At 59.5% G+C, this 57,076-nt stretch carries 55 protein-coding genes (1 of these 55 cut by a window edge); 27 read left to right on the top strand and 28 right to left on the bottom strand.

What is annotated here, in order from left to right; translation table 11 throughout:
- Positions 1-715, top strand: the final stretch of a protein-coding gene (locus tag ACR0KL_RS17320) for a BCCT family transporter (RefSeq protein ID WP_480777322.1). It extends 821 nt beyond the left edge of the window; the window shows 715 of its 1,536 coding nt (coding positions 822-1,536); its start codon lies off the left edge, out of view; its stop codon occupies positions 713-715.
- Positions 716-1,326: 611 nt separating this feature from the next.
- On the opposite strand, the gene ACR0KL_RS17315 is transcribed toward ACR0KL_RS17320, so the two are convergent.
- The 3 genes from ACR0KL_RS17315 to ACR0KL_RS17305 are packed head-to-tail and all read right to left on the bottom strand — an operon-like array spanning position 1,327 to position 3,243.
- Positions 1,327-1,653: a potassium channel family protein gene (locus ACR0KL_RS17315; RefSeq protein ID WP_170639200.1), complete on the bottom strand. Its 327-nt coding sequence runs from the start codon at positions 1,651-1,653 to the stop codon at positions 1,327-1,329.
- Positions 1,654-1,685: 32 nt separating this feature from the next.
- Positions 1,686-2,912: an HlyD family secretion protein gene (locus tag ACR0KL_RS17310; protein WP_170676818.1), complete on the bottom strand. Its 1,227-nt coding sequence runs from the start codon at positions 2,910-2,912 to the stop codon at positions 1,686-1,688.
- Positions 2,905-3,243 (bottom strand): hypothetical protein, encoded by a 339-nt coding sequence (locus ACR0KL_RS17305; RefSeq protein ID WP_170676817.1) that lies wholly within the window; start codon positions 3,241-3,243, stop codon positions 2,905-2,907. The genes ACR0KL_RS17310 and ACR0KL_RS17305 overlap by 8 nt, the downstream gene beginning before the upstream one ends.
- Before the next feature lie 605 nt (positions 3,244-3,848).
- Here ACR0KL_RS17305 and ACR0KL_RS17300 point away from each other — a divergent pair.
- The 10 genes from ACR0KL_RS17300 to ACR0KL_RS17255 all read left to right on the top strand — a co-directional run bounded on the left by ACR0KL_RS17300 (position 3,849) and on the right by ACR0KL_RS17255 (position 12,379).
- On the top strand, positions 3,849-4,535 hold the full coding sequence (locus ACR0KL_RS17300; protein WP_480777321.1) for a haloacid dehalogenase type II: 687 nt from the start codon (positions 3,849-3,851) through the stop codon (positions 4,533-4,535).
- Positions 4,535-5,362: an alpha/beta fold hydrolase gene (locus tag ACR0KL_RS17295; RefSeq protein WP_480777320.1), complete on the top strand. Its 828-nt coding sequence runs from the start codon at positions 4,535-4,537 to the stop codon at positions 5,360-5,362. The genes ACR0KL_RS17300 and ACR0KL_RS17295 overlap by 1 nt, the downstream gene beginning before the upstream one ends.
- Positions 5,359-6,333, top strand: coding sequence for a threonine ammonia-lyase (locus ACR0KL_RS17290; RefSeq protein ID WP_480777319.1), 975 nt, complete (start codon positions 5,359-5,361; stop codon positions 6,331-6,333). Before ACR0KL_RS17295 ends, ACR0KL_RS17290 begins: the two co-directional genes overlap by 4 nt.
- A gap of 55 nt (positions 6,334-6,388) precedes the next feature.
- The gene (pcaD, locus tag ACR0KL_RS17285) at positions 6,389-7,177 is read left to right on the top strand and encodes a 3-oxoadipate enol-lactonase (protein WP_480777318.1); all 789 of its coding nucleotides are present in this window, start codon (positions 6,389-6,391) and stop codon (positions 7,175-7,177) included.
- 11 nt (positions 7,178-7,188) lie between these two features.
- Positions 7,189-7,902, top strand: a complete 714-nt coding sequence (locus ACR0KL_RS17280; protein WP_480777317.1) for an alpha/beta fold hydrolase — start codon at positions 7,189-7,191, stop codon at positions 7,900-7,902.
- 97 nt (positions 7,903-7,999) lie between these two features.
- Complete coding sequence (locus ACR0KL_RS17275) at positions 8,000-9,199, top strand: TCR/Tet family MFS transporter (RefSeq protein WP_480777316.1); 1,200 nt, start codon at positions 8,000-8,002, stop codon at positions 9,197-9,199.
- A gap of 81 nt (positions 9,200-9,280) precedes the next feature.
- Entirely contained in the window at positions 9,281-10,372 is a 1,092-nt protein-coding gene (locus ACR0KL_RS17270) for a Zn-dependent alcohol dehydrogenase (protein WP_480777315.1), read from the top strand.
- 4 nt (positions 10,373-10,376) lie between these two features.
- Positions 10,377-10,745: a hypothetical protein gene (locus ACR0KL_RS17265; protein ID WP_170676801.1), complete on the top strand. Its 369-nt coding sequence runs from the start codon at positions 10,377-10,379 to the stop codon at positions 10,743-10,745.
- A 1-nt stretch (position 10,746) separates the two neighbouring features.
- Positions 10,747-11,979, top strand: coding sequence for a mandelate racemase/muconate lactonizing enzyme family protein (locus ACR0KL_RS17260; RefSeq protein ID WP_170676799.1), 1,233 nt, complete (start codon positions 10,747-10,749; stop codon positions 11,977-11,979).
- A 112-nt stretch (positions 11,980-12,091) separates the two neighbouring features.
- Positions 12,092-12,379, top strand: coding sequence for a metalloregulator ArsR/SmtB family transcription factor (locus ACR0KL_RS17255; RefSeq protein WP_170677277.1), 288 nt, complete (start codon positions 12,092-12,094; stop codon positions 12,377-12,379).
- Positions 12,380-12,413: 34 nt separating this feature from the next.
- Here the strand turns inward: ACR0KL_RS17255 and ACR0KL_RS17250 are convergent, their stop codons facing one another.
- Complete coding sequence (locus ACR0KL_RS17250) at positions 12,414-15,410, bottom strand: ABC transporter transmembrane domain-containing protein (RefSeq protein WP_480554771.1); 2,997 nt, start codon at positions 15,408-15,410, stop codon at positions 12,414-12,416.
- Positions 15,411-15,626: 216 nt separating this feature from the next.
- Here ACR0KL_RS17250 and ACR0KL_RS17245 point away from each other — a divergent pair, with 216 nt between their 5' ends.
- The gene (locus ACR0KL_RS17245) at positions 15,627-16,016 is read left to right on the top strand and encodes a DUF3307 domain-containing protein (protein WP_170472196.1); all 390 of its coding nucleotides are present in this window, start codon (positions 15,627-15,629) and stop codon (positions 16,014-16,016) included.
- 4 nt (positions 16,017-16,020) lie between these two features.
- Here ACR0KL_RS17245 and ACR0KL_RS17240 read toward each other — a convergent pair whose 3' ends face one another.
- From ACR0KL_RS17240 to ACR0KL_RS17205, 8 genes are all read right to left on the bottom strand, one after another.
- A complete protein-coding gene (locus ACR0KL_RS17240) occupies positions 16,021-16,752 on the bottom strand; it encodes a hypothetical protein (protein WP_170676795.1) in 732 nt (243 codons plus the stop codon).
- Between the two features lie 55 nt (positions 16,753-16,807).
- On the bottom strand, positions 16,808-18,112 hold the full coding sequence (locus ACR0KL_RS17235; protein WP_480777314.1) for an NAD(P)/FAD-dependent oxidoreductase: 1,305 nt from the start codon (positions 18,110-18,112) through the stop codon (positions 16,808-16,810).
- A complete protein-coding gene (locus ACR0KL_RS17230; protein ID WP_170676791.1) occupies positions 18,109-18,783 on the bottom strand; it encodes a TetR/AcrR family transcriptional regulator in 675 nt (224 codons plus the stop codon). Before ACR0KL_RS17230 ends, ACR0KL_RS17235 begins: the two co-directional genes overlap by 4 nt.
- Positions 18,784-20,337, bottom strand: coding sequence for a trimethylamine methyltransferase family protein (locus tag ACR0KL_RS17225; RefSeq protein ID WP_170676789.1), 1,554 nt, complete (start codon positions 20,335-20,337; stop codon positions 18,784-18,786).
- On the bottom strand, positions 20,337-22,739 hold the full coding sequence (locus ACR0KL_RS17220; protein WP_170676787.1) for a GcvT family protein: 2,403 nt from the start codon (positions 22,737-22,739) through the stop codon (positions 20,337-20,339). The genes ACR0KL_RS17225 and ACR0KL_RS17220 overlap by 1 nt, the downstream gene beginning before the upstream one ends.
- A gap of 112 nt (positions 22,740-22,851) precedes the next feature.
- Positions 22,852-23,481 (bottom strand): glutathione S-transferase, encoded by a 630-nt coding sequence (locus ACR0KL_RS17215; protein ID WP_170676785.1) that lies wholly within the window; start codon positions 23,479-23,481, stop codon positions 22,852-22,854.
- 20 nt (positions 23,482-23,501) lie between these two features.
- Positions 23,502-24,650: an acetate/propionate family kinase gene (locus tag ACR0KL_RS17210; RefSeq protein ID WP_480777313.1), complete on the bottom strand. Its 1,149-nt coding sequence runs from the start codon at positions 24,648-24,650 to the stop codon at positions 23,502-23,504.
- Between the two features lie 53 nt (positions 24,651-24,703).
- Complete coding sequence (locus ACR0KL_RS17205) at positions 24,704-25,201, bottom strand: class I SAM-dependent methyltransferase (protein ID WP_170676782.1); 498 nt, start codon at positions 25,199-25,201, stop codon at positions 24,704-24,706.
- Positions 25,202-25,432: 231 nt separating this feature from the next.
- Between ACR0KL_RS17205 and ACR0KL_RS17200 the strand changes: the two genes are divergently transcribed.
- The 5 genes from ACR0KL_RS17200 to ACR0KL_RS17180 are packed head-to-tail and all read left to right on the top strand — an operon-like array spanning position 25,433 to position 32,642.
- Positions 25,433-27,205 (top strand): ABC transporter ATP-binding protein, encoded by a 1,773-nt coding sequence (locus ACR0KL_RS17200; RefSeq protein WP_170676780.1) that lies wholly within the window; start codon positions 25,433-25,435, stop codon positions 27,203-27,205.
- A complete protein-coding gene (locus ACR0KL_RS17195) occupies positions 27,198-29,108 on the top strand; it encodes an ABC transporter substrate-binding protein (protein WP_480777312.1) in 1,911 nt (636 codons plus the stop codon). The genes ACR0KL_RS17200 and ACR0KL_RS17195 overlap by 8 nt, the downstream gene beginning before the upstream one ends.
- Before the next feature lie 14 nt (positions 29,109-29,122).
- Positions 29,123-30,151: an ABC transporter permease gene (locus ACR0KL_RS17190; protein WP_170676777.1), complete on the top strand. Its 1,029-nt coding sequence runs from the start codon at positions 29,123-29,125 to the stop codon at positions 30,149-30,151.
- Complete coding sequence (locus ACR0KL_RS17185; protein WP_170676775.1) at positions 30,148-31,302, top strand: ABC transporter permease; 1,155 nt, start codon at positions 30,148-30,150, stop codon at positions 31,300-31,302. The genes ACR0KL_RS17190 and ACR0KL_RS17185 overlap by 4 nt, the downstream gene beginning before the upstream one ends.
- A complete protein-coding gene (locus tag ACR0KL_RS17180) occupies positions 31,299-32,642 on the top strand; it encodes a CoA transferase (RefSeq protein WP_170676773.1) in 1,344 nt (447 codons plus the stop codon). Before ACR0KL_RS17185 ends, ACR0KL_RS17180 begins: the two co-directional genes overlap by 4 nt.
- A gap of 55 nt (positions 32,643-32,697) precedes the next feature.
- On the opposite strand, the gene ACR0KL_RS17175 is transcribed toward ACR0KL_RS17180, so the two are convergent.
- The gene (locus ACR0KL_RS17175; RefSeq protein ID WP_170677275.1) at positions 32,698-35,055 is read right to left on the bottom strand and encodes a mechanosensitive ion channel family protein; all 2,358 of its coding nucleotides are present in this window, start codon (positions 35,053-35,055) and stop codon (positions 32,698-32,700) included.
- A 272-nt stretch (positions 35,056-35,327) separates the two neighbouring features.
- Here ACR0KL_RS17175 and ACR0KL_RS17170 point away from each other — a divergent pair, with 272 nt between their 5' ends.
- From ACR0KL_RS17170 to ACR0KL_RS17140, 7 genes are read left to right on the top strand one after another with little or no spacing between them, the layout of a single operon-like run.
- Positions 35,328-36,542 carry a glycosyltransferase gene (locus tag ACR0KL_RS17170; RefSeq protein WP_170676771.1) on the top strand — a complete coding sequence of 405 codons (1,215 nt, stop codon included), beginning with the start codon at positions 35,328-35,330 and terminating at the stop codon, positions 36,540-36,542.
- Complete coding sequence (locus ACR0KL_RS17165) at positions 36,539-37,786, top strand: glycosyltransferase (protein ID WP_480777311.1); 1,248 nt, start codon at positions 36,539-36,541, stop codon at positions 37,784-37,786. Before ACR0KL_RS17170 ends, ACR0KL_RS17165 begins: the two co-directional genes overlap by 4 nt.
- Entirely contained in the window at positions 37,786-38,862 is a 1,077-nt protein-coding gene (locus ACR0KL_RS17160; protein WP_170676767.1) for a glycosyltransferase family 4 protein, read from the top strand. Before ACR0KL_RS17165 ends, ACR0KL_RS17160 begins: the two co-directional genes overlap by 1 nt.
- Positions 38,859-39,443: a histidine phosphatase family protein gene (locus ACR0KL_RS17155; RefSeq protein WP_480777310.1), complete on the top strand. Its 585-nt coding sequence runs from the start codon at positions 38,859-38,861 to the stop codon at positions 39,441-39,443. The genes ACR0KL_RS17160 and ACR0KL_RS17155 overlap by 4 nt, the downstream gene beginning before the upstream one ends.
- Positions 39,440-40,582 (top strand): glycosyltransferase, encoded by a 1,143-nt coding sequence (locus tag ACR0KL_RS17150; RefSeq protein WP_170676763.1) that lies wholly within the window; start codon positions 39,440-39,442, stop codon positions 40,580-40,582. The genes ACR0KL_RS17155 and ACR0KL_RS17150 overlap by 4 nt, the downstream gene beginning before the upstream one ends.
- A complete protein-coding gene (locus ACR0KL_RS17145) occupies positions 40,579-41,349 on the top strand; it encodes a polysaccharide deacetylase family protein (RefSeq protein WP_170676761.1) in 771 nt (256 codons plus the stop codon). Before ACR0KL_RS17150 ends, ACR0KL_RS17145 begins: the two co-directional genes overlap by 4 nt.
- Complete coding sequence (locus tag ACR0KL_RS17140; RefSeq protein ID WP_170377542.1) at positions 41,346-41,822, top strand: class I SAM-dependent methyltransferase; 477 nt, start codon at positions 41,346-41,348, stop codon at positions 41,820-41,822. The genes ACR0KL_RS17145 and ACR0KL_RS17140 overlap by 4 nt, the downstream gene beginning before the upstream one ends.
- Here the strand turns inward: ACR0KL_RS17140 and ACR0KL_RS17135 are convergent, their stop codons facing one another.
- Positions 41,823-42,965 carry an alpha-D-ribose 1-methylphosphonate 5-triphosphate diphosphatase gene (locus ACR0KL_RS17135; RefSeq protein ID WP_170676759.1) on the bottom strand — a complete coding sequence of 381 codons (1,143 nt, stop codon included), beginning with the start codon at positions 42,963-42,965 and terminating at the stop codon, positions 41,823-41,825.
- Between the two features lie 53 nt (positions 42,966-43,018).
- Between ACR0KL_RS17135 and ACR0KL_RS17130 the strand changes: the two genes are divergently transcribed.
- Positions 43,019-43,702, top strand: coding sequence for a DUF1045 domain-containing protein (locus tag ACR0KL_RS17130; protein WP_480777309.1), 684 nt, complete (start codon positions 43,019-43,021; stop codon positions 43,700-43,702).
- Here the strand turns inward: ACR0KL_RS17130 and phnN are convergent.
- From phnN to phnG, 8 genes are read right to left on the bottom strand one after another with little or no spacing between them, the layout of a single operon-like run.
- Complete coding sequence (gene phnN, locus ACR0KL_RS17125) at positions 43,684-44,232, bottom strand: phosphonate metabolism protein/1,5-bisphosphokinase (PRPP-forming) PhnN (protein ID WP_170676754.1); 549 nt, start codon at positions 44,230-44,232, stop codon at positions 43,684-43,686. The two genes, ACR0KL_RS17130 and phnN, sit on opposite strands and share 19 nt — an antisense overlap.
- A complete protein-coding gene (gene phnL, locus ACR0KL_RS17120) occupies positions 44,229-44,912 on the bottom strand; it encodes a phosphonate C-P lyase system protein PhnL (RefSeq protein WP_170676752.1) in 684 nt (227 codons plus the stop codon). The genes phnN and phnL overlap by 4 nt, the downstream gene beginning before the upstream one ends.
- Before the next feature lie 22 nt (positions 44,913-44,934).
- Positions 44,935-45,705 (bottom strand): phosphonate C-P lyase system protein PhnK, encoded by a 771-nt coding sequence (gene phnK / locus ACR0KL_RS17115; protein WP_170676750.1) that lies wholly within the window; start codon positions 45,703-45,705, stop codon positions 44,935-44,937.
- Positions 45,702-46,562, bottom strand: coding sequence for an alpha-D-ribose 1-methylphosphonate 5-phosphate C-P-lyase PhnJ (locus tag ACR0KL_RS17110; RefSeq protein ID WP_170676748.1), 861 nt, complete (start codon positions 46,560-46,562; stop codon positions 45,702-45,704). Before ACR0KL_RS17110 ends, phnK begins: the two co-directional genes overlap by 4 nt.
- Complete coding sequence (locus ACR0KL_RS17105; protein ID WP_170676746.1) at positions 46,559-47,155, bottom strand: HAD family hydrolase; 597 nt, start codon at positions 47,153-47,155, stop codon at positions 46,559-46,561. The genes ACR0KL_RS17110 and ACR0KL_RS17105 overlap by 4 nt, the downstream gene beginning before the upstream one ends.
- Positions 47,152-48,243, bottom strand: a complete 1,092-nt coding sequence (locus ACR0KL_RS17100; RefSeq protein ID WP_170676744.1) for a carbon-phosphorus lyase complex subunit PhnI — start codon at positions 48,241-48,243, stop codon at positions 47,152-47,154. Before ACR0KL_RS17100 ends, ACR0KL_RS17105 begins: the two co-directional genes overlap by 4 nt.
- A 3-nt stretch (positions 48,244-48,246) precedes the next feature.
- On the bottom strand, positions 48,247-48,822 hold the full coding sequence (phnH, locus tag ACR0KL_RS17095) for a phosphonate C-P lyase system protein PhnH (protein ID WP_170676742.1): 576 nt from the start codon (positions 48,820-48,822) through the stop codon (positions 48,247-48,249).
- Positions 48,822-49,280, bottom strand: coding sequence for a phosphonate C-P lyase system protein PhnG (gene phnG, locus ACR0KL_RS17090; RefSeq protein ID WP_480554671.1), 459 nt, complete (start codon positions 49,278-49,280; stop codon positions 48,822-48,824). The genes phnH and phnG overlap by 1 nt, the downstream gene beginning before the upstream one ends.
- Positions 49,281-49,383: 103 nt before the next feature.
- Between phnG and phnF the strand changes: the two genes are divergently transcribed.
- A complete protein-coding gene (gene phnF / locus ACR0KL_RS17085; RefSeq protein ID WP_170676740.1) occupies positions 49,384-50,094 on the top strand; it encodes a phosphonate metabolism transcriptional regulator PhnF in 711 nt (236 codons plus the stop codon).
- Positions 50,095-50,234: 140 nt separating this feature from the next.
- On the opposite strand, the gene ACR0KL_RS17080 is transcribed toward phnF, so the two are convergent.
- From ACR0KL_RS17080 to phnC, 5 genes are all read right to left on the bottom strand, one after another.
- Positions 50,235-50,849 carry an LbetaH domain-containing protein gene (locus ACR0KL_RS17080; protein ID WP_170676738.1) on the bottom strand — a complete coding sequence of 205 codons (615 nt, stop codon included), beginning with the start codon at positions 50,847-50,849 and terminating at the stop codon, positions 50,235-50,237.
- 16 nt (positions 50,850-50,865) lie between these two features.
- Positions 50,866-52,224, bottom strand: a complete 1,359-nt coding sequence (gene phnE / locus ACR0KL_RS17075; protein ID WP_170676736.1) for a phosphonate ABC transporter, permease protein PhnE — start codon at positions 52,222-52,224, stop codon at positions 50,866-50,868.
- Positions 52,221-53,102, bottom strand: a complete 882-nt coding sequence (phnE, locus tag ACR0KL_RS17070) for a phosphonate ABC transporter, permease protein PhnE (RefSeq protein ID WP_170676733.1) — start codon at positions 53,100-53,102, stop codon at positions 52,221-52,223. Before phnE (ACR0KL_RS17070) ends, phnE (ACR0KL_RS17075) begins: the two co-directional genes overlap by 4 nt.
- A gap of 66 nt (positions 53,103-53,168) precedes the next feature.
- A complete protein-coding gene (gene phnD, locus ACR0KL_RS17065) occupies positions 53,169-54,071 on the bottom strand; it encodes a phosphonate ABC transporter substrate-binding protein (RefSeq protein ID WP_480777308.1) in 903 nt (300 codons plus the stop codon).
- A gap of 67 nt (positions 54,072-54,138) precedes the next feature.
- Positions 54,139-54,960, bottom strand: a complete 822-nt coding sequence (gene phnC / locus ACR0KL_RS17060; protein WP_170676729.1) for a phosphonate ABC transporter ATP-binding protein — start codon at positions 54,958-54,960, stop codon at positions 54,139-54,141.
- Between the two features lie 169 nt (positions 54,961-55,129).
- Here phnC and rpe point away from each other — a divergent pair, with 169 nt between their 5' ends.
- The gene (gene rpe, locus ACR0KL_RS17055) at positions 55,130-55,819 is read left to right on the top strand and encodes a ribulose-phosphate 3-epimerase (protein WP_480777307.1); all 690 of its coding nucleotides are present in this window, start codon (positions 55,130-55,132) and stop codon (positions 55,817-55,819) included.
- Between the two features lie 36 nt (positions 55,820-55,855).
- Here rpe and ACR0KL_RS17050 read toward each other — a convergent pair whose 3' ends face one another.
- Positions 55,856-56,797 (bottom strand): lipid A-modifier LpxR family protein, encoded by a 942-nt coding sequence (locus ACR0KL_RS17050; RefSeq protein WP_480777306.1) that lies wholly within the window; start codon positions 56,795-56,797, stop codon positions 55,856-55,858.
- Positions 56,798-57,076 lie beyond the last annotated feature (279 nt).

Here is a 57,076-nt window from a genome sequence, read left to right as displayed (position 1 = left end):
GATCAGTCTTTTGGTTTTTCTACTTGTCGTCGGTCCCACGTCTTTTGTGATGAATTCGATCGTCTCGGGTTTTGGACGTTATGTTTACAACGTCATACCTGCCGGTTTTTCGACAACAGAATTTTTCGATCAGAGCATTTCCACCTGGTTTCAAGACTGGACGCTTAATTACATGATCTGGTGGCTTGCATGGTCTCCATTTGTCGGCATTTTCATTGCACGCATTTCGCGGGGGCGCACAATACGCGAGTTTCTGGCCGGGGTCATAATTGCGCCCACTCTTTTTTCGATTTTCTGGTTTGGAGTGCTCGGCGGTGTAGGTTTTTTTGATGTTTTGGATGGAAGTGGTCATCTTCTTGAGGTCAACGAAAAGAGCCTTGATGCGACGACATTCGCTCTCCTGCAACAGTTTCCATTGAAGTTTATCACGCAGATAGCGACGATAACTGCCGCTTTCCTCTTTGTTGTAACGAGCGTCGTGAGCGCAGGCTTCACACTTGCAATGATTGGAACAGGCGGAGACGAAAACCCCTCGCCGAGCGTTCGAACCATCTGGGGGATAGTTCTAGGCGCCTTGGGTCTAGCCATGATCCTCGTAAATGATGTTTCACTTGTCAGATCTATTATCGCACTCTCGGCAATTGCGTTTGTATTCATCGTGCCAATACTTGTGATCTGTCTCCTCAAGTCGCTTTCAAAAGAGGCCACCAAATGACAGGTTCTATCGTCGATACGGTTTTGAACGTATCTGTTTTCTTGTACGTTGGTTTTTTGATCTGGCTCGCGCTTAATCGCGTTTAGAAATTTGTGTTTGAAGCGACTCTCGTCTGGAGCCGGTGCTCTGAGGAACTGAGTGTTTTGGACTTAGGACGCTCACTCGCTATATATCGCGTCAATGTCCGCCGTGCTGGCCGAATTTACCGCAAAATTTTGGCAAATCTCTCCGAGCCAGTATCTGTCGTATTGGATAGAGAGAGTTGTACCATAGAGCGAGTCACTATAAGTTATCGCCGCTCTAGTTCGGTGTTGTTGTCTCAATAAATGCACACTGCACGCTATGATTGGTACTGGGATGACAGAGAGGTTTTTTTTCCGAAAAGTGACAGCCGTTCGCAGCGGCTAAAAAACTAAACATCTTCATGCAGCAAGTGCGATAAACTAACTACGCGCACAGGTTCACAAAAGGGCTATTTCATTTTGTTAGCAAGCACAGGCGTTGCTGTCGCGTTTAGACCGCTCGAAACACCGCTGTGACGCATACTGAATACAAAACAAACCCTCATCTAGTAGACCTACAGCACAGCCACCAAAGAGTGAGATAGCTAACTATAAATCGGCGACCATCGCAGTCTCGACGGCATGTACACCTATACCGACGATAATGCCTGCAAAGATAAGCCCAACAAATGCGTTAACAACCGATAAAGCCCGGCTCGTGGGTTTCTCAGGCCTAATGTCTCCGTAGCCAACCGTAGTTGCGTTTATGAAGGCATGGTAAAGGCTCACCCCGGTCGACCAGCCTTCGATCCGGCCAATTGATACCCCAAGCACGCACACCAAAACCAACAAGAATACGAGTATCGGTGACAGGTAGATCAGGTCCCAAAGGAAAACTGATAGAAACGTGCAAATGTAGCTGGCGTCGCAACCCATAGCGAACCTCTACCTCACTGCCAGTTGTGGGCCTAGTTGAATACCAATGTCTTAACAGGAAGCAGAATGGCCTGTGCACGCAAGACAATTGCATTTGCTATTCCCATACCATCCACAATCCTTGCAATGAAGGCAGACAGGCCCGTGATCTCACCAGCGTCGATCTCCTTTGCTCTGCTCGTATAAGCAACACCAACGCACGCACTACCGGGCGGGATGCTATCAAGATGCTCTGGAAAAATAGGTGCTAGGAACGCTGTAACTGTACCGGGTCGCGCTCGATCCTGCTGATCCAGCAGCGCATCGCCCGGTCGGAACTGCCCCGCAGCAATCGCCCCTTGCACGTCATCCACAACCATCGGGACTATGGTCAACGGTTTAGACGCGCAGGTGATTTCCACCAGCATACCCGGCCTTAGTACGCTGGCAGAAATCTGACCAAAAGCCGCGATAAAGCGCCCCTGTCCCGTAACCTCAGGCACCAAAATCCCTGCAGGGCGTAGTATTGGATTAACGATATCACCTGGCTTGAGGAGAAATTGCGTTACCGTCCCATCCACCTCGGCAAATACGGTGGATTTTGATATCTCGTTCTCAGCCTCTCTCAAAACCGCACGCGCAGTTTCAAGCTGTGCAGGGAGAAGGGTGGTTTGGCGCAATTTGGAACCGTCTAACGAGGCAATAGCGGCTGCGCGCTGACTTTCTGCGCCGGTCACTGCGGTTTGCAACCGTTCCAGTTCCTGCTTACTAACAACGGTGTTGTTTCGCTCCGCAAGCTCCAGGCGTCGCTCCAAATCACTCGTCGCCTGAGCAAGGTCAGCTTCTGTCGCCTCAACCCTGGCGGTGGCACTCACAACTTCCGTTGCGGTCAGGCCTAAAGCCGCCTCAATCTCCTCGATACGTCGCTGAGCCGTTTCTGCTGCTGCCTCCTGCCGTGTGGTGTCCAGTCGGAAAATCGGCTCGCCAGCCATAACGTCCTCATTATTGGCAACGTAGACTTCCGCGACCCGCCCCACGCGATCCGACAGAATGGTAACTGTGCGAAATGCAGCTGAGACATTCCGCGTTGAAGGGTGGAAATAGAAGATCACCGTGATCAGCGTCACAGCCAGTATTGCACAGGCGGTCAAACCCCACCGCAATTCATACCAGACATTGAAGAGGGTAATTTCCTGGCCCCACCGCTTGCCCTGCTTGTAGCGGCGATAAAGGTAGTCCGGGACGATTGTGATCAGTGCAGAGAAGACCAACTCAAGCATCGTCGCTCTCCGAGATGTCTACTTCGGTCTTGAGCGGAAAGATTTCATGCAAGGGCACGGCGGCGATCAGAATTGCTGCGATCCAAAAAGCGTTGTTGAGGGTGAAGAGAGAGATCAGCCCAAGCACACCGACCAACTGCATTTGCACTTTGTGAGCACCTGCTGCCATGCGGTCTGGAATGGCCTGTACGGTGAAGTAAAGCGCACCAAAACCCATCAGCACTATGACTAGAACCAACCCAACAACGATCAGAAAACCGTCTGTCTCCCCCGGGGGTGTTACCCAAAATGGGAGCCTTGCCATTGCCTCATCAGAAATAGAACTGTTCACCTGCCCCACCCCGCCTTCAAGCGATCACATTCAAATATAACTGATTGAAATCAAAAAGACCAATCTCGCTGCAGATAGCGAAGTGGCTTTAATACGGCTTAGTACGGCGTGAGTAAGGTAGTTGCCGAGCAGATCCGCACACAACTGTTCAACTTCGTTCGCAACACTTCAAAACGGAAGAAGCAGTAGGTCTGAACAGTAGACCAAGCAGGGCACCAAAGAGGTTTGTATGCTTTGATGTGCACAGCTTTGCGGAAGAGGTTGTGCATATTGGAGTGTGACAATAAGGTGAGACACACCGCAAACCAACACACTACAATAGCTTTTACTATCAGTGCATTAGTCGTTCGGCGGCATTTCCCCTAGGCTCCACCAATTCTCAGATCACTATCGGTTTCTTTATGCTCTCTTGAGCAGGGATGAGCGAGTCTCGTTAGCATTGACACCGACAGAAGAAATACCCGGTCTCTCGCTTCAGAAAAAGTGCAAACCGCTACTGTCACTTCGCCTAACTAGCCCGCGCCTGACAAAATGTTGTCGGACCTTGGCTCTTTCCTGCACCGCCCTCTTGTGCCAACTTGCGCCAGAAAAAGGGGAGAGAGCTAGTGGCAATCACGACCTGTATATTTGACGCTTATGGCACATTGTTCGATGTGGCGGCTGCGGCACGTCAGGCCGCTGTAGAGCCGGGCTTTGAGGCGCTCCGCGATACTTGGCCGGACCTGGCAAATCACTGGCGGCTCAAGCAATTGCAATACACATGGCTGCGCGCCGTCGCAGACGCTCATTGCGATTTCTGGGATGTCACACAAGACGGGTTGGACTGGGCGCTCGAGGCGACGGGGCTGCACGGGGATGCCAAGCTGCGCCAGCGGCTGCTGGATCTTTACTGGGAGCTACGCGCCTATCCCGAGGTGCCCCAGATGCTACAGACGCTGAAACAAGGCGGGCTGCAAACCGCGATTCTGTCGAACGGGTCGCCTCCCATGTTGGATGGCGCGGTGCAATCGGCCGGTATTGGCGATGTTTTGGACGATGTGCTGTCGGTAGAAAGCGTCGGTATCTTCAAACCCCACGCCAAGGTCTATGATCTTGTGCAGGGCCGGTTCGGATGTGCCCGAGATGAGGTTCTGTTCGTCAGTTCCAACGGTTGGGACGCTGCAGGGGCCAGCGGTTACGGCTTTGTGACCGCATGGGTCAATCGCGCGGGCGAACCGATGGATCGACTGCCGTGGAAACCAGCGCATGTTTTGTCTGACCTAACCTCAATCCCCGAACTGGCCGGGCTATAATGGCTGAATTCAAGACGTCCGACGGGCTTCGGCTGCACTATGAGGATAGTGGCGCAGGCGTTCCTCTTCTTTGTCTGGCCGGACTGACGCGCAACGGGCGCGATTTCTCGCTGCTTGCTCCGCATATGGCCGATGCCCGCCTGATTACATTGGATGCGCGAGGGCGCGGGCAGTCGGATCATGATCCGAACCACACGAACTACAACGTCCTGCGCGAAACTCAGGATGTTATCGAGCTGCTGGACCATCTGGCCCTTGACCGAGTAGTTGTTTTGGGCACGTCGCGCGGCGGGATGAATGCGATGACGCTCGCGACACTGCAGCCGGACCGGCTGGCAGGCGTGATCCTCAATGACGTGGGTCCGGTGATCGAACCCTCAGGTATCGCTCGGATCATGGATTACGTGGGCGTCGCACCCACCTCAAAGACCTATAATGAGGCCGCCGCGGTACTGAAAGCGGTGATGGAGCCGCATTTCCCCGGCGTCCCGCTGGAGGTTTGGCGCATACAGGCCGAGAACCAGTATCAGGAAACGCTTGAGGGACTAGCCTTGCGCTATGACCCAGCCCTGCGCACGGCCCTGATAAAACAAGCCGCAGCCGGCCCCGTGCCGGATTTGTGGCCCTTCTTCGAGGCGCTACAGGGCATTCCGACGGGCGTTCTGCGCGGCGCAAACTCGGACATCCTCAGCCAGGAAACACTGAAACAGATGCAGGCCCACCACCCTGGCCTTATCACGGCTGAAATCCCGGATCGCGGCCATGTGCCCTTTCTGGACGAGCCGCAATCCCTCACCGTTATCCGCAAGATTCTGGACCAAGCATGAGTACAATCGACCTGATCGAAGCCGCCGCCCATCGGCTGCAAGGGCATGTCCGCGTGACGCCACTTCTGACCTCGCCCTTTCTTGACGAAATTGCTGGGCGCCGGGTTCTGGTTAAACCGGAATGTCTGCAACACACCGGCAGCTTCAAATTCCGCGGCGCGTGGTCGGCCATCTCGGCGTTGAGCGAGGCGGAAAGACAGCGCGGTGTGATCGCCTATTCCTCGGGCAATCATGCGCAGGGGGTGGCCTTGGCGGCGGCGAAGCACGGAATCTCCTCGGTCATCATCATGCCTTCGGACGCGCCGAAGCTGAAGATCGACAACACGCGTGCCTTGGGCGGTGAAGTTGTTCTTTACGACCGAGCCAAGGAAAGCCGCGAAGAGATCGGCAATGCACTGGCCTCAGAACGCGGCCTGACCCTGATCCGCCCCTACGACGAACCCCAAGTCATCGCGGGGCAAGGCACCGCCGGGCTCGAGATCGCGCGACAAGCCAAAGCCGCGGGCGTGACCGAAGCCGACGTTCTGGTCTGTTGCGGCGGTGGCGGGCTGACCTCAGGCATCGCGCTTGCGCTTGAGTCCCACGCCCCTGGCCTGCGTGCCCGCCCGTGTGAACCAGACGGGTTCGACGACGTCAAGCGCTCGCTGGAGGCGCGGCAGATCAAAAGCAACCCTTCAACTGCTGGCAACATCTGCGACGCAATCCTGACACCGCAACCGGGTGACATTACCTTTCCGATCCTCAACCGCCTCTGCGGCCCCGGCCTATCGGTGACGGAGGACGAGGCGCTGCACGCCATGGCGCTGGCCTTTTTGCGCCTCAAGATCGTGTTGGAGCCGGGCGGCGCGGTGTCCCTGGCCTCGGCCCTCTTCCGCAAAGACCAGATCGAAGGGGATGACGTGATCGTTGTCGCTTCGGGCGGAAATGTTGATCCCGGCGTCTTTACGCGTGCGTTGGAATTCCTGACCTGACATCCATATCGGGTTTGTGCAATCTGCACGCAAAGGCCGAGCAAGGAACCAAAGAATGACGATCGCTGATCTGGGTGGCGTTCAGCTAAACTACCGGATTGATGGCGTGCCGGACGGTGCGCCCATCGTGTTTGCAAACTCGCTGGGTACCAATCTGCACCTGTGGGACGATGTGCTGCCACATCTGCCCGACAGGCTGCGGATCATTCGCTATGACAAGCGGGGCCACGGACAATCCTCGGTCCCGCCTGCGCCTTACGCCATGGGCGCGCTGATCCGCGATACCGAGGCGCTGCTGGATCACCTCGAAATTCGGGATTGCGTCTTCGTTGGCTTGTCGATTGGTGGTATGATTGGCCAAGGGCTGGCGGTGAAACGGATGGATCAGGTCCGCGCGCTGGTACTGTCGAACACCGCTGCCAAGATCGGGATGCCGAAAATCTGGCAAGACAGGATGGAGGCCGTCCGAACCGGCGGGATCGAGGCGCTGGCCGATGCGACGATGGAGCGGTGGTTCTCGCGCGATTTTCGGGCCGCCAACCAGCACCTCGCATGGCGCGAGATGATGGTCAGCCAGCCAGTCGAAGGGTATCTGGGCTGTTGTGCCGCCATTGCGGGCACCGATTTTTACACGCCGACCAGCGGCCTGCGCCTGCCCACCCTTGGGATCGCAGGCAATGAGGACGGCTCGACCCCGCCGGATCTGGTACGCGAAACGGTGGACCTGATCCCCGGCTCGCGGTTCGAATTGATGCGCCGGGTGGGCCACCTGCCCTGCGTCGAAAAACCCGCTGAATACGCTGCCCTGTTGCGGCAATTTCTGACCGAGATCGGTCACATCTGAAGGAGCGTCCCTTGGCCGAATTTTTATTGGTCCATGGATCCTGTCACGGCGCCTGGTGCTGGCGCGACCTGATACCCGAGCTTGAGGGTTTCGGCCACTCCGCCCGTGCCATCGACATGCCCAGCCACGGCTCGGACCCGACACCGATCTGCGATGTCACGCTAGAGAGCTGCCGAGACGCCGTGCTCGCGGCCTCAACACCAGACGCGATCCTTGTCGGGCATTCCTGGGGCGGCTACCCGATCAGCGCCGCGGCCGAGGCCGACCCGCACGCCATGCGCGCGCTGATTTATCTTTGCGCCTATATCCCGCAGGACGGGTTGTCTCTTGTCGATATGCGCAGACGAGGTCCTGAGCAAACCATTGGCGATGCGGTCGACAAATCCACCGATGGGCTGTCCTATACCGTGCATCCCGACCGCGTTCAGGATCTGTTTTATCATGATTGCAAGCCCGAGATCCTGCCCTATGCCTTTGCCCGGCTCTGCCCGCAGGCCATCAAGCCGCAGGACACTCCGCTTTCATTGGGGGATCACTTTGATCAGGTCCCAAAGGCCTATATCCGCACCACCGAAGATCACACCATTCCTCCGACCTACCAGAAAGATATGAGCGAGCGAATTCCAGCCCATTTACGGAGGGATATCGACAGCTCACACTCTCCGTTCTTCTCGCACCCGCGGCAACTTGCCCAAATACTGGATGAGCTGTCGGATAAACTTTAGCCGCCTGACGAGACGTCATCCGGGTTGGTGTCTTTGCGCCCTTCCCACATCCTGCTGGCCCCTCTAGGGTGAGCGATGGGTCATATAGCCGGGTTCCATGCGTCTGCCATTTGTCTTTGTTCTTCTGACCGTCATGATTGACGCGATGGGTATCGGCCTTGTGATGCCGATCATGCCGCAACTGATCGTCGAGGTGCAGGGCGGAACGCTTGCCGACGCCGCACTTTGGGGAGGCGTCCTCAGCACTGCCTTTGCCGCCATGCAATTCGTATTCGGTCCTATTCTGGGCAACCTGTCAGACGCCTATGGCCGTCGGCGCGTCCTGCTGGTCTCGTTGTTTGTGATGGCTTTGGACTATGTAGTCATGGCCATCGCGGGCAGCATCTGGTTGCTTTTGCTCGGTCGTATTGTGGGAGGGATCACAGCCGCAACCCACGCGACAGCGGCTGCCTTCATGGCCGATGTCTCGAAACCCGAAGACAAAGCCGCCAATTTTGGCCTGCTGGGCGCGGCTTTTGGCATGGGATTTGTTCTGGGTCCCGTAATGGGCGGCCTGCTTGCCGAATACGGAACGCGTGCGCCTTTCTGGGCGGCTGCAGCCCTTTCAGCCCTCTCATTCGGCCTCGGTCTAATGGTCATGCCTGAAACGGTCACAGACAAAACCCGCCGCGCCTTCAGCTTGCGACGCGCCAACCCTGTCAATGCGCTAAAGGCCATTGCCGCCCTGCCCGGAGTTCGCCCTCTATTGTGGGTCTATTTCCTCTACTCGGTGTCAATCTACGTCTACCCCGCGATCTGGTCCTATTTCACGACCGAGCGTTTCGGATGGTCGCCGCAGATGATCGGGCTGTCTCTCGGCGTCTATGGCATCGGCATGGCCGCCGTTCAGGGCGGTTTGATCAGACCCGCGACGCGTCATCTTGGGGAGCGCATGACCATCATCTGTGGCATGGGTTTTGAGGTCATCAGCTTCGCCCTGCTAGCCTTCCTGACCAACGGCACCATCGCCCTGATGCTTATCCCGATCACCGCCTTGGGCGCCGTGATCACGCCCGCCCTGCAGGCGCTGACCTCGCGCGCGACGCCGGACTCGCAACAGGGTGAACTTCAGGGCGTCCTGACGTCTCTGCACGCCTTGTCAATGGTGATCTCGCCCCTGTTGATGACCAGCGTGTTTGCGTGGTTCATCCGGCCCGACACGTCGCTCTACCTGCCCGGAGCACCGTTCCTCTTGGCATTGATCCTCATGGCCGCCGGGTTTGTCCTGTTTCTGCGCGCTCGACCTGCCGTAGCGTAATACCGACATACCCGTGACGGTTTCCGTCTTGCGAGATGCCAATTCCCGCGCCACCGTAAACCAAACGAAGCGAGGGACGACATGCAAACCATCAAAGCCGCCGTATGCCGGGCGTTCGGGGAACCTCTGACCATAGAAGAGGTCCAACTGGCCGCACCCGGCACCGGCGAAGTCGAGGTTACACTGGACGCGGTGGCCATCTGCCATTCGGACATCTCATATGCCGACGGTGCATGGGGCGGGCTCCTGCCCGCTGTCTATGGGCATGAGGCAGCCGGGGTGGTCAGTGCAGTTGGAGAAGCCGCAGGGGATTTCAAACTAGGCGATCCAGTGGTCGTGACACTGATCCGGGCCTGCGGCTCCTGCCCTTCATGTGCAGGTGGCAAACCTACGATTTGCGAAACCCCCTATGACACTGTCAAAGGTCCTTTGCGTACAGGTGACGGAGGACCTTTGGAACAGGCGATGGCCTGCGGTGCCTTCGCCGAGAAAGTCGTCGTCAGCCACCGGCAGATCGTTCGGATTCCGGAAAGCCTGCCCAAAGACCTCGCAAGCCTGTTGTCCTGTGGCGTGATCACAGGGGTCGGCGCAGCGGTGAACGCCGCAGGTTTGCGCCCTGGTCAGGATGTAGTGGTGATCGGCGCGGGCGGCGTAGGCCTTAACGCCATCCAAGGCGCTCGGATTGCCGGCGCGCGCCGTATCGTTGCGGTCGACATGACCGAAGAGAAGCTTGAGATCGCCAAGGAATTCGGTGCCACCCACGGCGTGCTCGCCAGCCTGAAAGAACCATGGAAAGCAGCATACAAAGCGCTGGGTGGCCGCGGTGCAGATGCGGTTTTGATCACCGTCGGCGCGATCCCCGCCTATGATCAGGCCCCACGGTATCTGGGTTTGGGCGGCAAAGCCGTGATGATCGGCATGCCCCATTCCGGGGACGAAGCTAGCTATGAACCGGTGATCCTCGCCGCGTTGGGACAAGGTCTGGTGGGGTCAAAGATGGGCGACGTGGTTATTCAGCGCGACATCCCCTGGATGATCGACCTCTATGAACAGGGGCGGCTGAAGCTGGACGAACTGGTCTCGGGCCGCTGGTCTCTGGATCAGATCAATGAGGCGATTGCCGATACAAAAACCGGATCCGCCAAGCGCAATGTGATCCTGTTCGACAGGTAGGCCGATGCTGCGTTTCCTGACCGATCTCTTCAAACCCGAGGCGGCGAAACCTGCGCCGTCCACCTCGGAGACATCGATGAATTTCGATCTGGCAGAGGTACCGCCTTTCCTGACAGGCCTCGCCAACAACCCCCGGTTTGGGCTGCCCGACGCACTAGTCGCCCAGATCGCGGACAACTTGTCGGATTTGCCCGTGGACCAAAGCAGCCGCTGGCAGATTGAGGGCAGTTTCGACGGCAAACCAGCGCTGATCGAAATTCAGGCCTTCATGGACGAGGTCGACGCCCCTGACTTGGCGTTCTTTGGCAGCGCCGAGGTGGTGGCCGAGATTGATCGCGAACTCATTGCGTTTGACCAAGCACGAGAGGGCTAGGATGAAACTGCAAGACCTCGATATTATCGTCACAGCCCCGCCAGCCCCAGGATGGGGCGGACGCTATTGGATTTTGGTCAAGCTGACCACGGATACCGGCATCACCGGCTGGGGCGAGTGCTATGCCTCGTCCATCGGACCCGACGCTATGCGCCACGTGATCCGGGATGTGTTCGACCGCCACATGCAGGGCGAGAATCCGGAAAACATCGAGTTGATGTTCCGCCGCGCCTATTCCTCGGGCTTTACACAGCGCCCGGACCTGACCGTGATGGGGGCCTTTTCGGGGCTCGAGATCGCATGCTGGGACATTCTGGGCAAAGACCGCGACCGACCGGTCTATGCGCTGTTGGGCGGCAAGATGAATGACCGTATTCGCGCCTATACCTACCTCTACCCCCTGCCCCAGCACAACCTGACCGACTTCTGGACATCGCCCGAACAGGCAGCTGAGGCCGCGGCGGATGCGGTCCGTCGCGGCTATACCGCCGTCAAGTTCGACCCCGCCGGGCCCTATACGATGCGGGGCGGACACATGCCTGCGATGTCCGATATCTCAATGTCCGTTGCGTTTTGCAAAGCGATCCGCGAGGCGGTGGGCGACAAGGCTGATTTGCTGTTTGGCACCCATGGCCAGTTCAACACCGCAGGCGCTATCCGCTTGGGTCAGGCGCTGGAACCATACTCTCCGCTTTGGTTCGAAGAACCCACTCCGCCCGACAATATCGAGGACATGGCCCGCGTCGCCCGCAACGTCCGCATACCTGTCGCGACCGGAGAACGCATGACCACCAAAGCCGAATTTGGCGCGGTTCTGCGCGCAGGCGCGGCGGAGATTTTGCAACCGGCTTTGGGGCGTGCAGGCGGTATTTGGGAAATGAAGAAAGTCGCTGCGATGGCCGAAGTGTTCAACGCGCAAATGGCCCCGCATCTTTATGCCGGGCCGGTGGAGTGGGCTGCGAATATCCATCTGGCGGCCTCTATCCCGAACCTGTTGCTACTGGAAACCATTGAAACGCCATTCCATGACCAGTTGATCAAGGGCTCAATCCGGGTTGAGGACGGGTTCGTGCCCCCTCCAACCACCGCCGGACTTGGGATTGAAGTGGACGAAAATCTGGCTCGCGCGCATCCCTACAAAGGCGACGGGCTTCACCTTCAGATGCAGGAAGAACCGTGCGACTATGCCAATGGTAACGCCTTTCAGGGTGGGGCTCCCGTATCTGAGGGGTGACATTATAACGTTTCTTAGGGCATAGTGTCAGAAGACTTAGTTGAAGAACGGTTGACCGGTGACACTGAAAGACAGCACCACTCAAGCCCCGGCATCGGACGGATTGGCGGAAATGAAAGACAACGCCGCCCGTGCCGCCGCGTTTCTGAAAACGCTGGCGCATGAGGGCCGCCTGATGATCCTGTGCCACCTCGAAGACGGCGAGAAATCGGTGGGCGAACTGGAGGCGCTTTTGCAAATCCGGCAAGCCGCCGTTAGCCAGATGCTGGCCCGCCTGCGTGAGGACGGTTTGGTCTCAACCCGACGCGCTGGGAAAACGGTGTTTTATTCGCTTGAGGATGGCAACACGAAACAGGTGATCGAGTTGCTCTATCAACTGTTCTGCAAGCCGAAAGACTGACAGAGAAGCGTTCCGGGGTTAACCCGGAACGGCGCTAGTTCGAGACATATCCCGCAACCACCTGCAGCAGCTTGAACGCCGTCGCCGCGTCGTTTTCGACCACGGCCAGGAATTCCTCTTCCCCGATGCGCAAGCAGGACAGGTCGGTTTCGGCCACCATGCTCAACGCGCGGGGCTCTTTGCGGATCAAGCCCAGCTCCCCAACCAATGCCCCGGGGCCGACGCGTAGGATCAGCTCATCCGGCGTGCCTGATTTGGGCAGGTATAGGCCCGCCTCGCCTTCAAGAACAACGTAGGCACCATCCGTCGGTTGGTCATCCTTAAGGAAGATCACCTGCCCGGCAGAGGCATCAAACCACCGCGCACCAAAAGCCAGCAGGCGCAACTGTCGCCGATCAAGGCCGGAAAACAGCGGCGTCTGCTCTAGGGCGCGCAGCTTGCGGGCCAAGTCGGCCGAGGCGGCACTATCCTCTTCCACGTCCCCCGGTCCTTCATCTGTGACAACCCGACCTTGCCGTATCTCGACATACATGTCGAAGACATCGGGGTTTTGGAATTGATCGTTCAGATAGATGACCGTGGTCTCAGGCAACAGCGCGCGCAGGTTTTTGTAGACCGCGACCTGCGTCTGCATGTCATAGCTGGCCAGCGCGTTTTCCAAAATCAGAATGTCCGGCTTCTTGATCGTCGCACGGGTGAACGCCAGGGGTTCGGCAAAGACTGCGGGCAGGTTCTGACCGCCCAGCGCGACCGGCACGTCATAGATCAGCTCGACTACCAACGGACGCGCGCCGTGTTCGGCCAGAACATCAACGATCAGCTTGCGCACCTCGTCCGAGCGCGCGCCGCCGATCTCGCTGACCTTGCCGAACAGCGCGTTCTCCATCACGGTCAGGCCGGGCGCGACGGCCTCAGGGTCCAGCGGCACGAAGACGTCCATCAACGGCCGCATCAGCTTTTCCGAGTGGCTGTGGCGCAGCTCCAGAATACGATCCTTTAACTCATCCGAAAAGGCCGGGCCGATCTGTTCAGCCGAGACGACCAGAGGCACCGCCAGCAATGTTGCCAGTTGTTCGTCGTCCAACCCCTCAGCGCCTTCCTTGCGGGTGCGCTCGACCAGTTCGACGGCTGTTTCATAGGTCTGCGCCTCAAGTCCCAACTTGCGAAACAGCGGGTGATCTGTTCCATCCAGGCCAAAGATCTGGCGCAGCATGTCGATCACATCACGGGTCAGCGCGATAAGAGTCTCGTCCAACCCCAGTTCGCGCAACTGACCCAGAAAGACTCTCTGCTGTGCCAACAGCGCTTGCGTGACCGGTACACGGGGCGTGGCAAAAAGAAGGTTCTCGGCCACGGGCAAGGCCGGGTTATAGATGGACTTGTCGAAGATCAGCGCCTGCTGCTCAAGCCCTGCCTTCTTCACCGCCTGCTGCACCAACGGTCGCAGCTTGACCAGTTTCTGCGCCAGTTCCGGATGCAGTGCAGCGTCGAAAACCTGCTCGGCCCCGCGCTGGAACAAGGCCGCGCCTGACCCCATTCCATCAATCAGTTGCAGCCACCAATCTCGCAGGGCATCCGCCGATTCCAGCCCAGCGAGAGACGGGTCCAGCCACTCAGCCCTGAAAGGGTCGGCGCTGTTGCCCGCCCGCAAGGTTTCGGCAAATCCGGGATCGTCGCCCCCCTCCGACAGGGGCTTGTAGCGCATCGGCATCATCACATTATCGCCCAGCGTTCCCTGAAACATCACCGGCCGCGATGACGCATAGCCGATCCGCGCGGCGACGACGCCCTGATGCAGTTCGGCCAGATTCTGCTCGCCAATGCGGACACGCCCAGCGCTCGGCAGGATTTCACGGGTCAGCAGCTCGGCAATGGCGCGGCGGTCTTCTTCGCTAGGCGCGGCGATGCCGATTGTCTTTCCATGCGGGAAGGTCAGGTTAAGATCGTCCAGGATCTGGTTTCCGTCCATGTCGCGCACCGACACCCGATCCAGTGCGATGTCGCCATCAAGATGCGGGCGGGTCTTTGGCTCACCCTCAAACAACGCTTCATCCTGCATTCCGGCCGGCGCGAACCGTTCGATCACCACATCCCAACGCAACGACATGTCCTGCGTCTGGTTGTAGTAGGTCAGCAGTTCCTTCCACGGAGAGCTGAGATCCTTATACGCCGCCAACGCCGCCACCAGCGCGCCCAACGAGACCGAGCCTTGGAGGACCAGCAGACCGCCCACCAGATAAAACATGAACGGCGTCAGCTGTGAAATGAAGTTGTTTATGAACTTCATAAAGAACTTCTTCTGGTAGATCTCGAACCGGATCCCGAAGAGCCGCCCCAATTGATCCGAGATCATGGCCCTGCGATACCGCCAGCCCCCATTTGCGCGCAGGGTCGAGGCCCCAGCCGCGTTCTCGCCAATCTGAGCGGCAAGGATACGCACCTCCTGAATGCGCTTTTTGTTGAGAAGGTTGATCTGGCGCTGCAGCTTGGGAATCAACCAGGCCTGCACAGGGATCAGCGCCACCGCAGCCAGACCGAACCAAACGCTTTGCAGGAACAGAAACGACAAGATGGTGATCATCTGCCCGGCTTGCAGAACCGGCTGGCTGATCGCATCCCCCATCAACCCGCCCATCGGTTCGCTTTCGGCAGTTATCATCGAGACCATCTCACCCTGGCTTACCCGCTCGAAATAGGGCTGAGGAAAGCGAAGGGCGCGGCTGATCAACTGATAGCGAAAGCGGCGCAACATACGCTCGCTCAGGACACCTTTCATTGTGTTGATGCGCATTTTCATCAGGCCGTGGGCCAGCACCGCCGCCAGAAAGGCAAAGCAGAGAATGATCAGGAAATTCGTCTGCTGCAGGCTGTAGCCCCAAACCTGAACCACGCTGCTCGAGGCACCAATCGCGTCATTGATAATGCGCTTGGGCAGCTCAAGCGTGAGATAGAGCAGCGGAAACAACGTCGAGGTCACGGCCAGCAGGATCAACTGGTCGCGCTTGGAGTATTTCCAGATGAAGCGGAAAATCGTGCGTTCTATGGAACCTGTCCCTGCTTTTGATCAATGATCCGGTTTCGAAACGATGCACGGAAAATTAACAGTCTGAATTTACAGTAATCTTGCTTTGCTAGGCAAATAGTTTCCGACAAAGTGCCAATCTTTGCGCATGTGTGAACTAGTTCATTTGCCTACACGCATTTTAGCGCCTAGAGTTCCCTTTAGGACGATATCGGGAGGATACGTTTGCCCGAAAGCTATGGTGCCGTGTTGCTGTTGCTCTGCTTGTTGCAGATCAAACATATGTTCGCGGACTTCTATCTACAGACGCCCAAGATGCTGACCGGGCGTGGCGAGTATTTTCATTTGGGACGCGCGCAACATGCAGGGGTGCATGTTGTGGGCTCGGCCCTTATTTTTTTGCTGTTTGGAGCACCGATCAGCTTTATCCTGATCATCTCGGCCCTAGAATGGATCATCCACTTCAATATTGATTTCGCCAAGGCCAGCTATTCTGACAAGAAAAAGCTACAGCCCAATCAAGCCGCATTCTGGCGGGCAACTGGTCTGGACCAGCTGATGCACAGCCTGACCTATATTGCCATGGTTTGGGCTTGGATCACTTTCGCCGTCTGAGGTCTTAAGCAACGCGGTCCATTTGCGCGATTTGGTAGGCGGATATCCAAAGACGGTCCACTGCATCCAATTCGTCCGGATCGAAATGCTGCTCGGATTCCCAATACCTCCCTGATGGCACATAGTAGCCGAGGCGAACTTCGGCCTCCAATGCGTCATGCGCGCCAACGGTCGACGGCATCGGTGCGTCTTCCATCCGTGACGCGCGAAGCGATGGATAGAGCAGCCTGCTTTCACCCTCGGTCAAGCGCACCATGCGACAGCCCTGCGCGGCGGCAAACACGCCCAATCTGGCCGACTTCGCCTCAAGCGACCGCAACGAGATGTCGGCACGCAGCGGATCAGCGGTTCCGTTGCCATAGAAATGCGTCTTCCCAGATCCGGGGTAAACCATATCGCAACCAAAATAGGCAATCATAGAAGGTTTGAGGGCTGATAGCGCCCAATAGCCCGCGGTAAACGCCATGGTGCCGCCCGCATAGACAAAACCGCCATAAGCGTTTTGCCGAGGCACATAGTCTTCGGCTGTCACGATCCTTTGGTCTTTCGTCAGAGTTCTGGGTCGGTTTTCCGGCGGAAAATCCTCAGGGTGGATCAGGATGTCCCAATCCGGACGAATGCGCCATGCGTTGTTGATGGCCACGATATGCGTGAACGGCGTCCGATCCCAATCCCGGGCAGCCACCGCTGACGGCGCACTGCCAAGGATCAGAACTTTGTTTGGCGTCTGAGGCATCACGTATCCGCTCCTTTTCGCATTTACGTTATGTTAGGGCCAATTGTCGGGCTGACTACCCCAGGACCGAAAAACTGCTTTCTTCGTTGATCGGGCGGTTGCGCGAATAGAATCCCACATCAATCACGCGCTTGATGTAAGGCAGTTCGAACTGCAGCGGTTCAGCATCGTGGTCAGCACCGCCCTCGCAATAGTCGATCAGAGCCGTCATCATCTTGCCCGCAATCGGAGCGTTTTTGTATTGGTTTCCGCTAGTGCCACAGGCCATGTAGAACCCCGGTAGGCTGGATTTATCGTAGATCGGAATCCAATCGGTCGACGCATCATAGAGGTCAACCACGCCCCGCGTTTTGGACGGAATACCAAGGCTCGGTACCCGCTGCGCATAGCGCATCGCCTGCGTCGTCCACTGGTCGGTGAAATCGCGGTTATATGTCTTGTCATCCTCGCACCATTGATGCGGATCGCATTCGGGATCCTCGGACCCCACGAGGATATGGTTGCCATGCTCGGGGCGGCAGTAGCAGGCGATGTCACTATCCGAGACAATGGTTCCGTTGTTTTCGAAATCGAACCCCTCAGGCGCGGGAACGTGGACCACTTCCTGCCGCAGAGGACGGGTTTCGATGGTCATGTCGTCCAGAACGCCAGCCATGCCGTTGATAATGGCCGATCCAGGCCCGGCCACGTTTACCACGACCTTGGCGCGAATTTCTTCGCCCGTAGCCAGTTTGACACCAGCCACGCGCCCATCCTCTAGCAGGATTTCAACAACCTCAGCCCCGGTGCGCAGCTCAGCCCCGTTCTGAATTGCCGCATCCATCAGGTTCTGCGCCGAAAGCGCCGGATCGGTTACATAGCCTGCCTGAGGCCAGAACACACCGCCCTGCATTTTGCGCCCATTCGGTTGTCCGAACTCCGGGTCGTCCATCCGGCGCGCGGGGGCGAAGCTTTCCAGAGAATAGACCGGCAAGCGTTCCGTGACCGTCGTGGGCGACCATTCCTCGAACGGGCAGTCCAGATCCGCACTGTTTTGCATATGCTTTTCCAGCATCCCGTTGGCGTCTGTTTTCATCACCAGACACCCAGTCTCGCGGAACTGCGCCAGATTGGCATCTGCGGGCAGGCCCAGATACGCGGCCCAATCGCGCCAATAATGGTAGCCCTCCCACGCGAAAGCCGTGCCGTCAAACGTCGAATAGTGCATGCGGATGATCGCGCAGGACCCCGCGGTCGAGCCATGGCCAACCTGCGTATTGCGGTCCAGCGAAAGGGTTTTCCATCCGGACTTGGACATCTCGAACGCGATGGCCGCGCCAATGACGCCTGTCCCGATTATGATTGCATCTGGTTGGCTCATTCTGTCTTTCCTTCCCAATAGCGCTTGGAATAAGCGCGAAATTCTTCAATTTCCTCGGCCCGAGGCTGAACCCCTGTGAAAGCATGCAGGTAGTGAGGCACAAGCGCTAGACGCGTTTCCATTGGCTCATTCAGCTGCGCCAAATCATACCCGATTTGCATGTAGTAAAGGACGCGCGCCCGGGTTTCGGCCTCAATGTCCGAATAGCCAAACCGCGCAAACATCGCGTGCAGTGCTTTGAGGCGTCGTGCATCGGACTGATCCAGCGCATTGCGCACTTTGCCCGATTTGCGGGCCCAGTCCCGGATGGCAAAGTCCAGTGCCGTGTCGAACAAATCCGTGTTCACCACGCATCGCTGCACGTTGCAGACCGCGCTGGTAATTGTATCGGCCGGGGCCTCGGACTGCGCGATCAACGCCGCCGTATTGGTCGCCTGCCACCGCGCCAGCAAAGCATCAAGAAGTTCCTGCCGCGATTTGAAGTACCAATAGAAAGACGAGCGGGACACGGCCATGCGCTCGGCCAGGTTCATGACCTTAATCTGATCCACCCCGTCCGAGATCAGCACGTCCATCGCCACATTCAGCCAGTCATCTCGCGTGACTTTGATGTTGCCGACCAGAGGCTCTGCCTTGGGGTCATCGCGGTGCAGGATCGGTTTGGTGCTCATTCAACTCTCCGGCGGCGCGCCGCCTTCGGCAGTTCGCTTCGCGATGAAATCGTGCAAGGCCCCGAGCCGATCGCTATCGCCTGCGGGCGGTTTGAAATCATTCAGGATGCCTTTCCAGACACCCGTTGCACGCTGATTGGCATCGACAGATCCACGCTCGGTCCAGGTGCCGAAATTGGCGTAGTCGTGAACATGAGGCTGGTAGAATTCGGTATTGTAGCGATCCATCGTCTGGGACGAGGCAAAGAAATGCCCGCTGGGGTCAACCTCACTCAGCGCGGTGTCAAAGCCGATCTCGGCCTGTCCGGCCTGCGCGCCAGCACAGAGCTCAGCCACCATGTTCAGCACTTCGGCATCACAGATCATCTTCTCAAACGACACGGACAGCCCGCCTTCGAGCCAGCCTGCCGAGTGGATGATCACCGTCGCCCCGGCCATCAAACAGCCCCAGAGGCCAAATTGGTTTTCATTCGCGGCCTGTACATCGTTGATGTTCGAGGCCGACCCGGCCGCCGACCGCCAGGGCAGGCCTAGGAACCGTGCCAGTTGGCCTGCCGCCAAAGACGCCTGAAAATGCGATGGCGTCCCAAAGGCCGGAGCGCCGGATTTCATGTCGACGTTGCTGGTGAAGGTTCCATAGCAGACCGGCGCGCCCGGGTTGGTCAATTGCGTCAGTGTCACGGCCGCCAGAGCCTCGGCATGGGAAAGCGTGATGGCCCCCGCGACCGTGATCGGGGCCATCGCCCCCATCAGGGTGAACGGCGTGACGATCGACATCTGACCATGTCGCGCAAAATCGATCAGCCCTTGCGCCATCGGGATATCCAGCGTGCGCGGGCTGTTGGTGTTGATGATCGTATAGCAATGCGCGTTGCCCCGGAATTCATCATCCGAAAGCCCTCGCGCGATAGACAGCATCTCAAAACTGTCCAACACCTGTGGGGTGCCGCGCGAGAAGAAGAAGGGGAACTTATCCGTCAACTCCATCTGCGCCTGCGTTGTGAAATAGTGGCGAAGATGGGTCGGCACATCCTGCGGCTCGACCTGAGGCGAAATCATCTGGAAGACGTCGAAGTGATGCGTCAGCTTCAGGAATTCAATGTAATCCTGACCCGACGCCGGTCGCCTGCCCCGTTCCAGATCGGTTGCGTTCGGGGCACCTGCACCCGGTTGAAACACTAGCGAACCCAGTTCGAGGGTAAAATCGCGGTCCCGCGCCCCGGCGCGACACACGATGGATTTGGGGGCCGAGGCCACGGCGGCCTCAACCAGATCGCGCCCGATAAAGACCATCTGAGTGTCTTCGTCCACACGCGCACCAGCCTTGGCAAAGATGCGGCGGGCTTCAGGCAGCAGAACTCTCACCCCAAGTTCCTGCAATACACGCAGCGCCGTTTCGTGCATGTCCGCGATCTGATCTTCGGGGAACACCTCCATTTGCGGGAAAGGGTTGCGCAGCTGGCGGTAGTTTACATCGCGCGAGGGCGGTGGGGCAGCGTCTGCACCCCGCCCGCGCCGTCGCCGACCACGCTCGGATGTCTGCGAGATCACCATCAGCCCCTCATCGCCTTGCCCTGCGGATCGTAAGGAGATGGCGCAACCACGCGCGCAGGCCGTTCCACACCAACCACATGCACGGTCAACTCCGTCCCGGGTTCGGCCTTGTCGCGATTGATCAATGCCATCGCCAGGGACTTGCCCGTGTAGTGGCCGTAGCCGCCCGAGGTGACAAAACCCACGCGCTCGCCATTGGACCAGATCGGCTCATACCCGCTGGCGTCGGCATCCACGGCATCGACCTCAAGCGTCACCTGAATCTGAGCCGGGCCATTGCCGTCACGTTCGGCCAAGGCGGCCTGTTTACCGACGAAATCCTTTTCCCAGTCGATCCAGCGATCCATTCCGGTCATGCCCGGCGTGTAGGCTTGGGTAAACTCGGCGGACCAGATGCCGAAACTCTTCTCCAACCGGGTTGAGAGCATGGCATTGAACCCGCATTCGCGGATGCCTTCGTCAGCACCTGCCTCCAACAGCATCCGGCGCAGCTTGATGTGATCGCCATAGCGACAGTTGATCTCATAGCCCTTTTCGCCGGTTACAGACATGCGGGCGACGCGGGCGCGGACCAGACCGATATCGAAATCCCCGCAGCCCATGAATTTCAGGCCCGAGATATCCTGTTCCGCCAGCTTCTCAATCACGGCTTGCGATTTCGGGCCGACCACAGCACAGCCGCAATATTCCTCGCCCAGATCACGGACAGTCACACCCTCCATCATGTGTTCGTTGAACCAGCGCAAATGCCACGCGCGTAGATAGTAACTGCCCATGATCCACCATGTTCCGTCACCCCAGTTCAACACAGTCAGGTCGCCTTTGAGCCGCCCGGTCTCACCCAGCATCGGCGCCAGCTTGGCGCGCCCCGGCCCCGGCAGTTTCGAGGCCATGACCTTGTCCAGCCAGGCCTGCGCATTCGGGCCCGTCACCTTGAACCGCGAGAAGCCCGAGATATCCAGCAGGCCCGCACCTTCGCGGATCGCCTTGCATTCCTCTGCCACGATGTCATGGGCGTTCGACCGCTTGAGTGTCGGCGTTTCCTCGAACCCTTTGGGCGCGAAATAGAGCGGCACCTCCAGATCCCAGCTGACGCCCCACTTGCACCCGGCCTCTGTCATCGCATCATGGGCCGGGGCCATTTTCAGCGGACGGCCTGCCGGCAGTTGCTCATTCGGGTAGGTCATCACGAAACGGCGCGAGTAGAACTGACCGGTCGTTTCGCGGATGTAGCGTTTGTTCTGCGCGAAATCGCCATAGCGGGCGACGTCCATTGGCCACGCGTCGGCCTCTGGCTCGCCGTGGATCATCCACTCGGCCAGAGTTTTGCCAACGCCGCCGCCCTGCAGGAACCCGGCCATCACGGCGCAGGCCGACCAGTAGCCACGCTTGCCCGGAACCGGGCCGACCAGAGGATTCCCGTCGGGCGAGAAGGTAAACGCGCCATTGACCCATGTCTTGATGCCGACATTCTGGATCGAGGGATAGCGCTCAAAGCCCAGCGTCAGCTCGTTCTCGATGCGGTCGAGCTGTTCCTGAAACAGTTCCTCACCATAGTTCCAAGGCGCACCGTCCATGGCCCAGTGTTCATGGTCGACCTCATAGATGCCAACCAGAACGCCCTTCTGGTCCTGCCGCATATAGGTGAAGCCTTCGAGGTCGACAGTCATCGGCATCTCGAACTCGGCTTCGGCAACCTCGGGGACCGTGTCGGTGATCAGGTAATGGTGTTTAAGCGGAGAGACCGGCAGCTCCACTCCGGCCATCCGGCCCACCTGCTTGGCCCAAAGGCCCGCTGCGTTCACCACATGCTCGCAGGTGATCGTGCCCTTGTCGGTCACGACCTGCCAGCCATCGGCGGTCTGCGTCAGGCTTTCGACCTTGGTTTCCTCATAGTACTCCGCACCACGCTTTTTTGCAGCCGTCGCGTAGGCCTGCACCGTGCCGGTCGTGTCAATATAACCCTCGCGATCCGCCCACATCGCGCCCAACACACCATCGGTGGACATAATCGGACAGCGTTTCTGTGCCTCGTCCGGGGTCAGAAGCTCGCAATCATCGATTCCGATGGATTGGAAGATGCGGTAGTTTGCCTGCAGCCATTCCCAGCGTTCCGGGGTGCCAGCCAGCGTCAAACCGCCAGTCATGTGCAGGCCGATATTTTGCCCGGATTCCTTTTCGATCTCACTGAGCAGGTCAATGGTATAGGCCTGCAAGGACGCCATATTCGGATCCGCGTTTAAGGCGTGAATACCGCCCGCCGCGTGCCAGGATGACCCAGAGGCCAGCCTACGCCGCTCCAACATGACGACGTCCGACCAGCCGAACTTGGCCAGATGATACAGGACCGAGGCCCCAACGACCCCGCCCCCGATGACCACAACGCGATACTGAGATTTCATCCTGCCCTCCGCTGCACGACTCGGGTGAAACGCTAGAGGCACTGTTCACTTCTGTCTAGACATTTCTGTACAGTGTCGAGCGCAAGCTTGTTTCGGCCAATTCAGGTGCCTGTTAAAGGCTGGCGCTGGGCCGGGATTTGATCGTGTCGAACCAGGCTTGAGTCGCGGTACTTGCTTCCGGGATACGCATTTTGATCACTCGGGCGAAATCGACAAAGACGAACCCGGTGATATCGGCGAAGGAAAAATCCTGGCCCGCTAAAAACGGACTGTCTTGCAAATGGTCCTCGAGCAAATCGAAAAACGCCGCCACCCTGTCGCGACCCCGTTGCGCAAGCTCGGGGATCTGCGGATAGTTCTCTGGTCCCGGAATAGGACGATCCTTGAAAGCAGGATGGCCGTTGCGCAGAGCCTCGGCAATGGGCATGCCGCCTTGCTGCTCAGCGATTGCGTTCCACATCAGAACACGGCCCTTTTCATCCGGCGTCTTGCCCATCAATGGGGGTTCCGGGCTCTGCGCCTCAAGATACGCAGCAATCCCAAGGTTCTCGGTCAGAACCGTGCCTTCATCGGTCACCAGCACAGGGATCGTGGCCCGAGGGTTAACTGCGCGAAAAGCATCGCTCAACTGCTCTCCCTCCGCGATCGAGATTTGCCGGGTTTCGATCTCCAAGCCTTTTTCGGCAATGAACATACGCGCGCGGCGCGGATTCGGAGCAGTGGCGCAGTCGTAAAAGATCATCCGTTTTCCCTCTGTCGTGTTTAGCTCAAAGCCTTGGCGACCGCCCGCGCGATCACCCGTTCTTCGTCGGTTGGGATCACGAGCACGGGTATACCGCCATCTGAAATCACCGTCGCGTTTTGGACGTTGACCTCGGCGTCCAGATGGATGTTGAGAAATCCCATCCCATCCAGCACGCTCTGGCGAATAGGCGCAGCGTTCTCACCAATGCCGCCGCAGAACACCACCGCATCAACACCTCCAAGAATAGCCGCCATCGCACCCAGTTCCCGCCTGATCCGGAAGACATAATAGTCTATCGCCTCACGCGCGTGGGGATCATCGCTTTCAAGCAATGTGCGCATATCGTGGCTGATCCCGCTAAGGCCTAGCAGGCCACTTTTCTTGTAGAGGATATGCGTGATCGCCTCGGCAGAGTGACCTTGCTCCATCAGATAGAGCAACACGCCGGGATCAAGCTGACCGCAACGGGTCCCCATAGGCAGCCCATCAAGCGCGGAAAAACCCATGGTTGAGCCGATACTCTTTCCGTTGGCCACAGCGCACATCGAGGCCCCGTTGCCCAGATGCGCGATAACCACCCGGCCTGCTGCCAGATCCGGGAAATCCTCAGCCATCTTGCCGGTAATGTAGTCGTAGGACAGGCCGTGGAACCCATAGCGCCGAACGCCTTTCTCATAAAAGCGGCGCGGAATGGCAAAGGCATCGTTTACAAACGGATGGCCGACGTGAAAGGAGGTGTCAAAACACCCAATCTGTTGCGCACCCGGGAAAGCCGTTCGTGCAGCGCGGACGGCCGCCAGATTGTGGGGCTGATGCAACGGGGCCAGTGACGAGAGCGTTTCAAGTTGGGCCAGCACGTGATCATCCAGAACCGTTGGCCCTTCGAAGGTTTGTCCGCCGTGGACAATGCGGTGGCCTACACCGACGATTAGATCCGATTGAAGCAAAGGCTCGATGTTCTGCAAGATCGCCGCGACCCCGGCCACGTGGTCAGCAGGCCCGATCTCACGTGTCTCATGAAACCCGTCGCCGTTGATTTGCAATTGGGCGACCGGCCCCAGATTGTCCACCTGCCCGTGCCACAGCAATTCGGGTTCAGCGTCGGCGCGGTAAACTCCGAATTTGATGGTCGAACTTCCCGCGTTCAGCGTCAGGATGGCCTGCATTATGTTCCTCCGGTTTGCTTAGCCTTTTCGTGGACCCGGACGCGCCTAAGGCGTCACCGCCGGTAGATAAAACAGCGGCCCTCGACCGCGCCCTCGGGCAAGGGCAATTCAGTCAGCGCATTGAAATACATTCGATCACTGGAAACCATCAGGCCACCCGGCGCCAGAAGCGGTTCAATCAAAGGCGAAACAAACCGCGCGAAGGCGTCGTTCTTTTCGCGGTTGTGCCCACCCAGATCCGCATGAATCAGGCTGGCCGTCGCGCCGAACCGGTCCACCGAGGCTGGCAGAGTGTCCCGCACATCGCCCAAAATCACCCGACCCTCGGGCGGGGTAGAGTCGGGATGTGAAGCCACCGCGCGTTCAAACACGAAAACCGGGCGATTCTGAATGTACTGGATCATGTGGTGGTAGGTTCGACCGTTACCCAGGCCCAGTTCGAACACCGGCCCGGACATGCCTTTTGTCTGCGCGATTGCAAAATCAAGGCAGGCGCGCTGCGACACCATGCGGTCAATAAACAGATCCAGTCGGCTTTGGTTTTCGGACACAGGGGATTCTCTCTTTGATACTCATCGCCAGCTTAAATGGTGCTGGTCACGAACTTGATGGCAAAAACTCAACTGTTTGTGTAGTTGTAGAGGCGAAAGTTTCACATTCCCGCGACATTTCAGCCTAAGAACGGGTTTGACGAGTCGGGTGAAACCGCGCGACAGTAAGTCAAAAAACGGGGAGAATAAAAAGCCGATGCTCATCTACGGCCAAACGGGTGGAAAACCCGAATGACTGCGTTGTTGTCTGTCAGAGATCTCAGCATCGGTTTCGGCACGGCGGATTCAGTTGTGCGAGACGTGAATTTCGACGTGGAGGCCGGACAGACACTAGCATTGGTGGGTGAGTCGGGTTCGGGCAAAACAATCTCCTGCCGGGCCGTGTTGCGCATCCTGCCCCGCGTGGCGCAGATTCGCAGCGGCTCGATTATTCTGAATGATTCCAAGGGCCAGGCCGACCTGACGCAAATCAACGAGCGGGAGATGCGCAGCATTCGCGGCAACCGCGTCTCGATGATCTTTCAGGAGCCGATGCGATCTTTGTCGCCACTGCACAAGATCGGCAATCAGGTCAGCGAGGTCCTCTGGCTGCATCGCGGCGCGTCCGAGGCGCAAGCCCGTAAGGAAGTCCTGACCCAGTTTGAACGCGTGGGCTTTCCAGACCCTCAGCGGGCTTATGACTCTTATCCGTTCGAGCTGTCGGGAGGTATGCGCCAGCGCGCTATGATCGCCATGGCGATGGTCTCCAAGCCAGAGCTGCTGATTGCAGACGAGCCTACTACTGCGCTGGATGTGACAACGCAGGCTCAGGTTTTGGGCCTGATCAAGGAACTTCAGCGCGAAACCGGGATGGCGCTGATCCTTGTCACGCACGATCTGGGCGTAGTTGCGAATATGGCCGAGCAGGTCGTCGTCATGCACAAAGGTCGCGTGATGGAGGCAGGCCCCGCCGCCCCCATCCTGACCGCGCCGGCGCATCCCTATACTAAGCAGTTGTTCGATGCGGCCCCAGCCATTCCGGATCAGGACGCCGTAGGCATTCCGATGCCGGACGAGGACCTGATCCTGCATATGAAAGGGGTCTCCAAGACCTATACGATGCGCTCCAGCAAGGGCTGGCAGGCAGACAAACAGATCCATGCCTGTCGCAGCGTCGACCTGAAACTTGCACGTGGCAAGACACTGGCGATTGTCGGCGAAAGCGGCTCTGGCAAGACCACCGCCGCCCGGATTGCCCTTGGCGCCGAACTGCCCGATCCTGGCGGAGAGGTTCTGTTCTGCACCGCCCAAGGCGAAGACCCCATCCCGGTCCACCATATGACCCGCGCCCAACGCACCGCGTTTCAACGCAAGGCGCAGATGGTGTTTCAGGATCCCTACAGCTCACTCAGTCCACGGATGCGTATTCAGGATGCAATGACCGAGCCGCTGGAAATACACCGTATCGGTTCCGTCTCGGAACAACGCGACAAAGCGGCCGAGATGCTGCAACGCGTGGGGCTGAACTCGGATATGCTGAAGCGCTATCCGCATGCGTTTTCCGGTGGGCAGAGACAGCGCCTGTCCATCGCCCGCGCCATGATGCTGGACCCGCAGTTGATCGTCTGTGACGAGCCGACCTCGGCGCTGGATGTGTCGGTTCAGGAACAAATCCTGACACTCTTGGAAAACCTGCAGGACAGCCTGAACCTGTCCTATTTCTTCATCTCTCACGACCTTGCGGTCGTGGCCCGTATCGCTGACGAAGTTGCCGTTATGCGTCGGGGGCTGATTGTCGAACAAGCCCCGCCCGAAACACTCTTCTACAATCCGCGCCATCCTTACACAAAGGCGTTGATTGCCGCTCAACCAGAACCCGACATTAACCGCCCGATTGACCTGCAAATGGTCTCTCTGGGTGCCGGCGCGCCGGACAGTTGGGATGAGGCCTTTCGTTTCTCGGACACCGTGATACCTTCGCTGGTGGAATTGGAACCGGGCCATAAGGTACGTTGCCATGTTTAAGACCACTCGCCCTCTGATCCTGGCCGCCACTCTGGCCTTTGGCTGGACGCTGCCTGCACTGGCCGATGTGCCGGTTCCGCAAGAGAGCAGCTTTTGGTCGGCTGAGGTGAATGCGGGCGATCTGCCCCCGGTTTCGGAACGCCTACCCAAAGACCCTCTGGTGGTGGATCTGGCCGCGAAGGGGCGTGAATTCGGCACCCCCGGCGGCACAATGCGGACCATGGTAACCCGGTCCAAGGATATCCGGCAGATGGTCGTCTACGGTTACGCCCGGTTGGTTGGTTTTGACGGTGATTACAATATCGTACCCGACATTTTGGCTTCGTTCGACAATGACGGGAACCGCAAGTTCACTCTGCACTTGCGCGAAGGGCACAAATGGTCGGATGGCTCGCCGTTTACGTCGGAAGATTTCCGGTATTGGTGGGAAGATGTCGCCAATAACGAATTGCTCAGCCCCTCCGGACCACCTGATTTTCTGATCGTCGAGGGCAAGGCCCCGACCGTCTCTTTCCCGGATGAGACGACAGTGATCTACGAATGGGGTGATCCGAACCCAGATTTCCTGCAAACGCTGGCACAGGCCCGCCCGCCCTTCATTTACCGCCCGTCGGCTTTTCTGAAACAATATCACGAAAACTATGTTGATCCTGAGGATCTGGCCGCGCAGGTCGATGATGCCCGCGTCAAAAGCTGGGCGGCCCTGCACAACAAGCTGGACAACCTCTACAAGTTCGACAACCATAAGCTGCCCACGCTTCAGCCCTGGCTGAATGCAAGCTCGGGCAAGAAAATCCGCCACAACTTCGTCCGCAATCCGTACTACCACCGTATCGACTCCAAAGGGGTGCAACTGCCCTATATCGACGTGGTCGAGATGGAGATTGTGGCACCGGGACTGGTGGCCGCAAAGACCAATGCGGGTGAGACCGACCTGCAGGGGCGTGGTCTGGCGTTCCGAGATGCCTCGATCCTGAAAAAGGGTGAGGCGGTTGGCAACTATAAGACATTGCTTTGGAAAACCGGAGTGGCCTCGCAAATCGCGATCTATCCGAACCTGAACTACGCGGATGAGGTTTGGCGGGACGTAATGCGAGACGTGCGCGTGCGCCGCGCCCTGTCTTTGGGGATTGATCGCAAGACGATCAACCAGGCGCTCTATTTCAAACTGGCAAAACCGGGCGCGATGGCGGTTCTGCCGGCCTCCCCCTTCTACAGCGAAGAAAACGCCCAGGCCTGGGCCCAGTATGATCCCGATCTGGCGAACGCACTGCTGGACGAGGCTGGGCTGAACGAGCGCGACAAGAACGGCATTAGGCTGCTGCCCGACGGGCGCCCGATGGAGTTAATCATCGAAACCGCTGGTGAGCGGCAGGAGGTCGAAAACGCCCTGCAGATCGTCACCGACACATGGCGCGAGATTGGCGTCGATCTGGTTATGCGCCCGCTGGATCGCGATATCCTGCGCAACCGGGTTTTTGCAGGCAACACGATGGCTTCGGTCTGGTTCGGCTGGGATGACGGGCTGCCCCAAATCCACACCTCGCCTGCCTATCTTGCCCCGACGGATCAGGTGTTTCTCGCCTGGCCAAAATGGGGACAGTACTATCAGACCGGCGGCGAAGTGGGTGAGGCCCCCGACATGCCCGAGGCTGAGCGCTTGATGACTTTGGTCCATGACTGGGAGACCGCCACAACGGATGAGCAGCGCGCTGCCGTCTGGACCGAGATGTTGGAAATCCACGCTGACCAGCTATACGCGATCGGCATTTTGAATGGCGCACCGCAGCCCATTGTCGTCTCGAACCGTTTGCGCAATGTCCCCGAGCAGGCCATGTGGGCGTGGGAACCCGGCGCGCATTTCGGCGTCCATCGCCCGGATGAGTTCTTTTTGGTCGACTGAGCAGGAGCAGCTAAATGATCATGCTGCGGTATGCGGTCTATCGCTTCTTCACGATGCTGCTGACACTGTTGGTGGTCTCGGTTCTGATATTTGTCATCATCAACCTGCCGCCCGGCGACTATCTGAGCAATCAGATCGCCGAGCTTCAGGCCTCAGGCCAGTCCGCCGGCGTTGCCAAGGCCGAATTTCTGCGGGCCGAGTACGCCTTGGATCGTCCCATGTGGGAGCAATACCTGATCTGGATGGGCTTCTGGCCCGGCCCCCACGGCTTCGAAGGTCTGCTGCAAGGCAATTACGGCTGGTCTTTTGAGTTCGACCGCCCCGTCTCAGACATCGTGGGCGATACGCTTTGGCTGACGGTTGTGGTCAATCTTGCCGCGATCCTGTTCGTCTACGCTGTCGCCCTGCCCTTGGGTGTGATCGCCGCCGCGCGGTCGCGCACGTGGATCGACTATACCTCGGCCTTTGTCGGCTATTTGGGTCTGGCCACGCCGAACTTTTTGCTGGCACTGATCCTGTTCTACTACGGACATCAGTATTTCAACCTGCCCATCGGCGGCTTGATGGACCCCAAATTCGAAGGCGAACCGATGAGTTGGGACAAGTTGAAATCCATCCTTGTCCACCTGATCGTGCCGACCTTCGTCATCGGCACCTCGGGCGCGTCGGCCATGATGCAGCGTCTGCGCGCGAACATGCTGGACGAGCTGGGCAAGCCCTATGTTGAGACAGCCGTTGCCAAGGGCATGGCCCCATCGCGGATGCTGACCAAATATCCGTTGCGTGTGGCCTTCAACCCGTTCGTCGCCGACATCGGGAACCTGTTGCCCTCAATGGTGTCCGGCTCGGTTCTGGTATCGGTCGTGTTGGGCCTGCAAACCATTGGCCCGACCCTGCTGACAGCGCTGAAGACGCAAGACCAGTTCCTGTCGGCGTTCATCCTGATGTTCGTGGCCCTGCTGACCCTGATCGGCACCATGATCTCGGACATCCTGCTGGTCATACTCGACCCGCGCATTCGGTATGAGGGGCGAGACGCATGACCCAACGCCCCGATGATCGCTATGTTGATGACGCTCCGTTCGACCCGCAGGCCTCGGTCCAGCAACTCGAGCGCGCCGATCTGGACGCCCCGAACTGGGTTCTGGTCTGGCGCAAATTCCGCACGCACAAGTTGGGCCTGATTTCGGGCGTCTTTCTGCTGCTGTGCTACCTGATGCTGCCCTTTGCAGGCTTCATCGCCCCCTATGGCCCCAATGACCGGAACGGAGAGCACCTCTACGCCCCGCCCCAGTCGATCAACTGGTTCCACGAGGGCGAGTTCATCGGGCCCTATGTCTACCCCATCACAGCTGAAGCGGATCTTGAGACCTTCCAGTGGAAGTTCATTCCAGACACCGAGGATCCTCGTCCGATCAAGTTCTTCTGTGAAGGGTCGGAGTATCGCTTGGCAGGGTTCATCCCTTCTGACAGGCATCTGTTCTGTGCCCCTGATGGCGCGACGCTGTTCCTATGGGGCTCGGACCGGCTGGGCCGCGATATCTTCAGCCGCATCCTTTATGGCGCGCAGCTATCGCTGACCGTGGGTCTGATCGGCATTTCAGTGTCGTTCTTCCTTGGTATCCTCTTCGGCTCGATGGCCGGGTATTTCGGAGGGCGCATCGACTGGACAATTAACCGTGTGATCGAAGTCCTGCGATCCCTACCCGAACTGCCGCTCTGGCTCGCCTTGTCCGCCGCGGTGCCCTCGAATTGGAGCCCCGTCGCGGTTTTCTTCATCATCTCGATCATCCTCGGCATTCTCGACTGGCCCGGCCTCGCCCGTTCCGTCCGCGCCAAATTCCTATCCCTGAGAGAGGAAGAATACGTCCGCGCGGCTGAGATGATGGGCGCAAGCTCAGGGCGGGTGATCCGAAAGCACCTGCTACCGAACTTCATGTCACACCTGATCGCGTCGGCCACCCTGTCGATTCCCGCGATGATCCTGGGTGAAACCGCGCTGTCCTTCCTCGGCCTCGGCCTACGTGCGCCTGCGGTGAGTTGGGGCGTGATGCTGAACGACGCGCAGAACCTCGCCTCGATCGAGATCTACCCGTGGACGGCCATTCCGATGCTGCCCATCATCGTCGTCGTTCTGGCCTTCAACTTCCTCGGCGACGGGTTGCGCGACAGTCTGGACCCATATCAGCAATGAGCCTGCTGTCCTCTCTTCCGTCGGCCGACAGCTATCGCACCACCGGCGAGGGAACCTTGCCCAGCGCCTTTGCTGTCTCCGAACTGGCGACCGCCAGTTTCGCCGCGGTCGGTCGGGAGATGGCCAGATACATGGCCGCCGCAAACCTGTCACCAACCGCGCCAGAGGTCACGGTGGATCACCGCCTCGCTTCGCTCTGGTATCGCTATTCCTTCAAACCCGATGGCTGGGAGATGCCCAGCCTTTGGGACGCCATCGCAGGCGACTATCGCGCGTCTGACGGCTGGATCAGGCTGCACACCAACTTGCCCCACCACCGCGCTGCCGCCCTAAGGGTATTGGGTACCGAAGCAGACCGCGACGCGGTCTCACAGGCCCTGCGTAGCTGGGCTATCGCTGACCTGGAAAGCGCTGTTGTAGCCGAGGGCGGCGTCGCAGCCGCCATGCGCAGCCGCGCCGAATGGTTGGAACACCCCCAAGGCCGCGCCGTTAGCCGTGATCCACTGATCAGTTGGCAGAACCCACGTCGGATCACTCTGCGAGATCGCCAGGCTGCAACAGCCGACCGCCCGCTTGCCGGCTTGCGCGTCCTAGACCTGACCCGCGTTCTGGCGGGTCCCGTCTCAACCCGCACATTGGCCGGATTCGGCGCGGTTGTGCTGCGCGTCGACCCTCCGGGCTGGGATGAGCCGGGCGTTATTCCCGACATCTCGCTGGGCAAACGCTGCGCCTATCTGGACCTGAAGTCGACCGAGGGCCTGACCCACCTGCAAGACCTGTTGTCACAAGCAGATGTATTCATCCACGGGTACCGCCCCGGCGCGCTTGACGCCCTGGGGCTTGGCAAAGCAAAGCGTGACGAACTGGCCCCCAACCGGGTCGAGGTCACTCTGGACGCCTATGGCTGGCAGGGCCCCTGGGCCACACGCAGAGGGTTCGACAGCCTGGTTCAGATGAGCGCAGGTATTGCCTATGCCGGGATGGAATGGGCAAATGCCGACAAACCCACCCCGCTGCCAGTTCAGGCTCTGGACCATGCGACCGGATACCTGATAGCGGCCGCAGTCCTTTCTGCACTCGCCGAGGCAGCCTCGGGAAATTCAATCATGCACGCCCATCTATCTTTGGCGCGCACCGCCGAGTTGCTAGCCATTCTTGGCAAAACCGATACAGGGCAAGACGCGATCACGGCCAACCAATCCGACTATGGCGAAGAAACCGAACAGTCCGGATGGGGCCCTGGCCACCGGCTAAAACCCGCACTGACCATTGGTCAGACGGTGATGAGGTGGGACCTGCCCGCCCCACAACTGGGCACATCCGAGCCAACCTGGCCCTGACGCGCCAACCGCCGCGCGGCACGCGCGGCCCGGCCCAAAGGGGCGGGAGAACCGTCTAGCGGTCGTCGCCGCCCGGCCCGATATCGTCCAGGTAATCCTCATCAATCGCGGCCTGCACCGCGCCAGTCACCGCCTCGCGCTGTTTCGGGGTCAGGTCTTCGGCCTCTTTGCCATCAGCCAGACGAACGGTTACCTCACGATGCGCAAACTTGATGCCTTCGCGGGCGAACAGTTCTCGGATATCCTGATACACCTTCTTGCGCACCAGCCACTGATCGCCCGGCTTGGTCATGAATTTGACCCGGATGATCATCGCCGAATCCTGCATCTCGATCACGCCCTGAGACTTCAGGGGCTGGATGAAGTTGTCTCCGATAACCGGATCGCTCAGCAACTCCTGACCCAGTTTCTTGATCAGTTTCCGCACCTTCTCAACATCCGTGTCATAAGTCACGCGCAGAGGCAGCTTCATGATCACCCAGTCACGCGAATAGTTGGTCAGAACCTTGATCTCCCCAAAGGGGATAGTGTTCAGCGCCCCCAGATGGTGGCGCAGTTGGAACGAGCGGACCGAGATTTTCTCGACCGTTCCCTTCACATCCCCAATGTCGATATATTCCCCTTTGCGGAACGCATCATCCAACAGAAAGAACGCGCCCGAAAAGATATCGCGCACCAAGGTTTGCGACCCGAACCCGACGGCCAAACCCACCACACCAGCACCAGCGAACAGGGGGCTGACGTTGATGCCCAGCTCCATCAAAACAATCAGCACAATCGTCACGACAACGACTGCCAGAATCGCCCCGCGGAACAAGGGCAGCAAGGTGGCCAAGCGGCTCTGACCGCCTTCGCCGCCTTCATCGCCCAACTCGGCCTCGGAGCCGTCATCGGATTCCTCGGCGATTTTGCTGTCGATCCAGATGCGGAAAAAATTGAACAGGATGTAACCGATGAACAGGATCACCATCACGTCCAGCGCGCGCCCGATCGGCAGATCCTCGCTCCAGCTGGCGTCAGGGTTCCAGATCACCACCAGCGCGTAGCTGCCCACGACAAAGGCCAGAATGCCAGCCACCCGGCGGGCTAGGTCCTCATAGGTCAGAATGGCGTGCTTGCGTTGTACCGCCTCGGGCGAGGGTGCCTCTGCCTCAATCTCTGCCTCGGCGTTGATCTGTTCGATCTTGCGGTTGCGATCGAAATAGCGCTCCAGCAGGTAGTTCATCGCGCCATAGGCCACGACAACCGACATGAAGATCGCATAGCTGCTGGCAACAATCGGGACCGAGTTTTCATTCTCAAGCACCAGATCCACGGCCAGCTTCGACCAGCTGAACACAATGTACAGGATCAACACCGGAGCCCAAGCAAATGAGATGAAGCGCAGAATCCACGAAACTTGAGACGGTGCCCGCCCGCCCCGGATCGCGTTTGAAATGGCCCCGGCATTGAACAGGATCATCAGAATATTCAAGAAGGCCCCAAACAGGGTCAGGCACCCATAGACCAAAGCGTAGACGTTGTAGTTCAGACCGAAATCCGCCACCCAGGTCGAAAATAGAACGACCGAAACGTCATAGGTCGCCACCGCCGATGCCCAAATATACAGCCGCTTGGCGTGGCGGTCGGAAAAGGGCGGCAGGCGATACTGGCTCAGGTAAGGTGACAGCACCATTCGCCACAGGTCCGAGATCGTGCGCGACAGGAAAAAGGCCGTGAAGATCGCGGTCACGGTAAACTGGATCGAGATATCTTCGGCCTCGCCAAAGAAAAGATAGCCCACGATCAATGCCATCAACATGGCAAAGATCGTGCCGCCGATTCCCATCACGAAGCGGTACACGAGAAACGGCATCTTCTCGCGATAGCCCTGCGGGTTCTCCTTGATCCGCGCCACGACCCAGCGCTTGGCGATCCGTTTGCCATAGATCTCGGTTGAGAGCCACCGCCCCAATAGTAGGAAGAGGATGTTCCAGCCCAGAACCTCGACATAAGTCTGGATACGACCATCCGGGCTGGTCTGACGCAGGATATACTCCACTTCGAACACCGAATAGGGCAGTGCCTCAAGGCGTGATTGGACCGATTCACGGAACTTGGTGAATCGCGCCTGTGTCCGCATCAGTTGCGAGGCCTCCGCCATGGGGTCAGCCACAGCCGATTCCGCTTCGGGCTGCTCACCCGCGGTGGAGACCAGATTGCCCGAACTATCGATGACGATGACACTGGCACCAGCCTCGGTGGCGGTGCGGATCGCGTCGGCGAGATCACTGTCGTTGGTTGCAGTCTCTTCTGTCGCGGAGCCTGAACTATAGCCCGGTATCAGCGAGGTCTGCGCCGCCACACTGGCTGGAAACGCCAACAACAGAGCCCAAAATGCCAAAAGCGTCGCGGCCAGAAAGTTCGGTTTCATAGGGTCTTGCATCCAATTTCTTCACTGGCGCACACCGTACAGAACCTGTTGGACCTGTTCAAATCCTCCCGCCGCCTGTTTTCGCGCTTTGAACGAAACGGCGACGACTGGTGCAAATTGAACCCATATCCTCAATATCCTGTTGCCAAATCGCCATGTTTGGCACATTTGCAGGCGGGCGATTTCCCCTTTGGCAAGCGCAGCATAAGGATATACGGTAACGCTTGCATACGCGCGGATGTAGTACCCAGACCAATAAGACGGGCGACCCTATGAGCCTAGGCAAAAAACAAGACAATCCGGACCGCGCGCCGCGCCTGCTATTTTACAGCCACGATACCTTTGGGTTGGGCCACTTGCGCCGTTCGCGCGCGTTGGCTGCGGCGATGACAGAAGCCGACCCAAGCGCATCCGCCCTGATCCTGACTGGATCGCCTGTGGCCGGGCGTTTCACCTTTCCCCGCCGCGTCGACCATGTGCGCCTGCCGGGGGTTACCAAACGCTCGGACGGATCTTACGCGGCCCGCACGATTGGCATGGGCATTGATGAGGTGACCGAGCTGCGCTCGAGCCTGATCAAGACAGCCGTTCAGCAATTCGATCCCGACGTCCTGATCGTCGACAAGGAACCCACGGGCTTTCGCGGCGAGTTGCTGCCAACGCTGGAATTCCTCGAACAGTCCTGCGACACCAAGCTGGTTCTGGGCCTGCGCGATGTTCTGGACGAGCCTGAGGTTCTGGCCGCCGAATGGGACCGCAAGGATGCGATCGCTGCGACCGAGCGGTTCTATCATGAGATCTGGGTCTACGGGTTGCATTCGATCTACGACCCGACCGAGGGTCTGCCCCTCAGCGCAGCGGCCCGATCACGCCTACACTGGACCGGCTATCTGCGCCGCGATCTCGGCCCGGTCGGAGAGCCCCCGGAACAGCCCTATATCCTGATCACGCCCGGTGGCGGCGGCGATGGAAAGGCGATGGTCAACCTGGTCCTCTCGGCCTACGAACAGGACCCGACCCTGTCGCCCCGCGCGGTGCTGGTTTATGGACCCTTCCTGTCGGGCGAGTCACGCGATGAATTTGAAACCCGCGTGGCCGCGCTGAACGGGCGCGTGACAGCCGTTGGATTTGAATCCCAGATCGAAACGCTTTTTGCCGGGGCGGCGGGCGTCGTCTGCATGGGGGGCTACAACACCTTCTGCGAAGTCCTGTCCTTCGACAAACGCGCCGTCATCGTACCCCGCACCACGCCTCGATTGGAACAATGGATACGCGCCTCGCGCGCTGAAAACCTTGGCCTTGTCCGGATGCTGGACGAACACCGCGACGGCTTGACGACCGACGCGATGATCCGCGCCATCCGCGAATTGCCGCGACAGCCCCTGCCCTCGCAGGCGATCAGCGACGGCTTGCTGGACGGGCTGGACTATGTAACAGGTCGCATCGATGCGCTGCTGCGCCGGGAACAGGAACGAGCGACCGGATGACATCCCAAGACCCGAAACTCGCGGTGCTGGTCAAAGGATGGCCGCGCCTGTCCGAGACGTTTATCGCTCAGGAACTGGTCGCCTTGCAGGAGGCCGGGCATCAGTTTGACATCTGGTCGCTGCGCCATCCGACCGACACCAAGCGCCATCCCCTGCATGACAGGTTCAAGGGGCAGGTGCACTATCTGCCCGAATACCTCTATCAGGAACCACAGCGCGTCTGGGCCGCACGGGCCATCGCCCAACGCCTGCCCGGCTATGCCGAGGCCTACCGCGTGTGGCGGCAAGACCTACGCCGCGACCCGACCCACAACCGCATTCGCCGCTTCGGACAGGCCTGCGTTTTGGCGGCTGAGCTACCGGAAGCGACGCAGGCGCTCTATGCCCATTTCATGCACACGCCCTCATCGGTGGCGCGCTATGCCGCCATCATGCGCGGTGTACCGTGGAGCTTTTCGGCCCACGCCAAGGATATCTGGACTTCGCCCGAGTGGGAAAAGCGCGAGAAACTGCAAGCGGCGACCCATGGGGCCGCCTTTGGCGCCACCTGCACCGCTATAGGGGCCGCCCATTTGCGGGAGCTGGCGGATGACCCCGCACGCGTTGACCTGATTTACCACGGGTTGGACCTAGCACGTTTCCCAAGCCCGCCGGACCGGAAACTACGAACAGCAGACGGGCCGTTTCACATGATCTCGGTCGGGCGCCTGGTCGAGAAAAAGGGCTTCGATCGGCTGATTAATGCCTTGGCCTTGCTGCCCGAGACGCTGGACTGGCATTGGACCCATATCGGCGGCGGCGCTTTGGGGGACGTACTGCGCGACCGCGTCACGGCAGCCGGCATTGCCGACCGGATCAGTTGGAAAGGCGCCTGCGATCAGCCTGAAGTGATCGAGGCCATGCGCGCTGCCGATCTCTTCGTCCTCCCCAGCCGCATTGCCGAGGATGGCGATCGGGACGGGTTGCCGAATGTGTTGATGGAGGCCGCCTCGCAACTCCTGCCGATTCTGTCGACGCCGGTGTCCGCTATTCCTGAGTTCATCTCCTCAGGCACACACGGCATCCTGTCGGATGACGACCCAAAGGCGCTGGCCGACGCGGTGCTAGCACTGGCGAGCCATCCCGAAGCCACCGCCAAAATGGCCCGGGCCGCCTATGACCGTTTGCTGGCCGAGTTCCGGATGGACCCCGGCATCGCGCGGCTTTCGGATCGGCTGAACGCTTTGTGCCTGGAAACGGTCTGATGACTCGCGTGGCGTTTTACGCCCCCATGAAGTCCCCACACAGCCCGACCCCTTCGGGCGACCGCGAGATGGCGCGCAACCTGATCACCGCCATTGCCGCCGAAGGAGACCAAGTAGATCTCGTCTCCGAGCTGCGGATCTACGACAAGCACGGAGATAGCGCCAAACAGCGCGCTTTGCGCGCGGCGGCCGAAGCCGAAACGCAACGCCTGATCGCCGCGTTGCCGCAAGACACGTCGACTTGGGTGACCTACCACAACTACTACAAAGCCCCGGACCTGATTGGCCCTCAGGTCTGCGCGGCGCGGCAAATCCCCTATGTTCAAATAGAAAGCACACGGGCCAGCAGCCGCCTGAAGGGGCCTTGGGTCGGGTTCGCGCAATCCGCTCATGAGGCCTGCGATGCGGCCAACGTGATTTTCTATCACACCGCAAATGACCTGATCACGTTGGAGCGCGACCGCTTTGACGCTCAGGCTCTGGTCGAGTTGCCACCGTTTCTGCCGATCAGGGATTTGCCACCTCAGGCCGCTGCCGAAGGTCCAATGCTGGCCGTCGGCATGATGCGGCACGGGGACAAGCTGGCCTCCTATCAGCTGCTGGCCGAAGCTCTGACTTATCTCACTGGCGATTGGCAGTTGCAGATCGCAGGCGACGGACCGGCTCGAGGCGCAGTTGAAGCACTCATGGCCCAGTTCGGTGAAAAGGTCACGTTACTGGGCCAACTGGACCAAGAGAGCCTAGGCCACCTCTATCAGAACTCTGGGTTTCTGGTCTGGCCCGGCGTCAACGAAGCCTACGGCATGATCTATCTTGAGGCTCAGGCCACAGGCCTGCCTGTGGTCGCGCAAGACCGCCCCGGCGTGCGCGACGTTCTTTCGCCTTCGGACTACCCCAGTGTCGATCAAGGGGCGCAAGGACTGGCCCAGCGCATGCAGACCCTGTTGCAGAACGGCGAAGAGCGGGAACGCCTTGGGAGTGAAGCCCGCAAATACGTGGCAGATCGCCACCTGATGCCCGGTGCAACGCGTCGGTTCTGGCAGACCATCCGCCCCTTGTTGGAGGATTCGGCATGACCAGACTGGCCTTGCTGCGACACGGTCATACGCCGTGGAACCGCGCCGGACAGATTCAGGGGCGCAGTGATATTGCGCTCGACCCCGAGGCGCGGGCTGAACTGTCCGGATACGCCCTGCCCACCTCTTGGGAGCAGGCTCAGATCTGGGCCAGTCCGTTGCAGCGCGCGTTTGAGACGGCGCAGATCGTCTCGGGCCGCGCCCCGATGACCAGCGACACGCTGATCGAGATGAACTGGGGTGATTGGGAAGGCTTGCGCGGTGTAGACCTGATTGCAGACCCGTCCAGCGGCTACCGACATATCGAAGACTGGGGTTGGGACTACCGCCCGCCAAATGGCGAAAGCCCGGCTGAGGTTGCAGATCGTCTCGCGCCTTGGCTGGCAGAACTCCGGCAAGACGCGCTTGCTGTGTGCCACATCGGCATCATGCGGGTCATTCTGGCGCGGGCCTGGGGATGGGATTTTGAAGGCCCTGCCCCTTTTAAAATCAAGCGCAACAGGCTCTATGTCATCGACATGGAAACGATGACGCCCGAAGCAGAACCAACCCGCCTGATCAAGCGCGAGGCCACGACATGAAAGTGATGCTTGTCGTTACCCACCTGTTGGGAACCGGGCACCTGAGCCGAGCCTTGACGCTGGGACGTGCCTTTTCGGGTGCAGGCCATGAAGTGATGGTGGTGTCTGGTGGCATGCCTGCGCCGCAACTCGACAGCACGGGCCTGACGCTGTTTGGCCTGCCGCCGCTGCGCTCGGATGGGACCAACTTTACCCGGCTGTTGGGTGAGGACGGCGAAGAGGCTGATGAAACCTATCGCAACGCGCGGACCGTGGCGTTGGTTGAGGCCGTCCGTTCGTTACAGCCGGACGTGTTGATCACCGAGCTTTTCCCCTTTGGCCGACGCGTATTGGCGGATGAATTCGAGGCTGCACTGACCGCCGCGCGGGCACTGCTTCACCGCCCCGTCATCCTCAGCTCAATCCGCGATATTCTGGCACCACCGTCCAAACCCTCCAAGGCCGAACGGGCCGATGAGATTATTGACGCGTTTTATCACGGTGTTCTGGTTCACGCGGATGAACGTATCACGCCGCTGACTGTCAGCTGGCCCGTCTCAGACCGGCTGGCCGGGTATTTGCACTATACCGGCTTTGTCGCGCCGGTTGCGCCGCAGCCCCATCCGGACGGTGTTGGGGAGGGAGAGGTTCTGGTCAGCGCGGGCGGTGGATCGGTAGGGCAGCCGATCTTTCGCGCGGCCATCGAGGCCGCCCGAAAGATGCCCAACAGGCGCTGGCGCCTGTTGGTGGGCGGGCGTGATGCCGAAGCGCGTATTTCCGAACTGTCCCAGCTGGCCAAAGGCGCGCCTGTTGTCATCGAACCCGTGCGCCCGGATTTTCGGCAAATGCTCCCTCATGCGGCGGCATCGGTGAGCATGTGCGGCTACAACACCGCGATGGACCTGCTGCAATCGGGGACTCCGGCGGTGATGGTGCCCTTTGATGACGGCAATGAAGTGGAACAAAGCCTGCGAGGGCAAAGCCTCTCTGCACTTTCGGCGATGGAGGTTCTTCCCAGCAAGGACCTTGACGCGACCCGTCTTTCCGAGGCGCTGGAGCGAGTGATTTCTGACGTACCCCGTTCGACGCAGGGCTTTGGCTTCGACGGAGCGCAGCGCAGCGTTGAGATCGTTCAGAGGCTCTGGGACGCGCGCAGATGATGGCAAATTGGCACATATTGGACGAAGAACTGGCCATTTGGCGCGACCAAGGGCTGTCTTTTCCGCTGTGGTGGCGGGACGACGATGCGATTGCTCCGACCCCTCAGCTGGACCAACTCTCCGATTTGTCCGAACGGCTTGGGATTTCGGTTCACCTGGCGATCATCCCGCGTGACGTAACGAGCGAACTGGCGACTTACATGGCGCAACGGCCGTACCTGATACCCGTTGTCCACGGCTGGGCGCATGAAAACCACGCTCCGCCAGAGGAAAAGAAATCCGAATTCCGGCTGCACCGTCCCATGGAGACGATCTTGCAGGACGCCGAGGCCGGTATGACGCGCCTGCGGTCTCTGTTTCCGGATAGTTTGCGTCCCATGTTCGTCCCGCCGTGGAACCGTATCGCGCCCGAGATTGGCGCGCGCCTGCCCGATCTCGGGTATGAAATCCTCTCGACCGCGACCCCTCGGACATCAGCGCAGGCCGCGCCGGGGCTGGAGCAGGTGAACACCCATATCGACCCGATCGATTGGCGCGGCAGCCGGAGCTTGGTGGATCCTGACGCGCTGATCCAGAAAACCACCGCGCTGCTGCGTGACCGCCGGGAAGGGCACGCCGACAACAGCGAACCGCTTGGCGTATTGACCCATCATCTGGTCCATGATCAAGACATCTGGGCCTTTACCGAAGCTTTGCTGAAACACATGCTGGACGGGCCGGCGACCCTCTGGACCGCCCCCAGACACGGAAACGGAGACCCCGAATGAGCCGACTGGATTCCATGCTGCGCCGCCTGACCGCGCAACGCGACGGGCTGAACTGGGCCGCTGCGAAGATCGCTGATCAGAAAGGTGATGTTCTGGATATGGGGCTCGGCAATGGGCGCACCTATGACCATCTGCGTGAAATCCTGCCCGAGCGCCGCATCTGGGTGATGGATCGCGTTCTGCAATGCCATCCCGACAGCACTCCGCCGGAACAGGATTTCCTGCAAGGTGAGGCCGAACCGATGCTGCAAAAGCTTGCCAGCGCAGGGCACAAGATGGCGATGGCGCATTATGATTTCGGCCGAGGGATCAAGGCGGATGACGTGGCCGAGGCGGCGCGCCTCAGCCCTTTGATCGCGCAGGTGATGCAGCCCGGAGGATTGCTGATCTCGGGCCAGCCTCTGGTCGGGTTCGATCAGATCGAGGGGCCCGAAACCATCGCTCCGGACCGCTACCTGTTCTACATGGCGTGATCAGGCGACGCGCCGCCCACGCGACCAGACCGCATTCAGGGCGGGAACACCTGCCCGCATGCGAAACCGGATCAGATCCGCGCGGGCGCCGGTGCGCAACACGCCTCGGTCGTCTAGCCCCACGGCCTGTGCCGGGGTCTGGGTCACAGTCCTCAGCCCACGGGCAATGTCGTCCCACATCTGTCCCAGCCGCACAGCCGACAGCAGCAGCGCCGAGGGCACGTAATCAGACGAGATGATGTCCAAATGGCCCAGCTCCGCCAGCTCCTGCGCGGCGACATTGCCCGAATGCGACCCGCCCCGGATGATGTTAGGCGCCCCCATCATCACCTTGATCTCGTGCGTGTGGCAGGCTCGAGCAGCTTCGACCGTAGTCGGGAACTCGGCCAGACGAATACCGTGGCCTGCGGAGACCTGAACCTGCTCTTCCGTCGTATCATCGTGGCTGGCCAAAACCGCACCAAAGCGATTGGCGGCCTTGACGGTCTCGACCTCATGCTTCTCGCCGTTGCGATCGCGCAGCCCTTTCAGATGGGCGACGTGTTGCATGAACGTATCATCGTCCATGGCGTATTTGCCCTTCATATAGGCCTCAAGCTTCGAGATATCGCGAAACTGCCTCTGACCCGGCGTGTGATCCATGATCGAGACAAGACCAACGCGGTCCTCGGGGCCGAACTCGTCCAACTCCTCGACCAGTGTTTCAGAGCACACCTCGGCTCTGAGATGTAGGAAGTGGCTGATCTTCAGCGCATCCTGTTCACGCAGGTCCCAGAGCTCCTGCGACAGCCCGCGCGCGTATTTCAGGTACCGGGCCGAGCCTGAGGGGATGGATCCGATCCGCATCGCATCAAACACGGTGGTGATCCCGGTGCTTGCCAGCTCGGCATCATGGGCGAGGATCGCGGCGGCGTGGGGCCAGTCGACCTTCGGGCGCGGCTGGATGTGACGCTCAAGGTTGTCCGTGTGCAGCTCGACCAGACCCGGGCTGATATAGTCGCCTTCGCAATCGACCGCCCCTGCAGGGACCGAGGCGCCTGCGTCGATATCCGCAATGCTTTCTCCTACGACCCGAACACTCCCCGTTACGGTTTCGTCCGGCAGAACGAGCGTGGCATTGGCAAGGATCATTTCTTCTGTCATCTGAACTTCACACAGTTTGAGCTATTGAACGGGCCACGCAATAGGAGGCCAATGTGACATTCACGCGATACGCGATCTACTATGCCCCCCCTGCCGATGCAGAGTGGACGCAATTTGCAACCAGCTGGCTGGGCTGGGACATGGAAGCCGGGGCGTCGGTGGCGCATCCCGCCGTGGATAGTATCGACGTTGCATCCGTCACCGAGGTGCCGCGCAAATACGGGTTGCACGCGACGATGAAACCTCCGTTCGGGCTGCGCAATGGGCAGACGGTTGAGGCGCTCTTCGAGGCCAGCGCCACGCTGGCCGCGCGCCACGCGCCGGTCTCGCTGGACGGGCTTGAGATCGCGCGACTGGGCCGGTTTTTGGCCTTGCGCCCGGTCGGAGAAACCCATGCCCTGAACGCCCTCGCCGCGGCCTGTGTGCAAGAGCTTGACGCGTTCCGCGCGCCTGCGTCCGAGGCCGAACTGGCCCGCCGCCGCGCGGCAAACCTGACCCCGGAACAGGACGTCAATTTGGTGCGATGGGGCTACCCTTACGTGTTGGAGGCCTTCCGCTTCCACATCACGCTGAGCGGCAAACTGGCAAAACCTGTGCTGGCGGAGGTCGAAGCGGCTTTGAACGCGCATCTGGCCCCAAAGCTGCCCGCGCCCTTCCGGATCGAGGATCTGGCCCTGATGGGCGAGGCCGAGGATGGACGTTTTCACCTGATCCATCGCTACGCCCTTTCCGGCTGAAGCCGCGCAAGGATCGCGCTGACCGTATCGTCCAACGCGCCCGAGTTGTCGATCTCGATCACCCGGCGCAACCCTTCGGGCAGCGGCGCTTTGGCGCGTCCAAGGCGCTTGGCCTGTTCTTCTGTGGTTTCGCGCCCCCGCGCTGCAAGGCGTTGTTCCAGAACCTTCGCATCGGCGGTCAGCGAAATCACGATGAGGTTTCCGAACACCTCCTGCGCTTGCAGCAGAACCGCGCGAGAGAAATTGACCAGAAGAGCCTGACATTTCGTGCGCTGTTTCGCGATCTGCACCGGCACACCGTAATGCAGCCCATGCGCCTGCCAGTGCATCGAGAAGGCACCATCCAGCACCATCTGCTCAAACACTTCGACCGAGACCCGGTCGAAATCCTCGCCCTCTTCCCCCTCGGGCCGCGTGATAACGCGACGCAGGCGCTGAACCCCCGACGCGCGGGCCTCTAGTGCAGCCATGACGCTGTCCTTGCCCACACCTGACGGGCCAACAACCGCTATGACGGGCGCAAGGCTCATGCCGCCTGTCCGGGCGTGAATTCCGAGACATCTACCGAACGGTCGCAGACACGCTCGCGCGCCTCGACGTCGTGGAAAATCCCAACAATTGCGGCCCCGCGGACCTTGGCCTCTTCGATCAGCGACAGAACCGTTTCACGGTTCTGCGCGTCCAGGCTGGCCGTCGGTTCGTCCAACAGCATCGCCGGGTAGTCATGCGCAAAACCGCGCGCGATGTTCACGCGCTGCTGCTCACCGCCCGAAAACGTGGTCGGGCTGAGCGACCAAAGCCGTTCGGGAATGTTCAACCGCGCCAGCAACCCCGCCGCCTTGTCCAAAGCGACTTGCCGGTCACAGCTCAACGCCAATAGAGGCTCGGCCACGACCTCAAGCGTCGGGACTCGAGGGACAACCCGCAGGAACTGACTGACATAGCCCAGCGTCTCACGCCGCAGCGCCAGAATCTCGCGCGGTTGGGCGTTGGCCACGTCCAACCCGCCGACCAGCACTGTTCCAGAGGCCGCGAGGTAGTTTCCATAGATCACCCGCATCAAGGTGGATTTGCCCGCGCCCGAGGCCCCGGTCAGTGCAACGCATTCACCGGGGCCGACCTTCAGCGAGGCACCCTCCATCACAGGAATGACCGCGCTGCCCTGATTGTGCAGGGTAAAGCTCTTGCTGACGTCTGTAAGCTCAATCATTGCTTCATCTTTTCCCAAATTCTCAAACCTGCAGAACGCTGGACACGAGCAGCTGCGTATACGCATGTTGCGGATCGTCCAGCACCTGATCGGTCAGGCCGGTTTCGACGACATGCCCGTCTTTCATCACCATCAACCGATCCGCCAGCAGGCGCACAACGGCCAGATCGTGGGTGACGATAATCGCGCTCAGACCCATCTCTCGCACCAAACCGCGCAACAGATCCAGAAGCCGCGCCTGAACCGAAACATCCAGCCCTCCGGTCGGTTCATCCATGAATACAAGCCGAGGCCCTGTCACCAGATTACGCGCGATCTGCAGGCGCTGCTGCATCCCTCCCGAGAACGCAGTGGGGCGATCATCGACCCGAACCTCGCTGATCTCAACCCGGCCCAACCAGTCGATCGCCTTGTCGCGAATGTCACCGTAGTGGCGATCGCCAACGGCCATCAGACGCTCGCCAATATTGCCGCCCGCACTGACCGACATGCGCAAGCCGTCGCGAGCGTGTTGATGGACAAAGGCCCAATCCGTGCGGCTCAGCATCCGCCTCTCGGGCTCGGACATGGTGACCGTATCGACAGGACCGTCAGCACGGGTGTCAAAGATCACCTGCCCTACATCGGGTTCAAGATGACCCGCCAGGCAATTCAGCAACGTCGATTTGCCCGACCCGCTTTCGCCGACGATCCCCATCACCTCACCGGGATAGAGATCAAAACTTACATCCGTACATCCGATCCGGGCACCGTAGCTTTTTTCGATGTCCTTGACTTGCAATAGCGGGGTCATGCCGCGTCCTCTCTGGTCATGGGGCCTTGGTGGCCCGCTTCACGGCGCGACCGGCAGTAATCCGTGTCCGAGCAGACAAACATCCGATTGCCCGCGTCATCCATGATGACTTCGTCCAGATAGCTGTCCTCGGCCCCGCACATGTCGCAGGGGTGATCGGCTTTGGAGGCCTCAAACGGGTAGTCCTCAAAATCGAGGCTGACGACCTTGGTATGGGGTGGCACCGCGTAGATCCGCTGTTCGCGCCCCGCGCCAAATAGTTGGATCGCGTCCATCTCCAGCTTCGGGTTGTCGAATTTCGGAATCGGCGACGGGTCCATCACATAGCGATCCGACACTTTGACCGGATAAGCGTATGAGGTCGAAATCGCACCGTGTTGGCTGATATCTTCGTAAAGCTTCACATGCATCAGCCCGTACTCCTCAAGGCTGTGCATCTTTCGCGTTTCTGTCTCGCGTGGTTCGAGAAAGCGCAGAGGCTCAGGGATCGGGACCTGATAGACAAGGATCTGATCCTCGGTCAGCTTTGCCTCGGGGATGCGGTGGCGGGTCTGGATGACGGTGGCCTTCTCGGTCTCTTCGGTAGTCGCAACACAGGCAGTGTTCTCAAAGAACTTGCGGATCGATACCGCATTGGTCGTGTCATCCGCACCCTGATCAATCACCTTGAACGTATCGTCGGGCGTTAGCGTTGCCGCCGAGACCTGAACACCGCCAGTGCCCCACCCATAGGGCATCGGCATCTCGCGGCTAGCGAAAGGCACCTGATAGCCCGGAACCGCCAACGCTTTGAGGATCGCCCGGCGGATCATCCGCTTGGTCTGCTCATCCAGATAGGCGAAGTTGTACTCGGTCATAGCAAGCCTCTTTCAGTCAACGCGGCATCCAAAGCCTGTGGCGAGGTGAAGTGAATGGCGTCCATGCCCACTGCCTGTGCACCTTTGACATTGTGCAGGCCGTCGTCGATGAACACGCAGTCTTCGGGCGCGTGGCCGGAACGTTCGCACAGGATTTCGAAAATCCGCGCGTCGGGTTTCATCACGCCCTCCTGGCCCGACACGACCAGCGTGCCAAAGACCTCGCCCAGCCGTGGTTGAACCTTCAGTCCCTCGGGCCATGTTTCCGCCGACCAATTGGTGATGGCGTGGACCGGCGTGCCTTGCGTCTTCAGGCGGTCCAGAACGTCCCATGTGCCGTGGATCGGTGTCTCGACCGTGCGGGCGTAGAGGTCGACATAGGCTGCGAACAGCTCCTGATCGCGCGGGTCCGAAAGCTCCTGCGCCATATCGGCGAAACGCTCTCCATTGTCGCCCCGCGCGTTGCGCGCTAGGAAATCTGTCCTTTTGATGAAGGCGTGTGCGGCGTCTTCCGACCCCAGCGCCTCGACCCAGGCCAGATGCGGCTGCCAATCGACAAGCACGCCACCGATATCAAAAACCACCGCTTTCATTCTGCAGCCTCCTTGGGTGCTATGCGTTCTTCCGCCTCTCGGCGCAGCTTGCGCACGAGTTCCAGTTCCGATTGGAAATCCACGTAATGCGGCAGCTTGATGTGTTCGAGGAACCCGGTGGCCTGAATATTATCCGCATGGCTGAGGACGAATTCCTCATCCTGCGCGGCAGCCCCCAGATAGTCTTCGCCCAGCTCTTTCCACCGCAATGCCCGGTCGACTAGAGCCATCGAGATCGCTTTGCGCTCGGACTGCCCAAAGACCAGACCATAGCCACGGGTGAACTGCGGCGGTTCGGTCTTGGAACCCTGAAACTGGTTGACGGTTTCACATTCGGTCAGCTCGACCTCACCGATCTCAATGGCGAAACCAAGCTCGGGGATGTCCATCTCGACCGCCACTTTACCGATCCGCAATTCGCCGACAAAAGCGTGGTTACGGGCGTAGCCGCGCTGGGTTGAGTAGGCCATGCCGAGAACGAACCCCTCATCCCCGCGGGTCAGAGCCTGCAAACGCAAAGGGCGGTTCGACGGAAACTCCATCGGCTCCCGGGTCATGTCGCCCGGTGCGTCCTCGCTGAGCGGCTCGTCCTGAATAACGCCCTCACCCTTGAGGAAGCTGGTGATATGCGGTGTCGGTTCTTGCCGGGCGTCGCCTTCGGGCGCGGGGGCAATTTCACCATCGGCGGCCAGTTTAAAATCCAGTAGGCGGTGGGTGTAGTCGAAGGTCGGCCCCAGCACCTGCCCCCCCGGCGCGTCCTTGAACGTGGCCGAGACGCGACGGTCGCAGGCCATATCCCCCGTCTTGACCGGATTGGAATAGCCAAACCGGGGCAGCGTGGTGCGATAGGCGCGGATCAGAAAGATCGCCTCGATCAGATCCCCGCGCGCCTGCTTGATCGCCAGCGCCGCGAGGTCCGGGTCGTACAGTGAACCCTCGGCCATAACCCGATTGACGGCAAGGCTCAGCTGTTCGCGGATTTGCGCGATACTCAGATCGGTGATGTCGGTATCGCCCCGACGCTCCTCAGCCAGCCAGGCATGGGCGTTTTTGATGGCCTTTTCACCACCTTTGACGGCTACATACATCGGTTACCCCTCGGCCTGAATCTGCGTGCTACGCGGCAAGGCTGCGACCTGATCCCCGCAGGTGAAGAAGAAGTCACAGCCCAACGGATAGAGCATCGCATTGCCCTGCAGCGCCGCGATATCCGGCAGCGACAGACGTGCCGTGGTCTTGATCCCAGGCCCGCTCAGAACCGCGCCCTTAGGCGCGAGTGCATCACTCTCAACAATCAAAGTGGCCGAGCGGTCGGGATATTCGGACGTGCCGATCCTGTAGTCGTTCAAAGGCATCAGTTCAGGCCAGCGGCCCACGGCGAAATCCGCTTTCGACGCCTCGACGATTGGAGCACCTGTATGAAACCCGAGCCATTGACGCATGTCCGGCGTATCTGCCGCGCCCGCCAGATAAACCCCTGCATCCGCATCGCACAGAGTCAGCAGCAGAGTACCTGCCGCAACCGATAGCGGTGCCGGAGGTTCCGCCCCGACTAGCGTTCTGATTTCTCCGGGTCGCGCCATCACGGTCATCGCGGCCCGAAACGCGTGCGCAGCATCACGCGGGGCGTCCTGAAATCCGCCTGAAAAATGCGGTTGTGCGTTCATCAGTCCTCTCCTCGGACCAGCGTGAAGAACTCAACCTTGGTGGCCGCCGCTTTTGCCGCACGCGCCTTGCGGGTATCCTGCATTTGGGTCTTGAGCGGAGTGATCACCAGTTCGGTCAGACGATCCGCTGCCTCGGTCTGCATCAGAGCATCAATCAGTGCGGCGGCCTCAGCCTTGGACTTGGAACGGCCCTGGACATAGCCATGCCCTACAGTGCCATCCTCCAAAGCCAACGAGCAGCGCGTGACCGTCATTTCACCCAGATTGAACGGCGCGCCAATGGCGCCCGCTCGACCGCGCACCATCACTCCGCCAATCTCGGGGCTGCGCAGCCATTTGAACGATGGATGATACGCCACCCTGTCCCAAAGCGGCATCATCGCGTCCTCGGGGGCGCGGGCCAGCAGGCCCATCCACTCCTGACGCGTGATCCCGTTGCTTTTCATCTGTTCTGTCATCGAAAGCCCTTGTCGCGGTTGTCTACTCGAACTATACAACTAGACAAATATTAACCTGCATACGCCTGTCAGGCAATCCATGAGACCATGAAGTTTTGATGACATGAGCAAAACACCGATCTGGAAAAGCATCGCACTCAGCCTGACCTCGGATATCGCCGAGGGGCGCTTTGGCACGGGCGACCGGCTGCCGACCGAGGCGCAACTCGCGGCCACCCACGGCGTCAATCGCCATACGGTCCGGCGCGCGCTGGCCGAGCTTTCGGAGCAGGGGTTGGTTCAGCCTCGCCGCGGGGCCGGTGTCTTTGTCACCGCGCGGCCAACGGATTATCCGATTGGCAAACGAGTTCGATATCACAAGAGCATTTCCGCCAGCGGCAAGATACCGGGCAAGCGCATCCTGTCTCTGACCACCCGCGCTGCGGATGAGGCCGAAGCCGAAGCACTGGCTTTGCAGCCCGGCGATCCAGTTCATGTTTATGACGGCTTGTCTTTGGCGGATGGTCAACCCATCGCGCTGTTTCAAAGCGTCTTTCCGGCGCTCAGACTGCCTGAAATCCTCACCCACTTGACCGAAACCCAATCCGTCACCAAGGCGCTTCAACTCTGCGGTATCGAGGATTTCATACGGACATCCACACGGCTAACGGCCCGCGCGGCCACGGCGACGCAAGCGTTGCACCTGAACCTCAACGAAGGCGCGCCGATCCTGCATTCGCTTGGGATCAATGCGGCCCCAGATGGGCAACCGGTCGAGTATGGAAAAACCGTTTTCGCCGGTGAGCGCGTAACCCTGACGCTGCACGAGACCTGATCCGGGGGTGCTCCCGCCCGTCTTCAGCCTCCTGTCGAAGGCCTCATCCTGTTGGGGGTCGCGCCGCGCAAAGCGCGGCGCTGGGCCTAAGACCGCCAACGGGTATCGGCGTAGCCGATGCACATGCGGACGCGGGAGGGTTACGCGTATTTCTCCAGAAACGCCTCAATGTGCAATGCGCGGAAATCCGGCAGCACGTCGCGCAATCTGTCGTGGCTCCAATCCCACCAGGCCAGAGCCAGTAGCCTCTCCGACACCTGCTCGGAAAAGCGCCGCCGGATCGGTTGCGCGGTTACCCCGGCAACGATCGTGTAGGGGGCGACATCCTTGGTCACGATCGCACCGGACGCTACAACCGCCCCGTGCCCGATCTTCACCTCGGGCTTGATGATCGCCGCGTGGCCGATCCAAGTGTCATGGCCAATCGACGCTTGTCGCCCGGCACGATGGGCAAACCACTCTGCATCGTCTTCCGCGTCCTCCCAATAATCCGCTGAGCGATACAGGAAATGATGCAAGGAGGCTTTCTCCATCGGATGGTCCGTCGCGCCGATCCGGGTGAAGCTGGCGATATTGGCGAATTTGCCGATCTCGGCATTGGCTATGTCACAGGTTCGGTCGCAATAGGAGTAGTCTCCGAACCGCGAATTGGCGACCCGCGTCCCCGCGCCGATCTCAACATAGGCGCCAAAGCTGCTGCCCGAGATTTGGCAATCCGGGTGAATGAAAGGCTGATCAGAGCGCAGACGCGTCATCGTATTCCCCATACGCTCAGGATTGCAGCTTGGCCGCACCGCGCGGCTTGCGCTTTTTGCCGGCCTCGCCCTGAATCAGACGCTTGCGCAACCAGCCCGAGAACCAATCCATCAGCATCACCATTAGAATGATAAGAACGATGTAATAGGCGACCTCTTCCCAGTCTTTCTGCGTGATGATCGCCTGCGTCAGCAACAGACCAATCCCGCCACCAGTGATCGCACCAATCACGGTCGCGCTGCGGGTGTTGGATTCAAGGAAGTACAAAAGCTGGCTTAGCAGAACCGGAGTGATCTGCGGGATCACCCCAAAGCGATAGCGTTGCGGCGCGTTTGCCCCGGTCGACTGGACGCCTTCGATCTGCTTGTTGTCGACATTCTCCAGCGCCTCCGAGAAGATCTTCCCGAAGGTTCCAGTATCCGTGACCAGAATCGCCAGTGCCCCTGTCAACGGACCGGGACCAAAAGCCCGCGCCAGAACAACAGTCCAAATCAACGCATCCACGCCGCGTACAAAATCAAACACGCGCCGCGTTGCAAAGCGGACCGAGCGCAGCGGATTGAAGTTCCGCGTCGCGAGGAAGGCCAAAGGCAGTGCAATCATGCCCGCGCCCAGCGTGCCGAGGAACGCCATCAGGATCGTCTCGAAGATCGCCCAGGCCACGTCCTGATGCCGCCACATCTTGTTGGTCCAGAAGTCATTCAGGATCGCGCCCGCCTCACCAGATGCCGCAAGGCTCACAAGCTCGGGGAAGGACTTGCCGTAGTAGGGGCTGTCGAGCGTGAACCAGAACAGCTCCCACCCGGTGAAGTAACGGAACACCTCGGACCGGTTGCGGGTGACGGTCAGACGGCCTGCATCAGTTTTGATGGCCAGACGGTTCTTGGAAACATTGATCCAGTCCGGAACTTCTCCGGCAGGAAGTTCGGCCTGCACACCGGCCGACCGGCTGGGGGTTGCGCGTACTGTGCCGTAGCCTGGGATGTCGTATTCGACTGTCTCAGGCCCGAAACGCACCACATGGCCGTCTTCCAGATCGATCACCGTGGTCTCACCCAGCGCGACCCAATCGGGTGCTGTGCCATCGGGATAGCTCCCTTTCCGCTCACCTTCGATCGCGGCGGAGACCTCGCCAGTGCGGTTATCGCGTTCAATATGCGTCTTGTAGCTGTAGCTGTCCGCCACCAGCGTCTTGCCGTTTTCCCAGTTGGCCCGTTCGGTCAATCCCGGAACGTCAAAGGCGAAGAAGACGTAGATCAGGTAGAGGGCAACCAGCCCCGGCAACCCGAAATTCACGATGCGTTTACGGCTGAACAGGCGGTCCGCTTCGGCCTTCAGGTCATCAATCGACAGATCGGTGGCAAAGGTACTCATGCCGAGGCTCCTTTTTCCGACCCGTGGGTCAGACGGTCGCGCAGATAGCCAGAAATCTGGTCAACGACCACAATAGTGACGAAGAGAAGGATGAAGATGGCCGCGGCCTCATCATAGCGCCCCTGCCCCCAGGACATGGCGTTGCGCAACTCATAGCCCAGACCTCCGGCACCGACAAAACCGAGGATGGCTGAGGCGCGGATGTTGATCTCGAACCGCAGCAGAGCGTAGCTGACATAGTTCGGGCCGACCTGAGGGATCACGCCCAGATACATGCGCTGGGACCAATTCGCCCCGACGGACTGCAAACCTTCAACAGGTTTGAGAGAGGCGTTTTCATTCACCTCAGAGAACAGCTTGCCCAAAGCGCCAGCCGTGTGGATGGCAATGGCGATCATCGCGGGCACCGGCCCGCCACCCAGAATGAAGATCAGAACCAGAGCAATCACGATCTCTGGGATCGCGCGACAGATATCCGAGATCCGGCGGAACAGCGGGATCAACGAGGGCCAGAGCGCCATACCCCGTGTCGCCATCAGGGCCAGAAACGTACCCGCAATCGTCCCAATCAGGGTCGAGGCGGCGGCAATGTTGATCGTCTCGATCAGGGCCGGGAAGAATTCGACCAGATTGGCCGGCATCTCGGCGATCTTTTCCCACGCCTCGGACAGAACCTCGGACGGGTAGTCCAGAATCCTGTGCCAACCGTCAATGAAACTGCCCGCGTTGCGCTCATCCGCCGTGCGGAAGCCCGCTGCCATCAGAGCAACGAACAGGATCAGGAGGATACCACCATATACCCGTTTGCGCCGCGTCATCGCGGTATAGTCGTCGCGGATCTGATCGACGCTATAGGACCCTGCCGAAAGGTCTGTCATGGAATGCTCCTGAGTGGAAAACGGGGTCCGGCAAAACACCGGACCCCGCGAATAGAAGAGACAGGCTTAGTTGGACTTCAGCTTGCGTGCTTCGATGATGATTTCGTAGGCGTCGTGGGTGATCGGATCAAAGCTTTTGGCTTCGCCCGCAGCCACACCGTAGAAGCAATCGCGGTCTTTCTCCGACAGGGTGTCCCACAGCTCGGTCACTTTGGCTTTGACGTCGGCGGGCAGGGCCTTGCGGACAACAACTGGGCCTTCCGGGATCGGCTCGGATTTCCAAATCTGCACCAGATCGTTCATGTCGATCAGACCGGCATCAACGGCACGGCGCAGGGCACCCGACTGGTAGCCGTCTTCCCATTCGCCCAGACCATCGGCCCAGGTCACACCGCCATCAACGTCCCCGTTGTTCACTGCAACGATGGTCTGCTCGTGACCGCCGGTGAACTTCACTTCACCGAAATAGTCGCCCGGATCCATGGTCGCACCGGTGGCCGCAGGGATTTCGATCGACGGGATCAGGTAGCCCGAGGTCGAATTGGGATCGCCGAAGCCAAAGGTCTTGCCTTTCATGTCTTCCAACGAGGTGATGCCGCTGTCTTTGCGGGCAAAACCGATCGAGTGATAGCCGTAGCCGCCATCGGTGTTGACCTTGACCAGAACCGGCTCAACCGCTTCGGGGTCGGACAGGTAGGTTTTCGCGTAGCCCGACGCGCCCAGCCAGGCGACGTCGATGGTGCCGCCCAGCAGGCCCTGGATCACACCGTTATAGTCGGCAGGGGCAAACAGCTTGGCTGGAACGCCCAGAGCCTCTTCGGTGTAGACGCGCAGGCATTCGTTGTTGTTCAGACGGTCCTGAGCGTTCTCACCGCCCAGAATGCCGATACGCAGCTCGGAAATTTCCTGAGCCATTGCAGGCGCGGCCATGGCAGTGGTCGCAACAAGGGCAGCAACTAGTTTTTTCATCTGTCTCTCTCCAGTTTGATGTTCCCGACCTCTCATCGGGCCGGGCGATGAAAGGGTTTGGGGTGGCTCAGACGGTCGCTTCGGCTTCCATCAGGGCCTTTTGTGTGGCGTCGAGGGTTTCGATCTCGGTCGAGGTTGCCTCTTCCGAGAAGCTGGCATCGGCGCCATAGATCTCGCGGGCGACACCTGTGGTCAGTTGTTCGGGCAGACCGTCAAAGACGATACGCCCGTCGCGCATACCCACCACGCGGTCGCAATAGCGGCGCGCAGTATCCAGCGTGTGCAGGTTGGCGATGACAGTGCGGCTGTCCTCTTCGTGGATGCGGCGCAGGGTCTGCATCACCACCTGAGCATTCATCGGGTCCAGCGAGGCAATCGGTTCATCGGCAAGAATGATCTTGGGGTTCTGCATCAGGGCGCGGGCAATGGCAACGCGCTGCTGTTGACCACCCGAAAGCGCCTCGGCCCTCTTGGGCGCATGTTCCGCGATGCCCAGACGATCTAGGATGTCGATAGCGCGGTGGACCTCATCCATCGGGAACAGATTGAACATCGTAGCCAGGGTCGAGTGGCGGTTCAGCGTCCCGTGAAGCACGTTCGACACCACGTCCAGACGGGGCACGAGGTTGAACTGCTGGAAGATCATCGCACAATCGGCCTGCCAAGCGCGCTTGTCGCGACCCTTCAACTGCGTCACGTCGCGGCCTTGGAACAGGATCTCGCCATCACTGGCATCCGTCAGCCGGTTGATCATGCGCAACAGCGTCGATTTCCCCGCGCCCGAGCGACCGATGATGCCGATCATGCAGGGCTTGTCCACGTCCAGCGTTGCGGTATCCACCGCCACATTCTCGCCGAAACGTTTGGTCAGTTTTTTGATGTGCAGCACGTGCCACCCCCAATTCGTGTTGGCGGGTAGCTACGGATTGCACTCAACGGATATGTGTCGGTTCAGTGAAAGTTTTGTAAACACCGCAGCCCGTACCATAGGGCCTACCCTTTAGGCTCATTCCCCGTTATACGCGCCCGCAACCCCAGTTTCCTGCATGAGGCCCGCTATGAGCTTTGACCGTTCCATCAAGATCGCTCCGTCGATCCTGTCCGCCGATTTCGCCAATTTCGGAGCCGAAATTCAGGCCATCGAGGCCCAGGGTGCCGATTGGGTCCACGTTGATGTCATGGACGGCCATTTCGTGCCAAACCTGACCTTCGGCCCTCCGGCGGTCAAAGCGTTCCGCCCCCATGTGAAAACGGTGATGGATGTGCATCTGATGATCACGCCGGTCGATCCCTATATCCAGGCCTATGCCGATGCGGGTGCCGACATACTGACTGCCCATGTCGAGGCCGGTCCACATACACACCGCACCCTGCAAGCCATCCGCGCCGCAGGCATGAAGGCCGGTGTTGCCCTGAACCCGGGCACCCCTGCCGAGGCGGTCGAGCATCTGCTGGACCTCGCCGATCTGGTCTGCGTCATGACCGTGAACCCGGGCTTCGGAGGCCAAAAGTTCATCGACATGACCAGCAAGGTCCGCAAGCTCCGCCAGATGATCGGAGACCGCCCGGTGCATATCGAGATTGACGGCGGTGTTGACCCAAACACAGCCTCGCTGGTCGCAGCAGCAGGCGCGGATGTGCTGGTCGCGGGATCGGCCGTGTTCAAAGGCGGGTCGGTTGACCAACCTGACGTCTATGGTGCGAATATCGCTTCGGTTCGGGCGGCCGCGGAATCTACATTGAAATAATGCTACTGGCCGCCGCTGTTTCACAGCAACACAAGGTCAGAACGAGACCTTGAAACTCAATGATCCAACAACCTGTCCTTCAGGTTGTTGGTTGAATTCTTCGCTAAGATACGTCGCGCCGTAAAACAGAGTTCCGTATTTGGCCTCCCAGTTCAGACCAAGGCGCGCGCGATACCGTTCATGCTTAAGGCTGACCGCCCCGGAATTCGGGATATATGCGCTGTCGTCCACGTAGGCTGCATCAAACCCGAACACACCGCTGACACCCTTTGGTCCTGTCCGCATGGAGCGATAGCGCTGACCAGTGATCTTGTCGCGGATCAGTAGCTCTGACCGTCCCACTTGTCCAAAGGTCACATCCACTCCAACGCGAGCGAGAGTCTCGTCTCCGGCCCGCACAGAGGCAAACGGGCGGAGGCGCGTGTTTCGGCCCCAATCCCACTCTCGCCCGATTTCCGCGACTACGGTGGGATAAAAATCATTGGAAATCTGCTCATCCAGGACCGCCCGCGACGGTGGCGTGCTTCCGATCAGCTTGTGAAATTCGGTCTGCAGGCTGTCCACGCCCGTTCGCGGCCCTACGGCCACCAATTCAGCGCCAACAGTGAACTGCGCACTATGTCTTTGAAAATGCGTATACGCACCAAGCGACAGGATCCCGGCATACTGTCTGTCCTGCGGGTTTGGCGTAACCAGATCCTCGGGAGATATCATCTGCGTGTACGCCCGAATCTCGATCACGTCCCCAAAGGTTTCTGGCAGTTCCTCGCTCCAGCCCCGCGCCAGAATCCACGACAGGTTCAGAGACGATGTCTGCCAACGGTCGTGATCATCACCAATCAGATCATCCGTGAACATCCAACCGAACCCGATCAGCTCTCGCTTTGCTGGCTCTGTTTGTTGGGGCGTGGGAGACAAGGATTGCGCGAGCAGAAACTGCGGAACACAGATGAAGATAAGTGCCCAGAATATCTTCATTGCCGTCCCCTTCCCTCTTCACGCTCAGCCGTTCATCAGGCGCGATACGTTTTCAAGGACCGTAAGAAAAGGTTTTGATTTCAACAATATTTTCATGCGTGAGTGCAGTGAGTCGCGGCCAAAAGGCAACATCTCAGACACCTTGAGAGACATCCAGATCATAGCTGCAACAAAAAAAAGGGCGTCCCGAGGGACGCCCTTTCCGTCTGATCATTCGCTTACGCGACTTATTCAGTGATTTTCGACACAACGCCGGCGCCGACGGTGCGGCCGCCTTCG

The organism is Ruegeria sp. C8, assembly GCF_056537565.1.
Note: the sequence above shows the minus strand (reverse complement) of the source record. Positions and strands in the feature narration are given on the sequence as shown.

Excerpts from the sequence above, each read along its gene's own strand:
- ACR0KL_RS17310 (WP_170676818.1), bottom strand. The coding sequence starts at position 2,912 with ATGCTTGAGTTGGTCTTCTCTGCACTGATCACAATCGTCCCGGACTAC.
- phnK (WP_170676750.1), bottom strand. The coding sequence starts at position 45,705 with ATGACCCCGCTATTGCAAGTCAAGGACATCGAAAAAAGCTACGGTGCC.
- ACR0KL_RS17110 (WP_170676748.1), bottom strand. The coding sequence starts at position 46,562 with ATGACCGAGTACAACTTCGCCTATCTGGATGAGCAGACCAAGCGGATG.
- ACR0KL_RS17255 (WP_170677277.1), top strand. The coding sequence starts at position 12,092 with ATGAAAGACAACGCCGCCCGTGCCGCCGCGTTTCTGAAAACGCTGGCG.
- ACR0KL_RS17165 (WP_480777311.1), top strand. The coding sequence starts at position 36,539 with ATGACATCCCAAGACCCGAAACTCGCGGTGCTGGTCAAAGGATGGCCG.
- ACR0KL_RS17315 (WP_170639200.1), bottom strand. The coding sequence starts at position 1,653 with ATGGGTTGCGACGCCAGCTACATTTGCACGTTTCTATCAGTTTTCCTT.
- phnE (WP_170676733.1), bottom strand. The coding sequence starts at position 53,102 with ATGACAGACCTTTCGGCAGGGTCCTATAGCGTCGATCAGATCCGCGAC.
- ACR0KL_RS17275 (WP_480777316.1), top strand. The coding sequence starts at position 8,000 with ATGCGTCTGCCATTTGTCTTTGTTCTTCTGACCGTCATGATTGACGCG.
- ACR0KL_RS17080 (WP_170676738.1), bottom strand. The coding sequence starts at position 50,849 with ATGACGCGTCTGCGCTCTGATCAGCCTTTCATTCACCCGGATTGCCAA.
- ACR0KL_RS17295 (WP_480777320.1), top strand. The coding sequence starts at position 4,535 with ATGGCTGAATTCAAGACGTCCGACGGGCTTCGGCTGCACTATGAGGAT.
- ACR0KL_RS17260 (WP_170676799.1), top strand. The coding sequence starts at position 10,747 with ATGAAACTGCAAGACCTCGATATTATCGTCACAGCCCCGCCAGCCCCA.
- ACR0KL_RS17160 (WP_170676767.1), top strand. The coding sequence starts at position 37,786 with ATGACTCGCGTGGCGTTTTACGCCCCCATGAAGTCCCCACACAGCCCG.
- ACR0KL_RS17155 (WP_480777310.1), top strand. The coding sequence starts at position 38,859 with ATGACCAGACTGGCCTTGCTGCGACACGGTCATACGCCGTGGAACCGC.
- ACR0KL_RS17195 (WP_480777312.1), top strand. The coding sequence starts at position 27,198 with ATGTTTAAGACCACTCGCCCTCTGATCCTGGCCGCCACTCTGGCCTTT.
- ACR0KL_RS17240 (WP_170676795.1), bottom strand. The coding sequence starts at position 16,752 with ATGCCTCAGACGCCAAACAAAGTTCTGATCCTTGGCAGTGCGCCGTCA.
- ACR0KL_RS17105 (WP_170676746.1), bottom strand. The coding sequence starts at position 47,155 with ATGAAAGCGGTGGTTTTTGATATCGGTGGCGTGCTTGTCGATTGGCAG.
- phnD (WP_480777308.1), bottom strand. The coding sequence starts at position 54,071 with ATGAAAAAACTAGTTGCTGCCCTTGTTGCGACCACTGCCATGGCCGCG.
- ACR0KL_RS17200 (WP_170676780.1), top strand. The coding sequence starts at position 25,433 with ATGACTGCGTTGTTGTCTGTCAGAGATCTCAGCATCGGTTTCGGCACG.
- phnL (WP_170676752.1), bottom strand. The coding sequence starts at position 44,912 with ATGATTGAGCTTACAGACGTCAGCAAGAGCTTTACCCTGCACAATCAG.
- ACR0KL_RS17180 (WP_170676773.1), top strand. The coding sequence starts at position 31,299 with ATGAGCCTGCTGTCCTCTCTTCCGTCGGCCGACAGCTATCGCACCACC.
- phnE (WP_170676736.1), bottom strand. The coding sequence starts at position 52,224 with ATGAGTACCTTTGCCACCGATCTGTCGATTGATGACCTGAAGGCCGAA.
- ACR0KL_RS17185 (WP_170676775.1), top strand. The coding sequence starts at position 30,148 with ATGACCCAACGCCCCGATGATCGCTATGTTGATGACGCTCCGTTCGAC.
- phnN (WP_170676754.1), bottom strand. The coding sequence starts at position 44,232 with ATGAGCCTTGCGCCCGTCATAGCGGTTGTTGGCCCGTCAGGTGTGGGC.
- phnH (WP_170676742.1), bottom strand. The coding sequence starts at position 48,822 with ATGAACGCACAACCGCATTTTTCAGGCGGATTTCAGGACGCCCCGCGT.
- rpe (WP_480777307.1), top strand. The coding sequence starts at position 55,130 with ATGAGCTTTGACCGTTCCATCAAGATCGCTCCGTCGATCCTGTCCGCC.
- ACR0KL_RS17170 (WP_170676771.1), top strand. The coding sequence starts at position 35,328 with ATGAGCCTAGGCAAAAAACAAGACAATCCGGACCGCGCGCCGCGCCTG.
- ACR0KL_RS17225 (WP_170676789.1), bottom strand. The coding sequence starts at position 20,337 with ATGGTGATCTCGCAGACATCCGAGCGTGGTCGGCGACGGCGCGGGCGG.
- ACR0KL_RS17100 (WP_170676744.1), bottom strand. The coding sequence starts at position 48,243 with ATGTATGTAGCCGTCAAAGGTGGTGAAAAGGCCATCAAAAACGCCCAT.
- ACR0KL_RS17175 (WP_170677275.1), bottom strand. The coding sequence starts at position 35,055 with ATGAAACCGAACTTTCTGGCCGCGACGCTTTTGGCATTTTGGGCTCTG.
- ACR0KL_RS17220 (WP_170676787.1), bottom strand. The coding sequence starts at position 22,739 with ATGAAATCTCAGTATCGCGTTGTGGTCATCGGGGGCGGGGTCGTTGGG.
- pcaD (WP_480777318.1), top strand. The coding sequence starts at position 6,389 with ATGACGATCGCTGATCTGGGTGGCGTTCAGCTAAACTACCGGATTGAT.
- phnG (WP_480554671.1), bottom strand. The coding sequence starts at position 49,280 with ATGACAGAACAGATGAAAAGCAACGGGATCACGCGTCAGGAGTGGATG.
- ACR0KL_RS17215 (WP_170676785.1), bottom strand. The coding sequence starts at position 23,481 with ATGATCTTTTACGACTGCGCCACTGCTCCGAATCCGCGCCGCGCGCGT.
- ACR0KL_RS17290 (WP_480777319.1), top strand. The coding sequence starts at position 5,359 with ATGAGTACAATCGACCTGATCGAAGCCGCCGCCCATCGGCTGCAAGGG.
- ACR0KL_RS17145 (WP_170676761.1), top strand. The coding sequence starts at position 40,579 with ATGATGGCAAATTGGCACATATTGGACGAAGAACTGGCCATTTGGCGC.
- ACR0KL_RS17190 (WP_170676777.1), top strand. The coding sequence starts at position 29,123 with ATGATCATGCTGCGGTATGCGGTCTATCGCTTCTTCACGATGCTGCTG.
- ACR0KL_RS17265 (WP_170676801.1), top strand. The coding sequence starts at position 10,377 with ATGCTGCGTTTCCTGACCGATCTCTTCAAACCCGAGGCGGCGAAACCT.
- ACR0KL_RS17270 (WP_480777315.1), top strand. The coding sequence starts at position 9,281 with ATGCAAACCATCAAAGCCGCCGTATGCCGGGCGTTCGGGGAACCTCTG.
- ACR0KL_RS17210 (WP_480777313.1), bottom strand. The coding sequence starts at position 24,650 with ATGCAGGCCATCCTGACGCTGAACGCGGGAAGTTCGACCATCAAATTC.
- phnF (WP_170676740.1), top strand. The coding sequence starts at position 49,384 with ATGAGCAAAACACCGATCTGGAAAAGCATCGCACTCAGCCTGACCTCG.
- ACR0KL_RS17150 (WP_170676763.1), top strand. The coding sequence starts at position 39,440 with ATGAAAGTGATGCTTGTCGTTACCCACCTGTTGGGAACCGGGCACCTG.
- ACR0KL_RS17135 (WP_170676759.1), bottom strand. The coding sequence starts at position 42,965 with ATGACAGAAGAAATGATCCTTGCCAATGCCACGCTCGTTCTGCCGGAC.
- ACR0KL_RS17140 (WP_170377542.1), top strand. The coding sequence starts at position 41,346 with ATGAGCCGACTGGATTCCATGCTGCGCCGCCTGACCGCGCAACGCGAC.
- ACR0KL_RS17050 (WP_480777306.1), bottom strand. The coding sequence starts at position 56,797 with ATGAAGATATTCTGGGCACTTATCTTCATCTGTGTTCCGCAGTTTCTG.
- ACR0KL_RS17235 (WP_480777314.1), bottom strand. The coding sequence starts at position 18,112 with ATGAGCCAACCAGATGCAATCATAATCGGGACAGGCGTCATTGGCGCG.
- ACR0KL_RS17230 (WP_170676791.1), bottom strand. The coding sequence starts at position 18,783 with ATGAGCACCAAACCGATCCTGCACCGCGATGACCCCAAGGCAGAGCCT.